A 54,026-nucleotide genomic window follows, 5' to 3' on the forward strand; every position below is an offset into this window, starting at 1 on the left:
CGTCGGGCTCATAACCCGAAGGTCGTCGGTTCAAATCCGGCTCCCGCAACCAAACGTCAAAAAAGGCTACTCGAAAGAGTGGCCTTTTTTGTATCCAGCGAAAAAGTTCTTTTGAAACAATGACATGACATCTTTCATGAAACCGTAAACGGTTTGTAGAGTCCATGTCATTGCAAGCTATGCTAAGCCTTCAACGACCAATGGGCGCCTGTCGCCGACCTCGGTGATACGCGGTAATATTTGTACTTATTTTGTCCATAGGGATTGGTAACTTGGCTGGATACCTCCATCCTGTCGCGCACAATCCACGAGGTGATTGATGCGCGCCAACTCGTCTGAACCACAAGACACCGTTACAGGGACACAACCGATCGCTCCCACCCGTTTGCGCTGGCTGGATCTGTTGAGTAAATACCGCCAACCCATCGGGCTGGCCGTCACGCTGTTGCTGTTTGCCATTGCCCTGGTTGCCTGTCGTCACCTGCTGAGCGAGCTGGACCTCTACGCCCTGCACGACTCGATTCTGGAAGTGCCCAAACCGTCCCTGCTCGGCGCGTTTGCCGCCGCCGTGGCCGGTTTCATCATTCTGCTGGGCTACGAGTTTTCCGGCGCCCGTTATGCCGGGGTGAAACTGCCCGCCAAAACGCTGGCCTATGGCGGCTTCACGGCGTTTGCCATCGGCAATGCGATTGGCCTGTCGATGCTGTCAGGCGGCTCGGTGCGTTACCGTTTATATGCACGTCACGGTGTGGGCGCCTCGGAAGTGGCCCACATGACCGTGTTCGCCAGCCTCGCCCTGGGTTGCGCACTGCCGCCGCTGGCTGCATTGGCCACTTTGAGCAACCTGCCTGCCGCCTCCACGGCCCTGCAATTGCCTGTCGGGCTGCTGGGGGGCGTCGCGGGCGCGATATTGCTGCTGACCGCCGTGCTGTGTATCGGCATCTACCGTCGTCGCCTGCCAGACCAGCCTTACCCCGACAACCTGCTGGTCAAGGCCGGGCGCCGCACGTTGCGCCTGCCGGGTCGGCGCCTGACCTTCCTGCAACTGATCATCACCGCCCTGGACGTCGCCGCTGCCGCCACCGTGCTGTATATGTTGCTGCCGGAAGCCCCGCCCTTTGGTCCGTTTTTGCTGGTGTACCTGCTCGCTCTCGCCGCAGGCGTACTCAGCCATGTACCGGGTGGCGTCGGTGTGTTCGAGGCCATTTTGCTCGCGGCATTCGCCGACAAGCTGGGCGCCGCGCCCCTGGCGGCCGCGCTGTTGCTGTACCGGATGATCTACGTGGTGCTGCCGCTGTTGATCGCCTGCATCTTTTTGCTGGTCAATGAAGCCCAGCGTCTGTTTCAGACCCAGAGCAGCCTGCGCGCCGCCTCGGGCCTGGCGGCACCGGTGCTGGCCGTGCTGGTTTTTTTGTCGGGCGTGGTCCTGCTGTTTTCCGGCGCCACGCCAGAAATCGACTCACGCCTGGAAAACATCGGCTTCCTGATCCCCCATCGCCTGATTGACGCCTCGCACTTCGGCGCCAGCCTGATCGGTGTGCTTTGCCTGTTGCTGGCCCAAGGCCTGCGCCGCCGCCTGTCGGCCGCGTGGATGCTGACCATGGTGCTGTTGCTGACTGGCGCGGTGCTGTCCCTACTCAAAGGCTTCGACTGGGAAGAAGCCAGCCTGATGACCCTGACCGCCGTGCTCCTGGCGATCTTCAGGCGTTCGTTCTACCGCGCCAGCCGCTTGACCGAGCTGCCGTTCTCGCCGCTGTACCTAGTGGCCAGTTTCTGTGTGCTCGGGGCTTCGATCTGGCTGCTGTTGTTCGCCTACCAGGACGTCCCCTACAGCCATCAGCTGTGGTGGCAGTTCACCCTGGACGCCAACGCGCCGCGCGGCCTGCGCTCGCTGCTGGGGGCTGCGGTGGTGCTGGTGGTGATCTCCCTGACCTGGCTGCTGCGCACCGCCCGCCCGGTCATCCACTTACCCACGCCCGACGAACTGGAACGCGCCAGTAAAGTGCTGATGGCCTCCTCACAACCCGACGGCGGCCTGGCCCTGACCGGTGACAAGGCGCTGCTGTTTCACCCCAACGACGAGGCGTTTCTGATGTACGCCCGTCGTGGTCGCAGCCTGGTGGCGCTCTACGACCCGATCGGCCCCACCCAACAACGCGCCGAAATGATCTGGCAGTTCCGCGACCTGTGCGACATCCACCACGCCCGGCCGGTGTTCTACCAAGTACGTGCCGAGAACCTGCCGTACTACATGGACATCGGCCTCACCGCGATCAAGCTCGGCGAAGAAGCCCGGGTGGACCTCAAGCGCTTTGACCTGGACGCCAAGGGCAAAGAGATGAAGGACCTGCGCTACACCTGGAACCGTGGCGGGCGTGATGGGCTGGCCCTGGAGATCTTCGAGCCCGGCCAGGCCCCGATGGATGAATTAAAAGTTATCTCGGACGCCTGGCTGACCGGTAAGAATGTGCGGGAAAAAGGCTTCTCCCTGGGACGATTCAGCGACGACTACCTCAAGCACTTTCGCATCGCGATCATTCGCTTCGAAGGGCACCCGGTTGCCTTCGCCAACCTGCTCGAGACGTACAACCACGACCTGGCCAGCCTCGACTTGATGCGCGCCCATCCGGACGCGCCAAAGCTGACCATGGAATTTATGATGGTCGGCTTGATTCAACACTACAAGACGCACGGCTACGCGCGCTTCAGCCTGGGCATGGTGCCGTTGTCGGGCCTGCAACCACGCCGTGGCGCACCCTTGACCCAACGCCTGGGCTCGATGGTGTTCCGCCGTGGCGAACAGCTGTATAACTTCCAAGGTTTGCGCCGCTTCAAAGACAAATTCCAGCCCGACTGGGAACCTCGTTATATGGCCGTGCCCGCGGGACTTGATCCGCTGGTGGCACTGGCCGATACCGCCGCCCTGATCGCGGGCGGCTTGACTGGATTGGTGAAACGCTGATGATTCGACGCTCCTGGCGGTACGTGTTGACCTTTGTAGTGCTGCTGGCCCTGATCCTGGGTGGCGGCTACTGGTTCTGGAACCGCCCTGCCCCACAGCCCACCCTGGAACAACTGCCGCAGGCGGACGGTTCGGTGATGACCCGCGTCACCCCGGGCACTACCGCCAAGGCCCGCGTTGCCGTCGCCGTGATGGCCGACGAAACCCTGACCGACGCCCAGCTGATCGCCCTGAGCCAGGGCGGCGCTGCCCAGATCGTCCAGGTGATCCTGCCCAAGGATGACTGCACGTTGCAGGAAAAAGCCTTGCAAAACGCCCTGGGCCAACTCAAGGGCCCGGCGACGCTGGTCAGCGGCATTGGCCCTGGCGCGGCGCTGGCATGGCGCTGGCTGGCCGCGCAGAACGACGACAAGGCCAACGCCATATCCGTCGGTTTCACGCTGGTGCAGGAAGGCTGCAAGGACCCGCTGCCGAAAACCTCCGCCCACGGCAACTGGCTGGTGGCATGGAACGACAACCCTGACGATGAAAGCGCCAGTTTCGTACGCGATACACCGCGCGCCACCACCAGCATCAGCGACTACGACATTCATTACCCCCAAGTACTGAACAACGAACTGCGCAAGCAACTGGTCGGTTCCGACAACGGCGGCCTGGCGATCCCGGTGGTGGAAGTGCCGGCCGGCCAGGCCAAAGACACCGTTACTCTGTTCCTGTCCGGCGACGGCGGCTGGCGTGACCTGGACCGCGACGTGGCGGGCGAAATGGCCAAGATCGGCTACCCGGTGGTCGGCATCGACACCCTGCGCTACTACTGGCAGCACAAGACCCCGGAACAAAGCGCCAAGGACCTCGCCGAGCTGATGCAGCACTACCGGCAGAAATGGGGCACCAAGCGCTTCGTACTGACCGGCTACTCCTTTGGCGCCGACGTACTGCCTGCCATCTACAACCGTCTGCCAGAGTCCGAGCAGCAACGTGTAGACGCAATTATCCTGCTGGCGTTTGCCCGCACCGGCAGCTTTGAGATCGAAGTGGAAGGCTGGCTGGGCAATGCCGGCAAAGAGGCCGCCACCGGCCCGGAAATGGCCAAGCTGCCCGCCGACAAGGTGGTGTGCATCTACGGCGCAGAAGAGGTCGACGAAAGCGGCTGCACCGACAAGACCGCAGTGGGTGAAGCCGTGAAGCTGCCGGGCGGCCATCACTTCGACGAAAACTACCCCGCGCTGGCCAAGCGCCTGGTCGACATCATCGACAAGCACCAGGGCAAGCCACAGGCTGAGTAAACCCCAGCCTTACGCAAGTAGGGCTTGCCTGCGATGGCATCGCAGGCAAGCCCGTTCTCCTTTAGCACTGGCGTGCAGGCCCGCCATGCGACAAGCGATTAACGCGGCTCGATGTGCGCAATCATCAGTTGCAGGGTTTCCTGGCCGCGAAACTCATTGACGTCCAGCTTGTAGGCCAACTCCACCCAGCGCACCGTCGGGTTTGGCCACACGTCACGGTCCACACCAAACGCAATCCCGTCCAGCTTCACCGTGCCGCACTCGCTCTTGAGCACCACCTTAAGGTGCCGCTCCCCCACCACGCGCTGCTCCACCAGTTGAAACACACCGTGAAACAACGGCTCGGGAAAGTGCTGACCCCAGGGCCCCGCATGACGCAGCGCACGGGCCAGTTCTAGGTGAAACTCTTCGACGGCCAGGGGGCCATCGGACAACAGCCGCCCAGTCAGGTCGTCTTCGCTCAGGTGCCGGCGCACCTCGGCATCAAAGGCTTCGGCGAACAGCGGGAAATGGGCCTCAGGCAACGTCAGGCCCGCCGCCATGGCGTGCCCACCGTATTTGGCGATCAGGTTGGGATGTTGGCTGGCAACCACCGCCAGCGCATCGCGGATATGAAAACCCGGCACCGAACGCCCGGAACCTTTAAGCAGGCCGTCTCCCGCGTCGGCAAAGGCGATGGTGGGGCGGAAATAACGCTCCTTCATGCGCGACGCCAGAATACCGATCACGCCTTGGTGCCACTGCGGGTCGAACAGGCAGAGCCCGTACGGCATCGACTCCACAGGCAGCTCTTTGAGCTGGGCCAGGGCCTCGCGCTGCATGCCTTGCTCGATGGACTTGCGGTCCTGGTTCATGCCGTCCAGTTGCGCGGCCATTTCCCGGGCCGCGGCAAAATCGCTGGTCAGCAAGCATTCGATGCCCAGGCTCATGTCGTCCAGGCGCCCTGCGGCGTTCAGGCGCGGCCCCAAGATAAAGCCCAGGTCGGTGGAGGTGATGCGGCTGGCGTCGCGCTTGGCGACTTCAAGAATCGCCTTGATCCCCGGCCGGGCCCGGCCAGCGCGGATACGCTCCAGGCCCTGGTGCACCAGGATGCGGTTGTTGGCATCCAGCGGCACCACGTCGGCCACGCTGCCCAGCGCCACCAGGTCCAGCAACTCACCGATGTTGGGCTGCGGCCGACTGTCGTACCAGCCCAGGCTGCGCAGGCGTGCGCGCAACGCCATCAACACATAAAAGATCACCCCCACACCGGCCAACGCCTTGCTCGGAAACTCACAGCCCGGCTGGTTAGGGTTGACGATGGCATCGGCCGCAGGCAAGTGATCGCCCGGCAAGTGGTGATCGGTGACCAGCACCGTGAGCCCCGCCGCCTTGGCCGCCGCCACGCCTTCGACACTGGAAATGCCGTTGTCCACGGTGATCAGCAACTGTGGCTCGCGCTGCAGGGCCACCGCGACGATTTCCGGGGTGAGGCCATAACCGTATTCAAAACGGTTGGGCACCAGGTAATCGACATGAGCCGCCCCCAGCAAACGCAAGCCCAAGGTGCCCACGGCACTGGCCGTGGCGCCGTCGGCATCGAAGTCACCGACAATCAGGATGCGCTGACGCCGCTCGAGCGCCGTCACCAGCAAATCCACGGCCGCGTCGATGCCTTTGAGCTGCTGATACGGAATCAGCCGCGCCAGGCTTTTATCCAACTCGTCCTGCGACTGCACCCCGCGCGCGGCATAAAGACGGGTCAACAGGGGCGGCAGTTCACCCAGGAACGGCAAGGGGGCGGGCACGGAACGAAGATCAATATGCATGGGACGCAGGACAATTCTCGGTAGGGGGACGGCAAGCGGCGAGTTTGAAGCGTGAAACTTTCAACAACAACCTAGCCGCGCTCGCCCGCCAACCACTCCAGTTGCACTTCATGCTGGCCACGGTCGTCGGTCACGAAGATCGTGCCTTCGCTGATCATCACATCCCACTTGATCACCCGCGGCATGTCCTTGGCCAGGGTTTCCAGCACGTCTTGCGGGACGGCGGCGATGTTGACGTTTTTCAGGTTCTTGGCCACCGGGACCACTTTGCCTTCCCACACTCGCAGGCTGCCATAGGCCAGCAAACTGGTGCGTTCGGTGCGACGGGAGCACCAGGTCAGGCGGTCTGCGTCCGGCTGGCCGACTTCGATCCAGTGCAGCACACGGTCATCCAGGCTTTTTTCCCACAGGGCTGGCTCGTCTACATCCGACAGACCACGACCAAAAGACAACTGTTCGTTGTACCAGAGGGCGTAGGCCAGCAAACGCACGGTCATGCGCTCTTCGGTTTCCGAAGGGTGACGGGCAATGGTCTGCTTGACGCTCTCGTACACCGAGCGGTCGAGGTCGGTGAGGTTGAGTTCAAATTTGTAGGTCGTGGACGGCTGGGCCATGGACGGGCTTCTAAAGACAGGAAAAGGCGGCCAGTCTAACCGATGGCGCCAACAATCACCGAATCCTGCGCGGCATCATCCTTATCCCTTGCCCGGTCGCCTATGTTAAAAGGCATGACTGACCTGCCCCGCGCTCAAGGATTCCCATGTCGTTTACCGCCAAACCGCTTGCCGGCCTTAAAGTCATTGAACTCGGCACACTGATCGCCGGCCCCTTCGCATCGCGCATTTGCGCCGAATTTGGCGCCGAGGTGATCAAGGTCGAATCCCCGGACGGCGGCGATCCGCTGCGCAAGTGGCGCAAGTTGTATGAAGGCACGTCGCTGTGGTGGTTTGTGCAGGCGCGTAACAAGAAGTCGCTGACGCTGAACCTCAAGCACCCCGACGGCCTGGCAATCCTCAAACAGTTATTGGCAGACGCCGACATCTTGATCGAGAACTTTCGCCCAGGCGTGTTGGAAAAGCTCGGCCTGTCGTGGGAAACCTTACACGCGCTAAACCCCAAACTGGTGATGGTGCGGCTCTCCGGCTTTGGCCAGACCGGGCCCATGAAGGACCAGCCGGGGTTTGGCGCGGTGGGTGAGTCGATGGGCGGGTTGCGCTACATCACCGGGTTTGAAGACCGCCCGCCAGTGCGCACCGGGATTTCCATTGGGGACTCCATTGCCGCCCTGTGGGCGGTGATCGGCGCACTGATGGCCTTGCGTCACCGGGAGGTGAACGGCGGCCTCGGCCAAGTGGTGGATGTGGCGCTGTATGAAGCCATCTTCGCCATGATGGAAAGCATGATCCCGGAGTTCGACGTGTTTGGTTTTATCCGCGAGCGCACCGGCAACATCATGCCGGGTATCACACCCTCGTCGATCCACACCAGCGCCGACGGCAAGCATGTGCAAATCGGCGCCAATGGCGATGCGATCTTCAAGCGCTTCATGCTCGCCATTGGCCGCGAAGACCTGGCCAACGATCCGACGCTTGCCAGCAACGATGGCCGCGACAGCCGACGCGACGAGCTGTATGGGGTGATCGATCGCTGGGTCAATTCCCTGCCGCTTGCGCAGGTGGTCGAACGCTTGAACGAAGCGGACGTGCCTGCCAGCCGGATCTACAGCGCCGAAGACATGCTCGGCGACCCCCAGTTTCTCGCGCGGGAAATGTTCCTCCAGGCCCAATTGCCCGGCGGCAAAGACTTCAAGATGCCGGGCATCGTGCCCAAGCTCTCCGACACGCCCGGGAGCTGTGAATGGGTGGGGCCACAATTGGGCGAGCACAACAGCCTGGTGTTGGACGCGCTGGGCTACGACGCCGCCACGATTGCCCGCCTGCGCGAGGCCGGTGCGATCTGATGACGGGCTGGCGTCTGCGGCGCCTGTGCCTGACCGGCCCTTTAAGGACTGCTGCAGGGACGAGGTGCTGGCGCACATGGCCTTCCCCATCGCACAGGTAGCCGCTTCACAGCACCGATCCGCTGGAGAGATTGAACGCCGAGATCAAGTGCCGCCAGTGCTCAAGGCCATGAGCTATCGCGCAACCGCAGTCGAAACCGACCCACAGCCACCCAGAGCATTCTCCCTGGGATAACCCCATTGCGGTTCCTTCCAATCATGTTGGCCAGGAACCGAATGCCCCCACGCCTCCACTCATTGATTTGGCCCGAGACTCTTGGAGGAACGCCTTTGCCTTTAGCCCCCTCCTTGCTCAGCCTCGGCTGCCCCCCCCGCAGCCACACCGCTACACACCCTGCGCCCTGGGAAGAGCATCGCCGAGGCCCCGCGCCCATCGCCGTGCTTGGCGTGGCCCCCCCTGGTCACAGCTGCCCGGCACGAGCACGCCGATACTTTCATGACCACGCTTAACCCGCAGGCAACATTTTCCGTACTCAACAATGGAATGACCCTATGGCTTTTACCACGCAACTTTCGCCCCTTGCCGGCACCCCGAGCCTGTACAACACCGGCGACCCGAACCATCGCGTGCCGATCTATAAGGTGGCCAGCCAGCCCGGCACCTGGAACAAGGACAGCGTAAGAAAAGTATCCCACCGGGAAATGGATGCATTGCTGGTGGCCAACCAGGCGATCGACGATACCTGGAAGATTCTCAACCGGGGCTCTGGCAACCAGCAACGGCACATGATCAGCACAGAGGCAGACTCATTCAAGCGCACGACCATGTTGCGAGTCGAGACTCAAGCGCAGGGCAACACCCCGATCGAGACAGCGCGCACCGCCGCGCGCTTTGCCGCCGGCAACTGCGGGGAAATGGCCGCCGTTTGCGCCTTGCTCGCCACCAGCACAGGGATCAACCAACCCGTCTCGCTGCTCAGCTCAAGCATTTACGACCACGCTGTCGCAGAAATCGGCGACCGCCGCATGACCGACAAAACCATTATTGTGGACGCCTGGCCGGACTTCGGCCGCGCCATTCGCAGAAAAGACTTCACCCTGCTGGGTGACAACCCGGACATCCAGCACACCTACGCCCCCCAGCCTGCGCAACCGCAAGAGCGCACACGATTGCTGTACGACAACAAAGTGTCCCAGAAGCAGATCGACACTGATTTCGCCAAGCTCTACCCCAAGCTGCCCAAGAACGGCAAAAAATTGCAGGAGCACGTGCAACGCCAGAAGCCCGGATATGCGCAGCAACACGGGGCCAAAAATCTCAAACTGCGTTACGAGGGTGAAAACAGCCAGGGCGTCTTCCACCAGGTGGATCTCAATCTCACCGAAGCGCAGTTCAAGCAACGCTTGATCCAGTTGGGGCTGGACCCGAAAACCGGCAAGCCGACGCCCGGTAACCGTCGCCCCCCAAGCACGCCAATGGATGCCATGAAACGCGTCATTGGCAAAGTACGCGCCCGCACGGCCTCCATGAGCGCCGCCACTTCCCCTCCGATCACCGTACCGTGGACTGCACCGCCGAGGCCGATAGCCGACGGCCCGCGCTGGGGCGCAGAGCCGCCCCGCCCGTTCATCCCCCCTATGGCTGCCGAGTTTCCACGCCTGGTTATTCCACCGATGACCACGGAGTTCCCACGCCCGTTCATTCCACCAATGACCACGGAGTTCCACCGTCCGGTCATTCCACCGATGACCATGGAGTTCCCACGCCCGGTCATTCCACCGATGACCATGGAGTTTCCACGTCCGGTCATTCCACCGATGAGCATGGAGTTCCCGCGTCCGCTCATTCCACCGAGGACGACGGAATATGTACGCCCGCGCCACACTTCCATGAGCGCCGCCGACAGTTCACGCCGCCCCACTCAGCCGCGCATGCCTGCACCGCCGGTCGAGCCCCGCGGCCGTACAGCCGCCACCGACATGCGAATGCCACGCGAAGAGCGCCGACGCACGCCCTCTGCTGCTCCACTTCCCCGTCCGTCCACCGCCACGGCAGCCAGGGGCACAACTCGCACGACGGCCGAGGCATCGACGTCGCGAACCCCACGCCACGCTTCCCGTGAAAGGCATCGCCTGGCCACCGCCACCCGGATCGAGCATGCCGACTCATTCATCCTGACCATGCGCCGCCTCCCTACGCGTGATGACCGGTACTGATCGGCGTTGACTAAAAAGCCACTCATTGAGTGGCTTTTTTTGTGGTGAAACCGGCAACGGCTGGCGCGGCAATCGGTCAAACTCGGCTTGATCCTCGAGCATATTTTTTTGAGGGCACACCGGACCGCCGACAAATCGCAGGCAAAAAGAAACCCCGAGCAGTGGGGAGACAACTCGGGGTTAAACATGGCCTACAAAGACCAGTACAACGAGCTACAAGCACCGGAGCACAATGCTTGATCCCGTTGTTATAAGGTCTGACTCAAAAGACTGTAGGAAGGTTCCCAACAAAAAATTTTCTTCATGCATGCACGGCCGCACGAGTCAGCGCTGCATTGCGCATAGCCGCCATGACAGAGGGCTCCAGGCGCCCCTCGGCAATCATCAGGTCACGGTGCAAACAATCCACGACATCCACCAACGCGCGTTTATCGATCAACTGCGCCTGGTCCACCTCACGCTCCACCACGATGGCGCCAGCGGGGTTTTTCACAGTCACCAGGCAGTCGCCCTGGACACCCGAGGGGGTCAGCGTGACCTCATAAGGGCTCAGTGCTTCACCGAGCAACAGGCTGATACTTTCCATCTCGGTCACCCTTCAATAGTTCGAAAACAATCGTGTAAACGGGAACTGCATCTACCTTAAGTGACTACTTGGCGCGTAGGAAAGTTCGCCTTTTCATCATTCGGGGCGTTCGGGGCAGTGACTTGTCGAGCATGCACTTGCAACATGACAAGCAAAAAACGCTAGGACATAAACGTTTACGCATTAACCGGCCACCGGGCAGTTTCTCGAGCAGGGATGCCGATGCCGAATCCTATAATCGCCCAGCGCTGACCACGCTGCCACGCGCAAAAAAGCGCCGATCAAAAGGCCCCACGGCAAAGGATGAACACCATGCTGGAACACACGAAAGAGCAGGCCGCGCTGGAAAAAATTCACGCTGATATTTCACGCCTCTACGCAGAGCAACGAAAACTCAATGCAGAGTCCCACAAGATCACCCGCGAAAATTTCTGGTATCCCGTAGGCATTGCCATCGGCTTCTTTACCGCTGTCGGCACCGTCATGATCGTGGCGCAAAAACTCCTCATGTAGACGGCCACCCGGTCGGGCCCGCCAAAAAAAACGCCGCTGCCCCAGGAAGGGAAAGCGGCGTTTTCTTACACGCTATTGGATTACAACGGCTTGCCCCGATTACCGTGCTGGCTCACAAACGCCTGCACTGCTTTCAGATCATTGGCCAACACCGTGCAACGCTCCTGGCGCTCAAACAGGTCTGCCAGATGCGGTGGCAGTTCCAACGCCTTGCCAACGCCTGCCGTTTCCACTGCTTGCGGAAACTTGACCGGGTGCGCAGTGCCCAGAATCACCATCGGGGTGTCCAGGCTGCGACGGCATTCGCGTGCGGCCTTGACGCCAATGGCGGTGTGCGGGTCCAGCAGTTCGCCGGTTTGGGCGTAGACCTGGGCAATGGTTTCGCAGGTCTGCGCGTCGTCCACGGCCAGGGAGTCAAACAGCTTGCGGGTTTCGGTCCAGCGTTCCTGATCGACGCTCAAACCGCCGCCGCTCTTGAAGCTGTTCATCAACTCGGCCAGGGCTGCGCCGTTGCGACCGTGCATGTCGAACAGCAGGCGCTCGAAGTTGGACGACACCATGATGTCCATCGACGGCGACAGCGTGGCGTGCAGGGTTTCCTTGACGTACTGGTTGCCGCTCATGAAGCGGTGCAGGATGTCGTTGCGGTTGGTTGCCACGATCAACTGGTTGATCGGCAGGCCCATGTTACGGGCCAGGTAACCTGCGAAGATGTCGCCGAAGTTGCCGGTTGGCACCGAGAACGACACCGAGCGCGCCGGGCCACCCAACTGCAGGGCTGCGTGGAAGTAGTAGACGATCTGGGCCATGATCCGCGCCCAGTTGATCGAGTTCACGGCCACCAGGCGGGTGCCCTTCAGGAAGCCCTGGTCGGCGAAGCTCGCCTTGACCATTTCCTGGCAGTCGTCGAAGTTGCCTTCGATGGCGATGTTATGGATGTTCTCGCCAAAGATAGTGGTCATCTGGCGACGCTGCACTTCCGACACACGGTTGTGCGGGTGCAGGATGAAGATATCGACGTTTTCGCAGTGCTTGCACCCTTCGATGGCCGCCGAGCCCGTATCCCCGGACGTGGCGCCAATGATCACCACGCGCTCGCCGCGCTTTTCCAGCACGTAGTCGAGCAGGCGACCCAGCAATTGCAGGGCGAAGTCCTTGAACGCCAGGGTCGGGCCGTGGAACAGCTCCAGTACCCACTCATTGCTGTTCAACTGACGCAGCGGGGCGATGGCGTTGTGGGAAAACACGCCGTAGGTTTCTTCCAGGATCTTTTTGAAGTCCGCATCCGGAATGCTGCCAGTGACGAACGGGCGCATCACCCGGAAGGCCAGTTCGTGGTACGGCAAGCCGGCCCAGGAGGCAATTTCTTCCTGGGTAAAGCGCGGCAGGTTTTCCGGCACATACAGGCCGCCGTCGGTGGCAAGCCCGGCCAGCAGGACGTCTTCGAAATTCAGGGCCGGTGCCTGGCCGCGAGTGCTGATGTAACGCATGAGGGCAAACCTTTGGTTTGGGCTTCAAGCGCCAAGCTGCAAGCCCCAAGTAAAAGCCGATTCGCTTTGACTTGCCGCCTGCCGCCTGCCGCTTGCAGCTGAATTAATTCAAATGTTCTACGCGAATACGGACCACCGGCCCCACCACACCCTGAAGAGCTTCAAGGGCGCGAATGGCATCGTTGATGTGCTGTTCCAGCACACGGTGGGTCAACAGGATCATGGGCACCAGGCCGTCTTGTTCTTCGACTTCCTTCTGCATGATCGATTCAATGTTGATGCCACGCTCCGACAGGATGCTGGCCACCTGGGCCAATACGCCCGGGTGGTCCTTGGCCTGAATGCGCAGGTAGTAGGCACTTTCGCAGGCTTCGATCGGCAAAATCGGGTGGGCCGAGAGCGAGTCCGGCTGGAAAGCCAGGTGCGGTACGCGATTTTCCGGGTCGCTGGTCATGGCGCGAACCACGTCCACGAGGTCTGCGACCACCGACGATGCGGTCGGCTCCATACCGGCGCCAGCGCCGTAGAACAGGGTGGAACCTGCGGCGTCGCCGTTGACCATCACCGCGTTCATCACGCCGTTGACGTTGGCGATCAGGCGGTCAGCCGGGATCAGCGTAGGGTGTACGCGCAACTCGATACCGGCCGCAGTGCTGCGGGCAACACCCAGGTGCTTGATGCGGTAGCCCAGGGCTTCGGCGTAATTCACGTCAGCGGTGGTCAGCTGGGTGATGCCTTCGGTGTAGGCCTTGTCGAATTGCAGCGGAATACCAAAGGCGATCGAGGCCAGGATGGTCAGTTTGTGCGCGGCGTCGATGCCTTCCACGTCGAACGTCGGATCGGCTTCGGCGTAGCCCAGCGCCTGGGCTTCGGCCAGCACGTCTTCAAAGGTACGGCCTTTCTCGCGCATTTCGGTGAGGATGAAGTTACCGGTGCCGTTGATGATCCCGGCCACCCAGTTGATGCGGTTGGCAGACAAGCCCTCACGGATCGCCTTGATCACCGGGATACCGCCCGCCACGGCCGCTTCGAACGCGACGATCACGCCTTTCTCACGGGCCTTGGCGAAGATTTCGTTGCCGTGCACCGCAATCAGCGCCTTGTTGGCGGTGACCACGTGCTTGCCGTTTTCGATGGCCTTGAGGACCAGGTCGCGCGCAACGGTATAACCGCCCACCAGCTCGATCACGATATCGATTTCAGGGTTGGTGGCTACATCGAAGACATCGTTGGTAATCGCAATACCGGTCGTCTGGAACTGAGGCTTTGGCGAACGCGTGGCAATTTGCGCCACTTCAATCCCACGCCCTGCGCGGCGGGAAATTTCTTCAGCGTTACGCTGAAGTACGTTGAAGGTGCCGCCACCGACGGTCCCTAAACCACAGATGCCTACTTTGACCGGTTTCACTGCAGAACTCCCCATGAAACGGCCGACTTCACGCCGGCCGTTGAAAACAGCCGCACAACTGCGGCGCTTTAATGTTTATTTGGCACTCAAGGCCAGTTTCGCGACTTGCGGTGCAGGCTGGTAGCCCGGAATTACCTGACCATCCGCCAAAACGATCGCCGGTGTACCGTTCACGCCTATTGACTGGCCCAGGGCGAACTGTTTGGAAACCGGGTTGGCGCACTTGGCGGCCTTGATTTCCTTGCCGTCGACCATCTTGTCCATCGCCGATTTCTTGTCGGCTGAGCACCACACGGCCTGCAACTGCTCGTCACCCGGCGAACCCAGGCCCTGGCGCGGGAACGCGACGTAGCGCACTTCGACACCCATCTTGTTCAGCTCGGGCACTTCGGCGTGCAGCTTGTGGCAGTACGGGCAGGTGGTGTCGGTAAAGACGGTGATGTGGGTCTTGGTTTCGCCGATAGCCGGGTACACCACGGTTTCTGCCACGGGAATACCGTTGATCAACTTGGACACGCCCAGGCGCTCGGCCTTTTCGGTCAGGTTGACGGGCTTGCCGTCTTTCAACTGGAACAGGTAGCCCTGGACGACGTACTGGCCGTCGGCGCTGGCATACAGCACGCGGCTGCCCTTGAGCTTGACTTCGTACAGGCCGGCCATGGGGCTTGCGCTGATGCTTTCGATCGGGGTGTCGAGCTTGAGGTTGTCCAGGCTCTGGCGAATGGCTTTCTCGGCCGCGTCATCGGCGGCGGCAAACGTTGAGACCAACGCAAGGGCTGCGGCGGCAATAATCTGGGTCAAGCGCATGGGAACTCCTGAAGGCAGAGGCAGGGACGGGAGCAGGTACACCGATCTGGAACACGGGTTGGGGCCGTCCCCTTTGCGAACCGGCAAAGCCTACCACAGTTGGGCCGCCGGGCAGCCCGTGGCACGGGTAATTTGGCCATTTAGCGCAGGTTTTCAGCCACGCGGGTGATGCTTGGCATGCAGGTCCTGCAAACGCGCCCGGGCGACGTGGGTGTAGATCTGCGTGGTGGACAAATCACTGTGCCCCAACAACATCTGCACCACGCGCAAATCGGCGCCGTGATTGAGCAAATGCGTGGCAAATGCGTGGCGCAAGGTGTGAGGCGACAGCGACTTGCCGATCCCGGCCACCTTGGCCTGATGCTTGATGCGGTGCCAAAAGGTCTGCCGGGTCATCTGCTCGCCGCGCAGGCTGGGAAACAGCACATCGCTGGGGCGCCCGCCGAGCAGCTCGCTGCGGGCGTCGCGCAGGTACCGCTCGACCCAGACAATAGCCTCCTCCCCCATCGGCACCAGGCGCTCCTTGCTGCCCTTGCCCATGACCCGCAACACGCCCTGACGCAGGTTGACCTGCTCCAGCGTGAGGCTGATCAGCTCGGTAACGCGCAGGCCACAGGCGTAGAGCACCTCGAGCATGGCGCGGTCGCGCTGGCCGATGGCGTCACCCAGGTCCGGAGCAGCCAGCAACGCTTCGACGTCGGCTTCCGACAAGGACTTGGGCAACGGCCGACCCAGCTGGGGCATGTCGACTTGCAGGGTGGGGTCTACAGCAATCAGCTTTTCGCGCAGCAGATACCGATAAAACCCACGCAGCCCCGAGAGAAAACGCGCCGTAGAACGGGGCTTGTAGTGCTGCTCCAGGCGCCAGGCCAGGTGATCAAGGATCAAGTCTCGACCCGCACTGACCAGCTCCAGGTGCTTTTCCTGAAGCCAGCCATTGAACAGCGCCAGGTCGCTGCGATAAGACTGGCGGGTGTTGTCCGACAGGCCCTTTTCTAGCCAGAGGGCGTCGAGGAAACGGTCGATCAAGGGGTGGTCAATAGCAGGCATGGGAACTGGGGCACCTTCGTCAAGCGGCAGAGGGAGACTATCGCAGGCAGGCCCGATCAGTCAGCAAAACCCGGCAGCACCGGCACCGGCCGTTTGTCCGCATCAATCGCCACAAAGCTGAACACACCCTGGATCGCCTTTTCCCGACCATCACTGCTCATGCTTTCGACAAACACTTCAACCTCGACCTTGAGGCTGGTATTGCCCACCTTCACCACCCGCCCGATCAGCTCGACGATCGATCCGGCCGGTATCGCGTGATTGAAATCGATACGGTCGGTGGACACCGTCACCAGCGGCAGCCGACAGAAACGGGTCGCCGTGATGAACGACACTTCGTCCATCCACGCCAGCGCTGTGCCGCCAAACAAGGTGTTGTGGTGGTTGGTGGTGGGCGGGAACACCGCCTTGGTCACATGGGTCACGGACAGGTCGGTACGGCGCTGGATTTCTTCGAGGCGGGTGGTCATGTGGGATACCGGAACAGGGAATAAATTTCAGACAACAAAAAAGCAGCCCGGAGGCTGCTTTTTTCTGCATCGGGAAGCTGGACTTAAGCCAGTTTTTCCTTGATGCGCGCTGCTTTACCGGACAGGTCACGCAGGTAGTACAGCTTGGCTTTACGCACGTCACCACGACGTTTCACGGCCATGCTGTCGATTTGCGGGCTGTAGGTCTGGAAAGTACGCTCAACGCCAACACCGTTGGAGATTTTACGAACAGTGAAAGCACTGTTCACACCACGGTTACGCTTGGCAATTACCACGCCTTCGAACGCCTGCAGACGCGAACGGTCGCCTTCCTTCACTTTCACCTGAACGACAATGGTGTCGCCCGGGGCAAAGGTAGGGATCTCTTTGGTCATCTGCTCTGCTTCGAGTGCAAGGATGATTTTGTTAGTCATGCTGTGCTCCTAAGATAGGCCGCCTGGCCTACCATCGATACGTTGTTAACTATCGTCCCGCGCGAGGATGTATTCCTCGAGCAGCTTCTTCTCTTCTCCAGAAAGCGAGCGGCTTTCCAGAAGATCGGCGCGTCGTTCATAGGTCCGCCCGAGGGACTGCTGTAAACGCCAACGCCGGATGTGTGCGTGATTGCCACTTAGCAATACGTCGGGAACACGCTGATCCGCATACACCTCCGGTCGGGTGTAGTGCGGGCAATCGAGCAGACCATCCGTGAAGGAATCTTCCTCCGCGGAGTCCACATGCCCTAAAGCTCCGGGCAGCAGCCGTGTAACCGCATCTATCAGGACCATCGCCGGCAGCTCGCCGCCAGACAGGACATAGTCCCCAATCGACCACTCTTCATCGACATGAGCGTCAATAAAACGCTCGTCAATGCCTTCATAACGACCGGCAATCAGGATTAATGCTTCCTCATTCGCCAAGTCGCGCACCGCCGCTTGTTTCAGCTGACGGCCTTGAGGGGACAGGTAAATAACCTTCGCCTTCTCCCCGGCGGCTGCCTTGGCCTGAACCAACGCATCTTCCAGGGGCTTGATCTTCATCACCATGCCCGGACCACCGCCAAATGGGCGGTCATCCACCGTGTGATGTCGATCTGTCGTGTAGTCCCGCGGGTTCCAACAGGTGAGCTGCATGAGCCCCTGTTTCACCGCCCGACTGGTGATGCCGTACTCGCTGATGGCAGAAAACATCTCGGGAAACAGCGTAATGACCTCGACGCGCAAAGTAGCCACGTTAGAAGTCCGCGTCCCATTCCACCTTCATCTCGCCCGCGACCAGGTCGACAGCCAACACGCACTGCCCGGTATAGGGCAACAGGCGTTCGCGATCATCCAGGCTGCCAGCGCAAGGCTTGACCACCATTACATCATTGGCGCCGGTTTCCAGAAGATGATCGATTTTCCCGAACAGTTGCCCGTGGGTATCGATAACCTTCAGACCTTCAAGCTGGTACCAGTAGTACTCGCCGTCGGTCAGTTCAGGGAACAGGTTGCGTGGCACGCAGATCTCGGAACCGGCCAGAAGACGTGCTTCTTCGCGATCATCAAGACCCTTGAGCTTTGCGACCAGGAACTTGTCGTTCCCGCGTCCGCTGACCAGCTCAACCTGTTTCACATTGCCTTCGCGCCGCAGCGTCCAGGTTTTGTACTCCAACAGGTTTTTGATCGGATCCGTAAAGGAATACACCTTCACTTCGCCGCGAACGCCGTGAACCGAATAAATCTTGCCGATAACGATCAAATCATCAGCAACAGCTGGCGTCGCGTTCATATTGCTCAGGCCGCAGCCTTAGCAGCGTCCTTCAGCAACTGAGCAACACGCTCAGAAGGTTGTGCACCAACGCTCAGCCAGTAGGCTACGCGCTCTTGGTTCACGGACAGACGAACTTCTTGACCACGAGCAACAGGGTTGAAGAAACCAACCTGTTCCTTGTGCGAACCGTCGCGCGGGTTGCGGCTGTCGGTTACGGTCAAGTGGTAAAACGGGCGCTTTTTGGAGCCGCCAAGGGCAAGACGGATTGTTAGCATGTGAACATCGTTCCTGTAGTCGGTGCTGCAAATCTAAATGCACAGCGGGCATGGGTGCCCGAAAGGCCGCATATTCTAAGGAATATCCGGACTTTTGCAAATGCCTTTTTCCGGCACCTATCAAAGCGCCATTCAGATCTGCTATAGGGCCGTCGGTTAAAACGGCAGGTCAGCGCCCGCCAATGCGGGGTTGCTGGAGATCCCACGTCCTTGTGGGGCGGAGCGAAAGCCAGGCCTGCGCTCCAATTCTTTACATTTTCGGCATGCCGCCGCCGGGCAACATACCGCCCATGCCGCGCATCATCTTGGCCATTCCGCCTTTTGCCGAAAACTTCTTCATCATTTTCTGCATCTGCTTGTGCTGCTTGATCAAGCGACCGATGTCCTGCACCTGCGTGCCCGAACCCATGGCGATACGGCGCTTGCGCGAACCGCTGATCAGCTCGGGGTCGCGGCGCTCGGCAGGCGTCATGGAGTTGATGATGGCTTCCATCTGCTTGAACTGCTTCTCTGCCGCGCCCTGGGCGTTGCCCATTTGCGCCAGGTTCACGCCGCCCATGTTGGGCAGCTTGTCCATCAGGCCGCCGAGGCCGCCCATGTTCTTCATTTGTTGCAGTTGGTCACGGAAGTCTTCGAGGTCGAAGCCTTTGCCTTTCTTTAATTTTTTCGCGAGCTTGTCGGCCTTGTCCTTGTCGAGGGTGGCCTCGGCCTGCTCGATCAGGCTGAGCACGTCGCCCATGCCCAGGATGCGCGAGGCGATACGCTCGGGGTGGAACGGCTCGAGCGCTTCGCTCTTCTCGCCCATACCGATGAACTTGATCGGCTTGCCGGTGATCGCACGCACCGACAGTGCGGCACCGCCACGGGCATCGCCGTCGACCTTGGTCAAAATGACGCCGGTCAGCGGCAGTGCATCGCCAAACGCCTTGGCGGTGTTGGCGGCGTCCTGGCCGGTCATGGCATCGACCACGAACAGCGTCTCTACCGGGTTGATCGCGGCGTGCAGCGCCTTGATCTCGTGCATCATCTCTTCGTCGATGTGCAGGCGACCGGCGGTATCGACGATGACCACGTCGATGAACTTGAGCTTCGCTTCCTTAATAGCCGCGGTGGCGATGTCCACCGGCTTCTGGCTCAGGTCGGACGGGAAGAACGTCACGCCGATGTCATTGGCCAGGGTTTCGAGTTGCTTGATCGCCGCCGGGCGGTAAACGTCGGCCGATACCACCATCACCGACTTCTTCTTGCGCTCCTTGAGCAGGCGCGCCAGCTTGCCAGCAGTGGTGGTTTTACCCGCGCCCTGCAAGCCCGCCATCAACACGACGGCTGGCGGTACGGCGCTCAGGTTCAAGTCTTCGTTGGCCGCGCCCATCAGGCTTTCGAGTTCGGCCTGCACGATCTTCACGAACGCCTGGCCCGGGGTCAGGCTGCGGGACACTTCGGTGCCGACCGCACGCTCCTTGACCGAGTTGACGAAGTCCTTGACCACAGGCAAGGCCACGTCGGCTTCCAGCAACGCCATGCGCACTTCACGCAGGGTGTCTTTAATATTGTCCTCGGTCAGCTTGGCCTTGCCGGTGACGTGGCGCAGCGTCTGCGAGAGACGGTCAGTCAGATTTTCAAACATGCGCGATCCTTTCAGGCCCTATTCATCGAAGTGAAGTGGTAGACCGAGGTAATGGCGGCCCAGGCTTGAGTCATTCGCTATTAAAAACAGCGCTCGGCGAGCCTGCGGCGGGGGCAGGTCGCGGATTATAGCGAAGACTGTCGCCGTGCACACCCGCTGTCTGGCCTGGGAGTCTTTCGTGGAACGCAGGGGTATGCCAAACTCAGCGGCTTTCGGGCTTGCCGTACAGGACTTATGTTCGCCTTGTCACCCAGTTTGCTACCCAGCCTCGCCGCCGCCTTTTTATACGCCGCTGCGACTCTCTACCAAGGCACCCGCCTGGCCCGTTGCGCCAAGGCGGACAAACGCTTGCTGGCAGGCCTTGGCGTGGTCGCCCTGGTGGCCCATGCCGCCAGCCTGATCACGCACCTGATGACGCCGGTCGGCCTGGGCCTGGACTTTTTTACCGCCGCGAGCCTGATCGCCGCCGCCGTCATAGCCCTGACGCTGCTGGCCTGCGCCCGCATCCCGGTGGAAAACCTTCTGGTGCTGCTGTTCCCGCTCGGCCTGCTCACGGTGCTGCTGGCGCAGTTTGTGCCCACCGGCACCGTGCAGGTGATCGACGAAGAGCCGGGCATCCTTGCCCACATCCTGCTGTCGATCCTGGCCTACGGCATGTTCACCATCGCAGTGTTCCAGGCCCTGCTCCTGCTGGTGCAAGACCACCAGCTCAAGCACAAGCACCCCTCGGGGCTGATCAAGAACTTCCCGCCGCTGCAAACCATGGAAAGCCTGTTGTTCGGCTTTCTCTGGGCCGGCTGGACCTTGTTGTCGCTGTCGCTGATCTCTGGCTGGCTGTTTGTCGAAAACCTCTTCGCCCAGCACCTGGTGCACAAAACCCTGCTGTCGATCCTGGCCTGGATCGTGTTCAGCGTGTTGCTGTGGGGCCGTAACCGCCTCGGCTGGCGCGGGCACAAAGCCATCCGCTGGACCCTGGCCGGGTTCTGCCTGCTGATGCTGGCCTATTTCGGCAGCAAGCTGGTTCGCGAATACATCCTGCATATCTGACGAGCCACACACATGGACAACCTGCCCCTGGGGCCGATGTTTGCAGTAGTGGCCCTGCTGATCCTGTGGTCGGCACTGTTTACCGCCATCGAAGCCGCCCAGCAGCACCTGCTGGCCCTGCGCCCCGGCACCCGCCAGGGCGACAAGGCCGCCACCCGCCTGAAGTTCCCGCGTAACAGCCTGATCCTGTGCAACACCCTGTGCCGTGCGGTAGTGGTCATTCTGTGCACGCTTTTGGCGATCTACGCCTGGGCGCAAAACGGTCCCTGGCTCGGTTGGTTGATCGCCTGCGCCTTGCTGCTGGTGCTGGCCGATTACCTGCCTCGCGAACTGGCCACCCGCTACCCGCAAGCCATCCTGGGCTTTGGCAACACCCTGCTGGGCGTCCCGCTGAAAATCCTCTACCCGCTGGCCTGGCTGCTCAACGGCATCAGCCTGTTGCTGCTGCGCCCGTTCGCCCGCAAAACCGGGGCCGTCAAGCAAAGCGATGAACCCCAGCCCCACCAGGACGATGAACCTGAACCGCAAGCCGCCAACGAATCGGCCACGCCCGGCATTCACGCGCTGGACAACATCACCGTCAACGACATCCTGGTGACGCGTAGCGAAGTCGACGGCATCAATCTGGACGACCGCATCGAGGCCATCATCGAGCAGTTGCGCACCTCCACGCGCACCCGCCTGCCGGTCTTTCACAGCGACATCAACCAGGTCGAAGCCATCCTCAACACCCGCACCATCCGCCACTTGCTGCCGGACGCCAGCCTGACCAAGGACGCCCTGCTCGCCGCCTGCCACGAACCCTACTTCGTCCCGGAAAGCACGCCGCTGCAACTGCAGTTGCTCAACTTCCACAAACAGCAGCGCCGCCTGGGCATGGTGGTGGACGAATACGGCGAAGTGCTGGGCATCGTGACCCTGGAAGACATCCTTGAAGAAATCGTCGGTGAGTTCGAAAACGAGCACACCCTGGATAACCCGCTCATCCAGCCCCAGGTAGACGGCCGCTACGTGATCGACGGCGCCGTGTCCATCCGCGAGCTCAACAAGAGCCTGGGCTGGCACCTGCCCAGCGATGGCCCCAAGACCCTCAACGGGCTGGTGACCGAAGCGCTGGAAACCATCCCCGATTGCGCGGTGTGCCTGAAGATCGGCCGCTACCGCCTGGAAATTCTCGAAACCGAAGACAACCGCGTCAGCCAGGTATTGATCTGGCACACCAGCAGCGTCCCCGTCGCGGCGTAAATCTTCGTCAAAGTGCCCATCGGCGCAATACTCGTGCAACGCCGCGCTGGGTTGGGCAAAACGGATCCAATTTGGCGGGAAAACCCGGCATTTCCCCCCTTGCTGGATCCGTAGCCCCCTACCTATAATCGGCTCGGCTTACCCAGCCCTGCCTCATCGTGTCTGGCCGGCGGTCGCTCCCTACCTTGAGCCACCCTGCGCGCATCCCTGATCCTTGGGTGTCCGACCCCAACACAGCCCAACCCCCACGAGCCGTTCTTTCAGGGATACCGCAATGAGCACCACTTACAGCGAGACGGGCAGCGCAGCGCCCACTAACTCGACCAGCCGCGTGGCTACGGCCAGCATCATCGGCACGGCCATCGAGTTCTACGACTTCTATATCTACGCCACCGCCGCCGCGCTGGTCATCGGCCCGGTGTTCTTCCCGCAGACCGACGGCACGGCGCAGATGCTCGCCTCGTTCCTCACCTTTGGCATCGCGTTTATCGCCCGCCCACTGGGTTCGGCGTTGTTTGGCCACTTTGGCGACCGCATTGGTCGCAAGTCCACACTGGTCGCGTCCCTGCTGCTGATGGGCGTGTGCACCACGCTGATCGGTTTACTGCCAGGCTACGACAGCATTGGCGCCTGGGCACCGATCCTGTTGTGTGTGCTGCGCTTCGGCCAGGGCCTGGGCCTGGGCGGGGAATGGGGCGGCGCAGCGTTGCTGGCCACCGAGAACGCCCCCAAGGGCAAGCGCGCCTGGTTTGGCATGTTCCCGCAATTGGGCCCGTCGATCGGTTTTCTGGCGGCCAACGGGCTGTTCCTGATCCTGGCCATGAGCCTGAACGACGAACAATTTCGCAGCTGGGGCTGGCGCATCCCGTTCATCCTCAGCGCGGCGCTGGTAATGGTGGGCCTGTATGCACGCCTGAAACTGCATGAAACCCCGGTGTTCACCAATGCCGTAGCCAAAGAAGCCCCGGTGAAAGTGCCGCTGGTGGACCTGTTCAGCCAACACTGGGTGCCGGTGTTGCTGGGCGCAGCCTCGATGGTGGTGTGCTACGCGCTGTTCTATATCACCACCGCGTTCTCCCTGAGCTACGGCGTGTCCACGCTAGGCTACAGCCGTGAAACCTTCCTGGGCCTGCTGTGCTTTGCGGTGTTGTTCATGGGCCTGGCCACGCCCATCGCCGCCTGGGCCAGCGACCGTTACGGACGCAAGCCGGTGCTGATTGCCGGGGCGATCCTGACCATTCTTTCCGGCTTCACCATGGCCCCGCTGCTCACCTCCGGCTCGACCTGGGGCGTGGCCCTGTTCCTGTCACTGGAACTGTTCCTGATGGGGATCACGTTTGCCCCGATGGGCGCGATGCTGCCGGAACTGTTCCCCACCCGCGTGCGTTACACCGGTGCATCGGCTGCCTATAACCTGGGCGGCATCGTCGGCGCGTCGGCCGCGCCCTTCTTCGCGACCAAACTGGTGGCGATGGGCGGGTTGAGTTATGTGGGCGGGTACGTGTCGGCGGCAGCGGTGCTGAGCTTGATTGCCGTGCTGTGCCTGAAAGAGACGCGCGACAACGATTTGAATCGCGTCGGCTGATCGATCGCTACCGCGGGCAAGCCCGCTCCCACATTCGGCTGTATTGCCAGGTGGGAGCGGGCTTGCCCGCGATGCGTTTAAAGCTCTACAACCACCGCTTGGGAAGCACGCGTCGCCTTGGCACGGGCCGCCTCAATCGATTCATCCCGCGCCAACGCCACGCCCATGCGGCGCTGGCCGTTCACTTCGGGCTTGCCAAACAGGCGCAGCGCCGTGTCCGGCTCGCTCAAGGCCGCGCCCAGGTTGGCGAATGCCGTCTGGGTCGACTGCCCTTCCACCAGAATCACCGCCGAGGCCGAAGGCCCGAACTGGCGGATCAACGGGATCGGCAGGCCCAGGATGGCGCGGGCGTGCAGGGCAAATTGCGACAAGTCTTGCGAAATCAAGGTCACCAGGCCCGTGTCATGCGGGCGCGGCGACACTTCGCTGAACCACACCTGGTCGCCTTTGATAAACAGCTCGACGCCAAACAGACCACGGCCGCCCAGCGCCTCGGTCACCGCCTTGGCTACCCGCTCGGATTCTGCCAGCGCCACCGGGCTCATCGCCTGTGGCTGCCAGGACTCCTGATAGTCGCCCTTCTCCTGGCGATGGCCCACCGGCGCGCAGAAGGTGGTGCCGCCCACATGGCGCACGGTCAGCAGGGTAATTTCGTAATCGAAGTCGATAAAACCTTCGATGATCACCCGGCCCTTGCCCGCACGGCCGCCTTCTTGGGCGTAGTCCCAGGCTTTTTGCACGTCGTCTGCACTGCGTAGCAGGCTCTGGCCCTTGCCCGACGAACTCATCACCGGCTTGACCACACAGGGGAAACCCAGGTCCTGCACGGCTTTGCTGTAGTCCTCGAAGGTGTCGGCAAAGTGGTAGGGCGAGGTCGGCAGGTCCAGCTCTTCGGCGGCCAGGCGACGGATGCCTTCACGGTTCATGGTCAGCGAAGTGGCACGCGCGGTCGGGATCACGGTGAAGCCTTCGGCTTCCAGCTCCACCAGGGTGGCGGTGGCGATGGCTTCGATTTCCGGCACGATGAAGTGCGGCTTCTCGGCCTCGATCACCGCACGCAGGGCGGCGCCGTCGAGCATGTTGATCACGTGGCTGCGGTGTGCAACCTGCATGGCTGGCGCGTTGGCGTAGCGATCCACGGCAATCACTTCAACGCCCAGGCGTTGCAGTTCGATTACCACTTCCTTGCCGAGCTCACCGCAGCCACACAACAAAACGCGGGTCGCGGTTGGCGACAATGGAGTTCCGATTCGGGTCATCTCAGGTCCTCAGGGGAGCGGATCAGGGGGAGAAAGGCCGGCATTTTACATGAACTGTAAAGATTGGCTTCAGTTGGCGACGGCGCGTTTGCGCAGCCGCCAAGCCATGGCCAGCCACACCACCGTGACGCCGGCAAATTTGGACACCAGCGCGGTCCCCGCGATAGCGGGCGTGAGCGCACCGATCAGGCCGAAAAAGATCACCGTGTCCACCGGGATGCTCAGCGCCGAACTGATCCACAAGCGGTCATGCAGCGGGCGCTTGGTGATGGTAAACACCAGCCAGTCGATGCACTCGGACACGCCGAACGCAATCGCGCTGGCCATGGCAATGGCCGGGTCAGAGGTGATGTAAGACAGCACCAGCGCCGCGAGCATGGCGATGATCGCGCCATGACCGAAGCGGGTCTGCACCATGTCCCGCAGGATAAACACCACGCCGCCCCAGGCGGACCAGATGATGTCCAGGTGCGGCGCGTTGGAGAAGGCGAAGTTGATCAGCACGACGCTGCTGATGTAGGCAATCAGAAAATGCATGGGGCAAGGACCTGTGGATAAGGCCCACAGGGTACTTCACATTTGGAAATATGTCGTCCGACAGTGCCCGCTCAGGCGCCCGGCTTTCCGGGCGTCATCCACAACATCCCGCTGGCCTTCGCGCGCTCATGGCACAACCCCAGCACCACCCGGCGCTCGGCATTGTCCATGCGGCTCCAACGTGTAATCTCGTCCACCGTACGCTGGCAGCCGGTGCATATATCGTCATCGTCCAGCGCACAAATGCTCACACAGGGCGAGCGCACTGGCTGTTCGGGCTGAGTCATTCGTCTTGCTCAACCAGGTCACGCGCATAGCGCTGGGCGTTCTGCACATAGTGCGCCGCACTGGCCTCGAGCATTTTTTTCTGCGCTTCGGTCAATTCGCGCACCACCTTGCCCGGCGAGCCCATCACCAGCGAACCGTCGGGAATGTCTTTGCCCTCGCCGATCAGCGAGTTGGCGCCAATGATGCAGTTTTTGCCGATCTTCGCGCCGTTGAGAATCACCGCATTAATGCCGATCAGGCTGTAATCGCCCACGGTACAGCCGTGCAGCATGGCGTTATGGCCGATGGTGACGCCGGTGCCGAGGGTCAGCGGGTAGCCCATGTCGGTGTGCATCACGGTGCCATCCTGCACATTGCTGTTCTTGCCGATCAGGATCAGTTCGTTGTCGCCGCGCAGCACCGCGTTGAACCACACGTTGGCGCCCTCCTCCAGCTTGACCTTGCCCACCAGGGTGGCATTGGGCGCCACCCAACTGTTGGGATGGGTGTCGACGCGGGCATCGCCCAGGCGGTATTTCATCGATGGTTCCTCACGGTGTTGAACAGTGGCCGGTCCGGCTCTTAGAGATTGATGAAGCTTTTGGGCGGTTGGTGCAGGCTGATGCGGGCGTCGTCATAGAGCAGGTTGATCAGCTCGACGATCATGATTGCCGTAAGCCCCCAGATTTTGTACTCGCCAAAGCGGTAGCTGGGCACGTACCAACTGCGGCCCTGGTAGTCGATACGGTGCGTGTGCTCACGCGGGTCCTGGCGGAAAAACTCCAACGGCACGCTGAAGACGGCAGCAATCTCGGCGTCGTTGGCCAGGTATTCCACGTAATCGGGAATCACGCCCACATAAGGCGTGACGCGAATGCCGTGCAGGGAAATCAACGGGCTCAGCGGGCCGATCACTTCGACCAGCCCCGGCGGCAAGCCGATTTCTTCTTCGGCTTCGCGCAGGGCGGTAAACACCAGGTCGGGGTCTTCAGGGTCGCGGCGACCGCCGGGAAACGCCACTTCGCCGCCATGGGTCGACAGCCCGCTGGCGCGCAGGGTCAGGATCAGCTCGGGTTCGTCACTGCGGGTGATTGGCACCAACACAGCGGCTTCCGGGAAACGCCCGTCAGTTTCCAGCGTGTGTGGCGTATGATTGCTTACCCGGCGAAGTAGCTCGTCCAGCATGAGTCATCTCGGTCTGTTGGCTACCCCGCATCATGCACCAAAGCGTGCGGGCGCCCAACCCCAAAGACAACTTGCGGGCACACCGGCCGCCACGCCAAGATACGCACAGTCCCCAGGAACCCCCGTATGAATTTCTGCAGCCAGTGCGGTAAACCGGTCACCCAACGTATTCCCGATGGCGATTCACGCCTGCGGTTTGTCTGCGACCACTGTCAGACCATTCACTATCAAAACCCCAATATCGTCGCCGGCACCGTGCCGGTCTGGGGCGACAAAGTGTTGCTGTGCCGCCGCGCCATCGAGCCCCGCCTGGGTTACTGGACCCTGCCCGCAGGCTTCATGGAAAACGGCGAAACCGTGGAACAGGCCGCCCTGCGCGAAACCCTCGAAGAGGCCTGCGCCCGGGTACGCAACCTCAACCTCTATACGCTGATCGATGTGCCGCACATCAGCCAGGTGCACGTGTTCTATCGCGCCGAGCTCATTGACCTGGACTTCGCCGCAGGCCCTGAAAGCCTCGAAGTGAAGCTCTTTGATGAAGCGGACATCCCTTGGTCCGAGCTGGCTTTTCGCACGGTCGGGCGTACCTTAGAATGCTTTTTCGCTGACCGTCGGCAACAGGTGTTCCCGGTGCGCAGCGAGCCCGTGCCGCCGCTGGTCCAAAAGGCCCAATAACACCCAGCGGCATGCCGTCTTCCAGGGGAAACCGTTTTAATGCGTTGGTTGCTTGCTCTGATCTGCCTGTCGTTCGTCACGCTCTCGCCCGCCTCCACCCAGACCATCCTGGGCGGCAAGCCGGTGGAGAAAATCCTGGTCCTCAAGTCTGCTCGCCAGTTGCAACTGATCAGTGACGGCAAGACATTCAAGACCTACCGCATTTCCCTGGGCCGCAAACCCAAGGGCACCAAGATTGAAGAAGGCGACAAGAAAACCCCCGAAGGTTTCTATTGGATCGACTGGCGCAAGCCCAGCGAGCGCTTCAACCTGTCCATGCACATTTCCTACCCCAACATCAGCGACGCGGCCCGTGCCCGCCGCGAAGGCGTGAAACCGGGCGGCATGATCATGATCCACGGCACGCCGGATGCGCCGGATTATCCCGAGCAGTGGTTCCACACCCTGGACTGGACCGACGGTTGCATTGGCATGCGCAACGTCGACATGCGTGAAGTCTGGAATCTGGTCAAAGACGGCACGATGATCGAGATTCGTCCGTAATTTCGCCCCACCCGAAAAATAATTCGAAAAACTTTCCGCTCCCAATCCGCCCCCGCCGGTGAATACCAGTTCACCCCGGAGCAGCGCAGCCCTGCGCGCATAAAAAGACCTCTCTAATACCACTTGTCACGCAGTAGGCTAATAGCCCCCTGAAACGTGGCGACCGGCTGTTTTGGCCGCGTTGACATGGTATTTAAGTGGTATTACGTTGCGCCCACTACCGGGCGAAAACACTCCAACAACCGCATCGGAAACCCTTACAGATGAACCCCATCCTGGCCTTGCGCCCCGACGCCAAACAATCCACGCCGCTGTACCTGCAATTGGCCCGCAACCTGGAAGCGGCGATTCATGCCGGCCGCTGGAAATCCGAACAGGCGCTGCCGTCCGAACGCGTCCTGAGCGAGCAGTTGAACCTGTCCCGCGTCACGGCACGCAAGGCGCTGGAAGTGTTGCTCGCCCAAGGCTTGATCCGCCGCAGCCAGGGCTCGGGGACCTTTATCACGCCGCGCCTGGAGCAACCGCTGTCGCGGCTGTCGGGCTTCAGCGAGATGCTGCGGCTCAAGGGGTTTGTCCCAAGCTCTCAATGGTTGGAGCGGGAAATCACCGCGCCGACCTATGAAGAACTGATCCGCCTGGGCCTGTCGCCCACCGACAAAGTCGCGCGGTTAAAGCGCCTGCGCAAAGCCGACGACACGGTGATGGCCATTGAAATGACCACTATGCCCGCCTCGGTACTGCCGCAACCGCAAGCCGTGGGCAGTTCGCTGTACGAATACCTGGAAGGCATCGGCAAGCCGATTGTCCGCGCCTTGCAGCACATTCAAGCCATCAATGCGTCGGACGAGTTCGCCGCGCTCGTAGGCATTGCTCCCAGCACCGCCATGCTGCTGATGTCCCGGGTCGGCTATACCGCCGACAAGACCCCCATCGAAATCACCGACACCTATTGCCGCAACGATTACTACGACTTCGTCGCAGAGCTTCTGCGCTAGAACGCTGCCACGAGATGACTTGCGCCGCCCCGGCGGCTTTAGAGAACTGCCATGTCCGAAGACAACATCCTTACGCCCCAAGGCTGGATTCGCGGCCGACTGGTGCACCAGCACGGCAAGGTCACTGCCATTGAAGGCACCCCGTGCAACCCGGCCGACAACGATCTGCCTTACCTGCTGCCCGGTTTTATCGACTTGCATGTGCACGGCGGCGGCGGCAAGGACATCATGGAAGGCACTGCGGCCTTCGACACCATCACCCGCACCCACGTGCGCTTCGGCACCACGTCCCTGCTGGCCACCACCATGACGGCGCCGGTCGCGGAGATTTCCCGGGTACTGGAACAACTCGGGCATTTTTGCGAGCACCGTCCTACAGGCACTGCCCGCGTATTGGGTGTGCACCTGGAAGGCCCCTACATCAACCCCGGAAAACTCGGCGCCCAGCCGAACTTTGCCCACACCGCGTTGATGGCCGAAGTCGAAGCCTATTTGCGCCTGGCGCCGATCCGGGTGATCACCATTGCCCCGGAAATCGCCGGGCACGACGCCCTGATCCGCACCTTGAGCGAACGCGGCGTGCGCATGCAAATCGGCCACACCCTGGGCAGTTACGAAGAAGGCGTGGCGGCGCTGGCCGCCGGGGCCACCAGTTTTACCCATTTGTACAACGCCATGAGCCCGCTGCATCACCGTGAGCCGGGCATTGTCGGCGCGGCGCTGGCCCATGCCACGTACGCCGAGCTGATTCCAGACTTGCTGCACGTGCACCCCGGCGCCATGCGCGTCGCGCTGCGCTCGATCCCGTGCCTGTATTGCGTCACCGACTCCACGGCCGCTGCCGGCATGCCCGACGGCGAATACAAGCTGGGCAGCCACACCGTCACCAAATGCCTGGGCGGTGTGCGCCTGGCCGACGGCACCCTGGCCGGTAGCACCCTGACCATGGACCAGGCGCTGCGCAACCTGGTGAAAATCGGCCTGCCGGTCAGTGAAGCCTCACAACGCCTGTCGCAATTTCCTGCGGACTACCTGGGCCTGGAAGAACGCGGTCGCCTGCAACCCGGCAGCTTTGCCGACTGCGTGCGCCTGGACCGCTCTCTGAACCTCACCGACGTAATGGTCGAAGGAGAAACCATTGACTTCAAAAATGCTTGAAGAGGCCCTGGCCTCTTCCACCGCCGTCGAGGCTCAACTGCAACGCCTGGAGCCGCTGCTGGCAGACGTCGCCGGGCGCCTGCGCCGCCAGCCGCCGCAAGTGGCAATGACCATTGCCCGCGGCAGCTCGGACCACGCCGCCAGCTATTTCGCCTACCTGACCATGCAGTACCTGGGCATCCCGGTGGCGTCGTTGCCGATGTCGGTGGTGACCCTGCTGCAATCGCCGCTCAAGGTCAGCGGCCAGGCCGCCTTTGGGTTCTCCCAGTCGGGGCAGAGCCCGGACCTGGTCAACAGCCTGCGCCTGCTGCGCAAGCGCGGGGCCTTGAGCATCTCGATGGTCAATGCCGAAGAGTCACCGCTTGAGGCCGCGTGTGAATTCCACGTGCCACTGTGCGCCGGGCCGGAAAACAGCGTGGCCGCCACCAAAAGCTTTATTGCCACCCTGAGCGCCAGCGCCCAGTTGATCGGCCACTGGAACCAGGATGCCGAACTCCTGCAAGCCTGTCAGGCATTGCCTCAAGGCCTGCGTGATGCGGCGAAGCAGGATTGGAGCCACGCCATCCAGGCCCTGCGCGACTGCCAGCGCCTGATGGTGATTGGCCGGGGCGCCGGGTTTGCCATCGCCCAGGAAGCCGCGCTCAAGCTCAAGGAAACCTCGGCGATCCAGGCCGAAGCCTTCAGCAGCGCCGAGGTGCGCCACGGGCCCATGGCCCTGATCGACGAACACTACCCGCTGCTGGTGTTCGCCCCACGCGGCGCCGAGCAGGCCGGCCTGCTGAGCCTGGCCGCCGACATGCGCCAGCGCGGCGCAAACGTGCTGCTGGCCGCACCGGATGACATCGCCGAACGCAACCTGACCTTGAGCCGCGCCGAACACCCGGCCCTCGACCCGATCCTGGCCATCCAGAGCTTTTATGTCATGGCCGCAGGCCTGGCCGAAGCCCGGGGCATGAACCCGGACCAGCCCCGCCACTTGAGCAAAGTGACCCGCACTCACTGAGTCGATTGCCGCGTTTTTCTGATGAGTACCGTGCCCATGTCCTACAACAATAACGAACTGACCCTCAGCGCCCCCCTGACCGGACCGGTGCTGGCCTTGGGCAATGTTCCCGACGACGTGTTCGCCAGTGGCGCCATGGGCGACGGCATTGCCATCGACCCGCTCAACGACTGCCTGCACGCGCCGTGCGACGGCGTGGTCATCCACGTCGCCCGCACCGGGCATGCGGTGACCGTGCGCGCCGACAACGGTGCCGAATTGTTGATGCACATCGGCATCGACACGGTGGAACTGAACGGCGAGGGGTTTGCCCTGCTGGTAAAGGACGGCGCCCGGGTGACGCAGGGCCAGCCGCTGATACGCTTTGACCTGGACCGCGTTGCGCGCCAATGCAAAAGCCTGGTGAGCCTGATCATCCTGACCAACGGCGAGCGCTTTAGCCTGCGCCCGCAGGCCTTAGACACGGTCAAGGTGGGCGAGCCGTTATTGCACCTCGTCAGCCGATCGGCGCCGCCGGTCGATGCCACCCGCGACGTGGCGACCCAAGCCAGCGCACGGGTTCGCGTGACGCACCGGGGCGGCCTGCACGCCCGCCCTGCGGCCCTGGTGCGCAAGGCCGCGCAAGGTTTCACCAGCCAGTCGCAGCTGGATTTCGCCGGGAAGTCGGCACCCTGCGCCAGCCTGATCGGCCTGATGGGGCTGGGCATCGGTGAGCAGGACGAAGTGCAAGTGACGGCTCGCGGTGAGGATTGCGACGCGGCGCTGCAAGCGGTGGTCGCCGCACTGACCACGGCCATTCATGAAGAGGTTCACACCCCGGCCGCCGCGCCGGTGCAACGTGCGCCCGCCGAAGCCGGTGTGTTGCAAGGCGTGTGCGCAGCGCCGGGGCTGGCGTGCGGGCCGCTGGTTCGCCTCACGGGCATCGAATTGCCAGCCGACCCGGGCAACCATGCGCCCGACGAACAACTGCAAAAACTCGACAGCGCCCTGGAACACGTGCGCGCCGAAATCCACCACACCCTTGAGCAGGCCCGTCGGCGCAAGGCCGTGGAGGAAGAAGACATCTTCGCCGCCCACCTCGCCTTGCTCGAAGACCCGGCGCTGCTGGAAGCCGCCAACGCCGCCATCGACCGAGGCTGCGCGGCCACCCATGCCTGGCGCGATGCCATCCAGGCCCAATGCGCGGTGCTGCTGGGCCTGGGCAAACCGTTGTTTGCCGAACGCGCCAATGACCTGCGGGACTTGCAACAACGTGTACTGCGGGCCCTGTTGGGTCAGGACTGGCAGTTTGAATTGCCCGCCGGTGCCATCGTCGTCGCCCATGAACTGACGCCCTCGGACCTGCTGCAACTGAGCCAGAAACAGGCCGCGGGCCTCTGCATGGCCGAAGGCGGCGCCACCTCCCACGTGGCGATTCTGGCGCGGGGCAAAGGGCTGCCGTGCGTGGTTGCCCTGGGCCCGGAAGTGCTCAATGTCCCGCAAGGTCAGCGCGTGGTGCTGGACGCGGTCAACGGCCGGCTGGAGCTGGCGCCCGATGACGCCCGCCACGCCGAAGTCCACCGCCTGCGCGATGCGCAAAAACTGCGCCGCGAACACCAACAAGCCCTGGCTCACGTGAGTGCCAATACCCGCGACGGCGTGCGGGTGGAGGTGGCGGCCAACGTGGCGTCCAGTGCCGAGGCCGCGCTGGCGTTTGAGAACGGCGCCGACGGGGTCGGCCTGCTGCGCACCGAATTTTTGTTTGTCGACCGCCAGACCGCGCCCGATGAGCAGGAACAGCGCCAGGCGTACCAGGCGGTATTAGATGCGATGGGCGACAAGTCCGTGATCATTCGCACCATCGACGTGGGCGGCGACAAGCAACTCGACTACCTGCCGCTGCCGGTCGAGGCCAACCCAGTGCTGGGCCTGCGCGGCATCCGCCTGGCCACGGCGCGCCCGGAATTGCTCGACCAGCAATTGCGCGCCCTGCTGCAAGTCAGCCCGCTGGCGCGTTGCCGCATTCTGTTGCCGATGGTCAGCGAAGTGGACGAGCTGCTGCACATCCGCCAGCGCCTCGACGCCCTGTGCAGCGAGCTTGAACTGACGCAGCGCCCCGAGCTGGGCGTGATGATCGAAGTGCCCGCCGCCGCACTGATGGCCGAGCAGTTGGCCGAGCACGCGGACTTTTTGTCCATCGGCACCAACGACTTGTCCCAGTACACCCTGGCCATGGACCGCGACCACGCGGGCCTTGCCGCCCGAGTGGATGCGCTGCACCCGGCGCTGCTGAGGCTGATCGCACAGACCTGCGCCGGGGCGGCCCGTCACGGGCGCTGGGTGGGTGTGTGCGGCGCCCTCGCCTCAGACCCACTGGCAACACCGGTGCTGGTGGGGCTGGGGGTCAGCGAGCTGTCGGTGAGCCCGCCGCAAATCGGAGAGATCAAGGACCGCGTGCGCCACCTGGACGCCGCGCATTGCCGCCAAATCGCCCAGTCATTGCTCAACCAGAGCAGCGCCCGGGCGGTACGCCAAGCCTGTCAACACCACTGGCCGTTGAGCTGATAACAACAAAAAGGAGACACGCCATGTACCAATATTTCATCGAAGGGCTGCAACGCCTGGGCCGTGCGTTGATGCTGCCGATCGCGATCCTGCCGATCGCCGGCCTCCTGCTGCGCCTGGGTGATACCGACCTGTTGAACATCGCGGTGATGCACGACGCGGGGCAGGCGATCTTCGCCAACCTGGCGCTGATCTTCGCCATCGGCATTGCCGTGGGGTTTGCCCGCGACAACAACGGCACGGCGGGCCTTGCCGGGGCCATCGGTTACCTGGTGATGATCTCGACGCTCAAGGTGATGGACTCGACTATCAACATGGGCATGCTCGCCGGGATCGCCAGCGGCCTGATGGCCGGGGCGCTGTATAACCGCTTCAAGGACATCAAGCTGCCCGAATACCTGGCGTTTTTTGGCGGGCGACGGTTCGTGCCGATTGTGACCGGCTTTTCGGCAGTGGGGCTGGGGGTGGTCTTCGGGCTGATCTGGCCGCCGATCCAGCACGGCATCAACAGCTTCGGCGTGCTGCTGATGGAAAGCGGCAGCCTGGGCGCGTTCGTGTTTGGCGTGTTCAACCGCCTGCTGATCGTCACCGGCCTGCACCACATCCTCAACAACATGGCGTGGTTCGTGTTCGGCAGCTTCACCGACCCGGCCACCGGCGCGGTGGTGACGGGCGACCTGACCCGCTACTTTGCTGGCGACCCCAAGGGCGGGCAGTTCATGACTGGCATGTTCCCGATGATGCTGTTCGGCCTGCCGGCTGCGTGCCTGGCGATGTACCGCAATGCCCTGCCCGAGCGACGCAAGGTGATGGGCGGGATTTTCCTGTCGATGGCCCTGACCTCGTTCCTGACCGGCGTGACCGAGCCGATCGAGTTTGCGTTCATGTTTCTCGCGCCGCTCCTGTATTTGGTCCATGCGCTGCTCACCGGGCTGTCGATGGCAGTGACCAACCTGCTGAATATTCACCTGGGGTTTACCTTCTCCGGCGGGTTTATCGACATGGTGCTGGGCTGGGGCAAGTCCACCAATGGCTGGCTGGTGTTCCCGGTGGGCCTGGTGTACGCGACGATTTACTACAGCGTGTTCAACTATTGCATCCGCCGTTTCAACCTCAAGACGCCCGGGCGTGAAGACATTCAGGTCGCCAAGGCCGAGGCCATGAACGAGAACCAGCGCGCCGCGGCGTACATCCGTGCGCTGGGCGGTGCTGCGAACTTGCTGAGCGTGGGCGCTTGCACCACGCGCCTGCGCCTGGACATGGTCGACCGCAACAAGGCCGTGGATGCAGACCTCAAGGCACTTGGCGCCATGGCCGTGGTACGGCCGGGCAATGGCGGGAGCTTGCAGGTGGTGGTGGGGCCGATGGCAGACAGCATCGCCGATGAGATCCGGCTAGCCATGCCAACGTTTGTAGGCACCGCTACCGTAGCGCCAGCGCCTGTGGATAAAGCGGTGACGGTCAACCTGCAAGCCGCCGAACAATGGCTGGACGCCCTGGGTGGCCGGGGCAATGTCAAGCAACTGCACACCGTGGCCATGAGCCGGTTACGGGTGGAGCTGGGGGATGAGTCGAAGGTGTCCCACGCGCAACTGACGACGCTGGGTTGCCAGGGGGTGAGCCAGCTGGAAAGCGGGGTCTGGCATGTGTTGGTGGGCGAAAACGCGTCGGGGTTGGGTGAGGCGTTGGAGCGGTTGGTCAGTGGTGCTCAGGTGGGCGTTAAAGCCTAAGGCCCGTATCGGCAACAAAAAACCCGCTGGCCCAACAGGCCCAGCGGGTTTCTTGTTTTTGCCGCCAGCGAATCAGAAGTCCGCCAACGGCCATACCTCATACGCCGGTGTCTCGTACGGATGGCTGAGTTTCAACGCGGCCACCACGGCCTCGATCAGCGCATCCGCCACCACCAGCTCGACTTTCCATTCGTCCACCGTTTCAACCTGGCCCACTTGCCCGATAAAAGGCTGGCTGCCTTGCATCGCGCGAAATTGGCCCCGGCCCAGCACTTGCCAGGCGCAGCTGTCGTAGTGGCCGATGCGCCCGCCGCCCGCTGCGAAGACGGCGCTTTTCACCGCCTCCACGTGGCTGTCGGGCACAAAAAAGCAGAGCTTGTACACCGCCTCAGTTCACCCACACGCGGGCGTTGCGGAACATGCGCATCCAGGCGCCGTCTTCGTTCCACTCTTCCGGGCGCCACGAGTTCTGCACGGCGCGGAACACGCGCTCCGGGTGCGGCATCATGATGGTCACGCGGCCGTCGCGGCTGGTGAGGCCGGTGATCCCGCGCGGCGAACCGTTCGGGTTGGCCGGGTAGGTTTCGGTGACTTTGCCGTGGTTGTCGACAAACCGCAGGGCCACGGTGCCGGACAGGTCGGCTTCCAGCAACGCTTCTTCGCTGGCGAACTCGGCGTGGCCTTCACCGTGGGCGATGGCGATTGGCATACGCGAACCGGCCATGCCTTGCAGGAAGATCGAGTTGGACTCTTGCACCTGCACCATGGCCACACGGGCTTCGAACTGCTCGGAACGGTTACGCACGAAGTGCGGCCAGAACTCGCTGCCCGGGATCAACTCGCTCAGGTTGGACATCATCTGGCAACCGTTGCACACACCCAGGGTGAAGCTGTCGTTGCGCTCGAAGAAGCCCTGGAACGCATCGCGGGCACGGCGGTTGAACAGGGCCGACTTGGCCCAGCCTTCACCGGCACCCAGCACGTCGCCGTAGGAGAAACCGCCGCAGGCCACCAGGCCTTTGAACTCGTTGAGGTCGACGCGGCCAGCGAGGATGTCGCTCATGTGCACGTCGATCGCGTTGAAACCGGCGCGGTCGAACGCCGCCGCCATTTCCACCTGGCCGTTGACGCCCTGCTCACGCAGTACAGCCACTTGTGGGCGGATGCCTTTTTTGATGTAAGGCGCGGCGATGTCCTGGTTGACGTCAAAGCTGAGCTTGGTGCTCAGGCCCGGGTTGTCTTCTTCCAGGATCACGTCGAATTCCTGATCGGCGCAGTCGGCGTTGTCACGCAGGCGCTGGATCTGGAAGCTGGTTTCGGCCCACTGGCGTTGCAGCAGGCGGCGCTGGCCTTCAAACACGGTGTCGCCGTTGAAGACGATGTTGATTTCACCGTTGTTGATCGGTTGACCGATCACGGCCACGCAATCACCCAGGCCCGCGGCGCTGAATTGTGCGAGCACGTCGGGCGTGGCGTCCTGGCGAACCTGGATCACGGCGCCCAACTCTTCGTTGAACAGGATGCCGTTGATTTCGGACGCATCCTCGGCAACGCTGTCGAGCACGATGTTCAGGCCGCAGTGACCGGCAAAAGCCATCTCGACAACGCTGGTCAGCAAACCACCGTCGGAACGGTCATGATAAGCCAGCAGGTGGCCATCGGCGTTCAGGCCCTGGATCACAGCGAAGAAGGCCTTGAGGTCTTCGGCGTCGTCGACGTCCGGTGCCTGCTTGCCGAGCTTGCCGTGCACTTGGGCCAGGATCGAGGCGCCCATGCGGTTCTGGCCACGGCCCAGGTCGACCAGGATCAGGTCGGTGGTGCCTTTGTCCATGCGCAGTTGCGGGGTGAGGGTCTGGCGGACATCGGTGACCGGCGCAAAGCCGGTGACGATCAGCGACAGCGGCGAGGTGACGCTCTTGTCCGAACCATCTTCTTTCCAGCGGGTGGCCATGGACATGGAGTCCTTGCCCACCGGGATGGTCAGGCCCAGCTCAGGGCACAGTTCCATGCCCACAGCCTTGACGGTGTCGTACAGGCGCGCGTCTTCGCCCGGGTGGCCAGCGGCCGACATCCAGTTGGCCGACAGTTTGATGTCGGACAGCTTGCCAATGCGCGACGCGGCGATGTTGGTGAGGGTTTCACCAATGGCCATGCGGCCCGACGCCGGGGCGTCCAGCAAGGCCAGCGGCGTACGCTCGCCCATGGCCATGGCTTCGCCGGTGTACACGTCAAAGCTGGTGGCGGTGACGGCAACGTCGGCCACCGGCACCTGCCATGGGCCGACCATTTGGTCACGGGCCACCAGGCCTGTGATGGTGCGGTCGCCAATGGTAATCAAGAAGCTCTTGCTCGCCACGGCCGGGTGGTGCAACACGCGCTCGATGCTCTCGGACACGCTCAGGGTGCTTGGGTCGAAGTCATCGCCCAGCTCCGCTTCACGCACGGCCGAACGGTGCATGCGCGGGGCCTTGCCCAGCAGCACTTCGAGCGGCATGTCCACCGGGCTGTTGCCGAAGTGGCTGTCGGTGACGGTCAGTTGCGGCTCGGCAGTGGCGTCGCCGACCACGGCAAACGGGCAACGCTCGCGCTCGCAGATGGCCTCGAAGCGCGCAAAGTCTTCAGGGCCCACGGCCAGTACGTAGCGCTCCTGGGACTCGTTGCTCCAGATTTCGTGCGGGGCCATGCCCGGCTCGTCGTTGGGCACGTTGCGCAGTTCAAAACGGCCACCGCGGTCGCCGTCGTTGACCAGTTCCGGGAAGGCGTTGGACAAGCCACCCGCGCCCACGTCGTGGATGAAGCTGATCGGGTTTTTGTCGCCCAGTTGCCAGCAACGGTCGATGACTTCCTGGCAACGGCGTTCCATTTCCGGGTTTTCACGTTGGACCGAAGCGAAGTCCAGGTCCGCCGAGCTGGTGCCGGTGGCCATCGAAGACGCCGCGCCGCCGCCCAGGCCGATGAGCATCGCCGGGCCGCCAAGTACGATCAGCTTGGAGCCGACCACGATCTCGCCCTTTTTAACGTGCTCTTCGCGAATGTTGCCCATGCCGCCCGCGAGCATGATCGGCTTGTGGTAGCCGCGCACTTCGTCGCCACGCGGGGTGGTGATGGACTGCTCGAAGGTACGGAAGTAGCCGGTGAGGGCCGGACGCCCGAATTCGTTGTTGAACGCCGCGCCGCCCAGCGGGCCTTCGATCATGATGTCCAGCGCGGTCACGATGCGCTCGGGCTTGCCGTACGGCACTTCCCACGGCTGTTCGAAGCCCGGGATCTGCAGGTTGGACACGGTGAAACCGGTGAGGCCCGCCTTGGGCTTGGCGCCACGGCCGGTGGCACCTTCGTCGCGGATCTCGCCGCCCGACCCTGTGGCCGCGCCCGGGAACGGGGCGATCGCGGTCGGGTGGTTGTGGGTTTCAACCTTCATCAGGATGTGCACCGGCTCTTGCACCGCGCCGTACTGGCGGGTTTCAGGGTCCGGGAAGAAACGGCCGGCGACGTTGCCGACGATCACCGAGGCGTTGTCTTTATAAGCCGACAGCACGCCTTCGCTGTGCATCACGTAGGTGTTCTTGATCATGCCAAACAGGCTTTTATCCTGGCTTTGGCCGTCGATGTCCCAACTGGCGTTGAAGATCTTGTGGCGGCAGTGCTCGGAGTTGGCCTGGGCGAACATCATCAGTTCGATGTCGTGCGGGTTGCGCGCAAGGCCGGTGAAGGCGTTGACCAGGTAGTCGATCTCGTCTTCGGCCAGGGCCAGGCCCAGCTCGGTGTTGGCTTTTTCCAGCGCGGCGCGGCCACCGCCCAGTACGTCGACCGCGGTGAGCGGCCGTGGCTCGGCGTGGCTGAACAGACCGGCGGCCTGTTCCAGCTGGCTGACGATGATCTGGGTCATGCGGTCATGCAGGCTGCTGGCGATCAGCTCGGCCTGGGCATCGCTGAACTGGCCTGCGACATAAAAGGCGATCCCACGCTCCAGGCGCTGGATTTTGTCCAGGCCGCAGTTGCGGGCGATGTCACTGGCCTTGCTCGACCACGGCGAGATGGTGCCGAACCGTGGCAGAACCAGGAACAGGCGGCCAGTCGGCTCTTGAACAGGAACGCTGGGACCGTACTTCAGAAGGCGCGCCAGCACTTGCTGTTCGTCGGCGGTCAAAACGCCGGTAACGTCGGCGAAGTGAGCAAATTCAGCATACAGGCCAGTGACAGCTGGAACCTTTTGGCTCAGTTGCTCAAGGAGTTTGCTGTGGCGAAAGGCAGAAAGGGCAGGAGCGCCGCGCAGGATCAACATCTTCGGGACAGCCTCGGGAAGGGGGTGTGCTTTGAGGCCGTGCATTCTAGCGTAAACCGTCGCCAACGGCACCCGAAACGGCACGGGTGGCCGCTGCCGGGCGTCAGTTGGCACGGTTTGCCCCCTTCAAGGCGGCGACCAGCGGTAGCCGGGGCAGTTATTTTAACCGTCACAATCGCCCGCCAAGCACCGTTTCTGCGGGCTTGCGCCGTGTTTTGGGGGTGCTAGCAGACTCGCTCCCCACTGTCGAGATATGGCGCCGAGGGAGCTTTGCGTATACTGCGCCAATGTTCTCTTCGACGGTTCTACGCCTGCGAGGCGCCAAGTGGCTCTTCGTCATCGGACTCTTCCTGTTGCTCAGTGCCTGTGTCGATAAGCCCAGCACACTCGAGCGGATCAAGGAGGATGGCGTATTGCGGGTGATTACCCGAAATAGCCCGGCCACCTACTTTCAGGACCGCAACGGCGAAACCGGCTTTGAATACGAGCTGGTCAAGCGCTTTGCCGACGACCTGGGGGTCAAGCTTGAGATCCAGACCGCCGACAACCTGGACGACCTGTTCGGCCAGTTGGGCAAACCCAACGGCCCGGTATTGGCCGCCGCGGGCCTGGTGAGCAGTGCGCAGCGCAGCGAACAGGTGCGCTTCTCCCATCCTTACCTTGAAGTCACGCCGCAGATCATCTACCGCAACGGCGAATCTCGCCCCACGACGCCTGCGGACCTGGTCGGCAAGAAGATCATGGTGCTCAAGGGCAGCACCCACGCTGGGCAACTGGCGGAGCTTAAAAAGCAGAACCCCGCGATTGAATATGAAGAGTCCGACGCCGTTGAGGTGGTGGACCTGCTGCGTATGGTGGACGAAGGGCAGATCGACCTGACTCTGGTGGACTCCAACGAAGTGGCGATGAACCAGGTGTACTTCCCCAACGTGCGCGTGGCCTTCGACCTGGGCAATGCCAGCAACCAGAGCTGGGCCGTGGCGCAGGGCGAGGACAACAGCCTGCTCAACGAGGTCAACAGCTTTCTGGACAAGGTCGAGAAAAACGGCACGCTGCAGCGCCTCAAAGACCGCTATTACGGGCACGTCGATGTACTGGGTTATGTGGGCGCCTACACCTTCGCCCAGCACTTGCAGCAGCGGCTGCCCAAGTACGAGAAGCATTTCAAGACCTATGCCAAGGAAGAAAAAGTGGACTGGCGCCTGCTCGCCGCCATCGGTTACCAGGAATCGCTGTGGCAACCGGCCGTTACCTCCAAGACCGGCGTACGCGGCCTGATGATGCTGACCCAGAACACCGCGCAAGCGATGGGCGTGTCCAACCGGCTGGACGCCAAGCAAAGCATCATGGGCGGCGCCAAGTACCTGGCCAGGATCAAGGACGAGATGGACGACAAAATCGCCGAGCCAGACCGCACCTGGTTCGCGCTGGCGGCCTACAACGTCGGCACCGGCCATCTGGATGACGCGCGCAAGCTGGCCGAGAAAGAAGGCCTGAACCCCAACAAGTGGCTGGATGTGAAGAAAATGCTGCCGCGCCTGGCGCAAAAGCAGTGGTACAGCAAAACCCGCTACGGCTACGCCCGGGGCGGGGAGCCGGTGCATTTTGTGGCCAACATCCGGCGTTACTACGACATTCTCACCTGGGTGACGCAGCCGCAGCTGGAGGGCAACCAAGTAGTTGAAGGTAACCTGCATGTACCGGGCGTGGACAAGACCAAGCCCACCGAAGAAACCCCGCAGCTCTGAAACCATCGGGCAAAAAAAGGGTGGGAGGGGCATTGCCCACTCCCACCCTTTTTATGCCTTGACGGTTTAGAGGCCGGTGATCAGGTGCACGACACCGCCGCCCAACACCATCACCCCTGGCACACCGGCCGCTTTGAGTGCGGCCTCGTTCAAGTGCCCCGCGTCCTGCAGTTGCACCCGCACCCGCGTCAGCGCTACACGCTGGTGCGACGTGAGGTTGTCCGCCCCGCCCAACGCGCTCAGCACGGCAGGGTCCAGGTCGGTTTGCAAGGCCGCCGGGGCGGCGTTCACGCTTGAGGTGTCTTCTATTAAGTCTGGCGTCAGGGCCTTCCAGAACGCCCGCTGTATTTTTTCGAACATGCTCAGTTCTCCACAACCAAAGAGGTGTCGGCGATCGCCGCGTGATACTGGCTCAGCGCCTCGCGCACTTGCGCGGCTTCTTCCAGGCCCAGGATCTGGCGGGCGATGGATTGGCAGTCCGCCAGGTCCAGCTCGCGCACGGTGGCCTTGATGGTCGGGATCAGCGGTACGCTCACCGACAGCTCATCCACGCCCAGCCCGATCAACACCGGCACCGCCAGCGCTTCGGATGCCAGCGCGCCACACACGCCCACCCACTTGCCATGGGCGTGAGCCGCCTTGACGGTGGTGGCGATCAAGCGCAGTACCGACGGGTGGAAGCTGTCGGCCTGGCTGGCCAGGCGCGGGTGGTCGCGGTCCATTGCCAGGGTGTATTGGGTCAGGTCGTTGGTGCCAATGGAGAAAAAGTCCACGTGCGGCGCGAACACATCCGCCATCAGGGCCGCAGACGGCACCTCGATCATGATGCCCAGCTTGGGCAGTTCCTTGAGGCCCAGCACCTGCGCCTCCTCTTCCAGGATCTTGCGCGCCAGGTGCAGCTCGGAGAGCAGGCTGACCATCGGCAACATGATGTGCAGGCGGGCGAAGCCGGCACTGGCGAGAATCGCGCGAAATTGCTCGCGCAACAGCTCCGGGCGTTCCAGGCACAGGCGGATGCCGCGCAGGCCGAGGAAGGGGTTGGTTTCGGCGTCCATCGGCACATAGGCCAGCGGTTTGTCGCCGCCGACGTCCAGGGTGCGCACCACCAGGTTGCGATCAGCGCCCAGGGCGCGGGCGATGGACGTATAGGTCGCCGCCTGTTCGTCCGGGCTTGGCGCGCGGTTGCGGTCCAGGTAAAGGAACTCTGAACGCAGCAGGCCGACACCTTCGCCGCCCAAGGTCAGCGACTGCTCGACTTCTTGCAGCGAGGCGACGTTGGCCGTCACCTCAACGTGATGGCCGTCGCGCGTGACGGCGGCCAGTGCAGCCTGCTCCACTTCGCGCTGGCGGCGCAGCACTTGTTGCTGGCGCGTGGCTTGCAGTTGTTCGATCTCGGCCAGGTTCGGGTCCAGGTGCAACTCGCCCTTGTCGGCGTCGAGCAGCACTTGCTTGCCATCGGCCAGCCCGAGCACTTGCGCCGGCACACCACAGATGGCGGGCAGGCCCAGGGCACGGGCGAGGATCGCAACGTGGCTGGTGGCGCCGCCGCCTACGGTGACAAACCCCAGCACTTTGCGGGTGTCCAGGCCAGCGGTTTGCGAAGGGGTCAGTTGCTCGGCAATCAGGATCGACTGCTCGGGCAAGTCCCATGCGCTGTCTTTGACGCCAAGGATCAGCTTGAGCACGCGCTGGCCCACGTCGGCAAGGTCGGCGGCGCGCTCGGCGAGCAGCGTATTACCCAGGCCCTTGAACAGGGTGGCGGTGGCCACCGTGGCGCTGTTCCAGGCAAAAGCGGCGCTGCGGCCCTGGGCCAGTAACTCGTGGGCCTGCTCCAGCAGGGTCGGGTCTTCCAGCAGCTCTTGATGAGCCCGGAAGATTTCCGCCTGCGCGCCGCCCGCCGCCTTGGCCTGCAAGGCCAGCAGCGCTTCGTTCGCTTGCTGCAGCGCACGCGCCAAGGTGGCGCGCTCCACCGCTTCGCCGACGCCCGCTTCGGTGACGACCAACTCGGGCTCGGTCACCTGCACCACTTGGCCAAAGGCCGAACCCGGCGAGGCGCACACGCCACGCAACAGGGTTGCCGATGACACGGGGGCCGGCGCTTCGACTTTCTCCTCGGGTGCCGCGACGGTTTCGCCGCAGCCTTCGGCCAGCAGCGTGACCAACGCCTTGATCGCCGCTTCGGCGTCTTCGCCCGCCGCGCTCACCTGCAAGGTGTCGCCCTTGACGGTCTGCAACGCCATGATCGCCACCAGCGACTTGGCGTTGGCGCTCTGGGTTTGCTTGTGCAGGTAAATGCTGGCCTTGAACCCTTTGGCCGCCTGCGCCAATACCGCCGCCGGGCGGGCGTGCAGGCCGTTGGCGTTGGGCAGCGTCAATGGTTTGGAGAACAGGGCATCGCCCTCTTCTTCCTCTTCGGCTTGCTGGGCAACGCCCGCCGGGGTCAGTTGCAGCAACGGCTGACCGACTTCCACCACCGCAACGCCCGGTGTGAGCACGGTGAACGGCTCGCCGCTGGTGACCAGCACCAGGGTCAGCAGGCTGCGGGCATTGAGCGCCACGTAGTCGGCATCGAACTCAATCAACGTTTGCCCGGCCGTGACGCGCTGGCCTTCTTCGACCCGTCGGGTGAAGCCCTTGCCCGCCAGGTTGACGGTGTCCAGGCCAATGTGCATCAGCACCTGAACGCCTTGATCGTTGGTGACACTCACCGCATGACCACTGTCCTGAATGTTGCTGATCACCCCGTCCATGGGTGCGCAGAGGGCCTGCGAGGTCGGATCGATGCACACGCCGTCGCCAATCATGCGACTTGCGAACACCGGATCGGGCACCTGGTCCAGGGGCAAAAGCACCCCGGCCAACGGCGCCAGCAGTTCCAGGGGTTGGGTTGTGGTCATGACTTCACCTGCTGTTTTGTTCTTGAAAAATCGTTGAGCGCACGCAATGGCCCACTCACAAAAATCAAACGGTGGGCGCTGGCTTGCCTGCAACGGCACGGCCTCGGTTCCACGGCTACACCGAGCCGCCCGCACCGCAGGCAAGCCCGGCCCCTACAGAAAAGCGGTTACTTCCACCAGTACTCGACTTGCACACCAAAGTTGGAGCCGTGCAGCGCCGAGCCATAACTGCCGGTATCGGACAACGCCGACCCTGCCGCCAGTTCATTGGCTGCGCGCTTGGCCGCTTCGTTCCAGGCCGCGTAGGTGTAATACAAACGGATCTCAGGCCGCGCCCAGAACTCGGGGCCTTTGGGCGACCAGGTCGGGGCGAAGGTAAATTTGCTCAGCTTGCGTGTACCGCCGGTGGCCTCGACTTGATCGTGGCCCAACTCGGTGACCAGCTTGAACTGCTCGCTGATCGCGTAGGCCGGACGCACGCCGATCGACATCCACGTCTGGTCCTGGCTGCCCGGGCGAATATCCTTCTGGTACACGGCCTCGAACTGGCCGCCAAAACGCGGCGTCACTTGCCAGTCAAAAAACTCCACGGCGCGGTAGCTTTTGCTGGTGTTGTCCAGCGAGGTATCGCCGGTATAACCCAGGCCCGTGCCCGGCCCCTCACCGTACTGCAAGGCAAACTTGTTGCGCCCGCCCAGGAACGGTTTCTGCACGTGCTGCGCGGTAATCGCCCAGCCGCTGTTGGCTTCACGGCCACCGGCTTTTTCAATGTAGCTCAGGCCAAATTCCAACTCACCGTCGGTGTTGGTCTTAAAGCCCGCGACGTTGAAGTCGTGACGGGTGGCGTATTCCTTCTGGAACAGGTTGTCCTTGCGGGAAATCGCGTAGCTGTATTTCAAGTCGCCGATCTTCACGTCCTCGATACCACCGCCGGTGGCGCTCTGGTTCCAGTAGTAGAAGTCGGAGATGTGGATGTCATTTCGCTTGTAGTAACGACGCCCGGCCCACAGCGAACCCCCGTTGAGACTCGGCAGGTTCGACCACTGTGCATACATTTGCGGCATGCGGGCCGAGCCGTTGTTTTCGCCCTGGAACTTCAAGGCGCGGTCGTACTGGTTGTACAGCGACGCCATCGCATCCACGCTCAGGACCGAACCGTCGTCGAGGGTCAGCAGGTCCTGGCGCAACTCAAGCTCCGCATACTGTTCACATTCGTTACCCAGCCGGTATTTGGCTTGTGCGCCGGGCAGCTGGAAACACTGTTGCTTGCCGCTACCGGTCGAGGTGCCCGCGCCGCTGCGCAGGTAACCGGCGAATTCCAGTGCTTGAGCTGCCATGGGCAGGGTCAGGCACGATGCAATGAGTCCCAGCTTTATTGTTGTTTTCATGAAGCACTCCGATATTTTTATTATGTTTTTTTGAAGCATCCCCTGCGCTCCCACACAGGGGGGTACAGCCAGGTCTCAGTCCTTGAGGTGCAACACAATGGATTCGTAAGGCCGCAAGGCGACCGTGCCCGTACGCACCGGGCAGTCGGGGTAGTTGCTGATCAGCAGGCGTTGTTCGCTCTTGGCTGTCAGCAAGCCTTCGGGTAGCTGGATTTCACACGGCGCGGCATAGAAGTTGTTCAACACCAGCAGGCGCTCGCCGTGACCTTCACGCAGGTAGGCCCAGACCTGCGGATGCTCGGGCAGCAGCTCGCGGTACACACCTTGCTGGATCAGCGGTTCGTGACGGCGCAGCGCGATCAGCGCGCGGTAGTGGTGCAGCACCGAGTCCGGGTCGTCCAGCTGGCTTTCGACGTTGATCTGCGCGGCGTTGGCCGGAATGCCGATCCACGGCTCGCCGCTGCTGAAACCGGCATTGGCGCCTGCGGTCCACTGCATCGGCGTGCGGCCGTTGTCGCGAGACTTCTGCATGATCGCCGCCATGCTCTGGGCCTCGGACTCTCCGGCTTCGCACTTGAGACGGAAGATGTTGAGCGTCTCCACATCGCGGTACTGCTCGATGTCGTCAAACCCCGGGTTGGTCATGCCCAACTCTTCGCCCTGGTACACATAGGGCGTGCCCTGCAAAAAGTGCAGCGCGGTGGCGAGCATCTTGGCCGACACCACGCGGTGTTCGCCGTCGTCACCAAAACGCGACACCACCCGTGGCTGGTCGTGGTTACACCAGAACAGCGCGTTCCAACCGCCGCCGGCCTGCATGCCCAGTTGCCAGTCAGAAAAGATCTTTTTGAGTTGCAGGAAATCGAAGTCGGCCTTCACCCACTTTTGCAGGTTCGGGTAGTCCACTTTCAGGTGATGAAAGTTGAAGGTCATGGACAGTTCTTTGGACTCGGGACGCGAGTAACGAATGCAGTGCTCAAGGCTGGTGGAGGACATCTCGCCCACGTTGATCAGCTCATGGCCCTCGAAGACTTCGCGGTGCATTTCCTGCAGGTATTGGTGCACATTCGGGCCGTCGGTGTAGAAACGGCGGCCGTCGGTGTGGTCTTCCGGGAAGTCGGCGGGCTTGGAGATGAGGTTGATCACGTCCAGGCGGAAACCGCCCACGCCCTTGTCACGCCAGAAGCGCATCAGCTTGAACACTTCAGCGCGGACCTGGGGGTTGTCCCAGTTGAGGTCGGCCTGGGTGTGGTCGAACAGGTGCAGGAAATACTGGCCGGTTTGTGCCTCGTATTCCCAGGCCGAGCCGCCGAACTTGGATTCCCAATTGTTCGGCTGGTCGCGCCAGATATAGAAGTCGCGGTAAGGGTTGTCGAGGCTGCTGCGCGCCTGCTGGAACCACTCGTGTTCGATGGACGTGTGGTTGACCACGATGTCGAGCATCAGCTTGATGCCGCGCTTGCCCGCTTCCTGAATCAGCAGGTCGCAGTCGGCCATGGTGCCGTAGCTGGGGTCGATGGCGTAGTAGTCACTGATGTCGTAACCGTTGTCGCGCTGGGGCGAGCGCAGGAACGGGGTGATCCACAAGCAGTCAACGCCCAGCCATTTGAGGTAATCGAGTTTGTCCACGATACCCAGCAGGTCACCGGTGGCATTACCCGCATGGCTGTGGAAGCTTTTCGGGTAGATCTGGTAGATCACCGAGTGTTGCCAGTCTTGCATGGTGGGTTCCTTCAGTTGAATGGTGTGCACGCTGTGCGCGGGCAAGCCGGCTCCCACCGTTGGGTGTGGGAGCGGGCGTGTGGAGCCGAGGGATCAGGCGACCTTGAAGCCCGGCCGAACGATTTTCATGCTCAGTGCACAGGTCACGACAAACGGCACGATAATCGCGATGACCATCCCGATCACAAAGCTTGGGATGTACTGCGGAATGATCGAGATAAAGCCGGGCAAACCGCCCACCCCGATGGCCGAGGCCTGGACCTTGTTCAGCGACAGGAAGATGCTACCCAGCGCCGAGCCCAGCAGAGCGGCATAGAACGGAAACTTGTAGCGCAGGTTGACCCCGAACATCGCAGGTTCCGTGATGCCGAAGTAGGCGGAAATCGCCGAGGTAGAGGCCATGCTTTTGTCCCGCGCATTGCGTGCGGTGTAGAACACCGCCAGTGCCGCACTGCCTTGGGCCAGGTTGGACATGACGATCATCGGCCAGATGAACGTGCCGCCTTGGGAAGAGATCAGTTGCAGGTCGACGGCGAGGAACATGTGGTGCATGCCGGTGATTACCAGCGGTGCATACAGCAGGCCGAAAATCGCCCCGCCCACCATCGGCGCCAGGTCAAACAGGGTGACCACGCCTTGAGTGATCAGGATGCCCAGGTGACGGGTCACCGGGCCGATGACCGCCAGCGCCAAGACGCCGGTGACCACGATGGTGGTGATGGGCACTACCAGCAATTGGATGGCATTCGGCACACGGGCCCGCAGCCATTTTTCAATCACGCTCATGACGAAGGCAGCCATCAGGATCGGCAGGATCTGGCCCTGGTAGCCGACTTTTTCGATCTTGAACCAGCCAAAAATATCGAAGTACGGCAGGCTTGCCCCGTCGATACCGGCGACCGCCTTGCCGTAGTTCCAGGCGTTGAGCAGGTCGGGGTGCACCAGCATCAGGCCCAGCACGATGCCGAGGATTTCACTGCCGCCAAACCGCTTGGCCGCCGACCACCCCACCAATGCCGGCAGGAAGACGAAGGACGTGTTGGCCATGAGGTTGATCAGGCTCCACAAACCATCCAGGTTCGGGTAGGCATCGAGCAGCGTCTTGCCCTCGATGAACATGCCCTTGGCACCCATCAGGTTGTTGACGCCCATGAGCAGACCGGCGATCACCAGCGCCGGGAGGATAGGCATGAACACGTCGGAGAACACGCGCACCAAACGCTGCATGGCGTTGGTTTTGTCCGCGCCTTTTTGCTTGACGTCAGCGATAGTGGACACGGCCAGGCCGGTTTCCTGGCGCAGGGCGGCGTAGACTTTCTCTACTTCGCCCGGGCCGATGACGATCTGGAACAGGCCGCCGGTGAAGAACGAGCCCTTGACCAGATCGATCTGGTTCAACTCGGGGCTCTTGGCCAGGCTCGGATCCTTGAGCGCCAGACGCAGGCGGGTAACGCAGTGGGCAGCTTGCTCGAGGTTTTCCTTGCCTCCGAGGTTCTTGAGAATCTCGCGGGCAATATTCTGATAGTCGTGGCTCATGCTTGATATTCCACTTGGATTTTTTGTTATGGGGGCAGTCGTTGGCAGCACGCCGAAGCCAAAAGTACTCGTCTGTACGAGTTAAAGCAATAACTCGTCTGTACGAGTTATTAATTGTCTGTTTTCCTGCCCCGCGAGTCAGGCATCGCCCTGCCCAAAAACAGGTCGAATGGACAAACCTGACCACTGGCACTATGGTTCCAGCCTTGACCGCCAACGTGGCACAGAGCCCTCACCCATGAGTAAATACAACCAGATCTACACCGATCTGCTTGCCAGCATCACCACAGAACGCCTGCAACGCGGTACTCGACTCCCCTCCGAAACCGAACTGATGGACGCCTACCAGGCCAGCCGCGGTACGGTGCGCCGGGCGATCGAGCAGCTTCAGGAACGCGGGTTTGCGCAAAAAATCCACGGCAAGGGCACCTTCGTGCTGTCCCCCAACCCTATTGAATTCCAATTGGGCGGGATCGTCAGTTTCCACGAAACCCACGCCAACCTGGGCGACGACGTACACACCGAAGTCGTGGAATTTACCCAATTCCCGCTGTCCGGCTCGTTGCTGCAACACATCGAAGCCGAGCCCGGCAGCCTGATCACACGCATCAAACGGGTGCGCCGCATCGATGGCAAACGCGTGATCCTGGACATCAACCACTTCGTCGCCGACCTGATCCCGGGCCTGGACCGCACGATTGCACAGCAGTCGATCTACGCGTTCATCGAAAAAACCCTGGAACTGCAGATCAGCTACGCACAGCGCACCATCGAAGCCCTGCCCCGCAGCAAGGACGATCAGATACACCTGGACCTTGAAGGGCAAAGCCACGTGATTGTGGTGAGTAACCAGACGTTTTTTCAGGACGGGCGACAGTTCGAGTACACCGAGTCGCGGCATACACTGGATAAGTTTTACTTTTCGGATATTGCGCGGCGGTGAGGTGCCCACCGGGGGTGGGTCAGTCGATCGTGTAGGCTCTGCGCTGATCAAAATCCTGATACTTGCGGGAAACAACGGGGTCATCAAAAGAGCCTTCGACTGTGTCCGTCGACACCAGCCCGTTAAGCCCCTTGACCGAGTGGATCGCCACCTCCCACGCGCCCGGCGCCAGCGGCGGCTCGATGAAGCCCTTCAAATACGCGTCAAGAATCCCTTTATCGGGTGTTTCGATCTCGGCACTCAGCGCTGAAAGATAAGCGGGCTTATCGGTTCGGCTCCAGTTGATGGAAAAGCCGGCTCGGCTGCACAACACCGAATGAATCACGAGCATCGTGCGGCCATTCCCGTCCAGAAACGGGTGACCGTACGCGAAAAACCCCATTACAACCCCAGGCGAGCGCCTGAGCAGCACCTTGTCGTGCCCAAGACGAAGGCCCTCCTCCACCGCTCTTTTTGCGTGCGAAGGCGGGCAAAAGCAAGTGCCGCCTTTGGAAATGGCCAAGCCCGGTGAAGTGCTTTCCCTGTCCGTGCCCGCCCAAGGATAAAAGTCGCCAAAGAGCAGCTTATGAACGTGCAGGAAGTCGCCGTACGTCACCTTTCGCTGCTTTTCCAGATAAGCCATTGCATCTGGCAAATTGGCGGTGAACAGATCGTGTTCCAGCTGTTTGACGATGTTGAGGTCTTTTTCCCCCACGACATTTCTGAGGTAGCCTTTCGACTCGAAGTCTTTGAACGGGTCAAACACGTTGTTTTTCCCGCAAGTAATTGGTCAATAAATGAACCGCTTCGAGCCCCGTGACTTTCTTTTCTTTTTTCAACGCAATCACCAGGTTTTCAATCGCATCGGTGTGCACATCATCCCCGGCCAGACGCGAGACATTCTGCGCCCACTCGTCTGCGTACGTCCTGACATAGGCAACCTGATATGACTCAGCCAGATCCAACACATAGCGACGCAGGCCAGACGTGGGAATGATCAAGGCACCGGTTTTGGGGTGACGCCTTACGGAGCTTTTCACTTTACGGGAAAGCCCCAACTCGTTGACGTAAACCACCGAGCGCCCCCCCAGCGACAACTTGCGACGGATACGACGATTGCCTTTTACACAGACTGTCGCCTCCTGCGGGACCACACCATCTTCAGCCATGGCAACGCAGGCACTCACACCCAGGCGCTGAAAGAGCTCAACGGCGAGCGCTTCAAGACCGGCAGCAGGAGTGACAGCCCCTGTGCCGGAATCGCGGGCAGCTTTTGCGTATACGCCCACCCCCATGCGCACGATCACACCTTTGTTGAGCAGCTCATCCAGCGCGACCGAAACCTGTGAGTGACTGCCAAGAGGCGCAACATCCGCGCGCAGGATCACATTACCCGGCGTGCAATTGATGGCTTGTTGAAGGCGGTCTTCCAGTTTCATGTACCGATCTCTGGAGGGTCTAGGGAGGCAGAAAGTCGTTGAGTGTTTTTTCTGAGATCCGAGTATGGGCAAGCTTAGGGTGTTGTCCAACGCTTTTGATGCTGGCTGTCAGATACACAGCTCTCCCGCCTCATAGGAGGCTAAGCTAGGATAACTCCCACTCTATTGTTAACAACGCAATAAATCCAAGCAATATCAGTAGCTTACAAACAGACACACTCTCAAGACCATGAAATATGCCATGCTCAGCTATGCAATCGATAGCTTGCTGCATTGGCAAGACTCCACCCCTCATTTCCCCCGAACGCCTTGGCCATCTGTCGCAGTATTATGGCCAGCTCGGCCGAGTCGCCGTTACGGCGCACTTCGGTCAGCAGCTCGGCCGCATAGCTCGGATCAGCGTGGAACTGCTCGACCATTGCCTCGTCATGTGATCGTTCTTTCATTGGTGCCATCCTCTATGTTGAGGGGTGGTACAGTCTAGTTCAACAAGTCTCCTTGAATGCTATCGTCGCGATGCGTATTACTAATCTTTGTGCTTTCCAATATCTTCAGAAAGGTCTCTTTCGAACTAGCTGCCTGCTCAAGTAGGCCCCGGTATTCAAGCGCAATGAAAAGTGCTACTGAGTACGCTTGGCAATTTAGCGAACGCTCTGGATTGAACTCAATATCTGTAAACGCTGAATAGTTTTTTAACTGACTTGCGATTGTTGGATGCTTTTTTAGTGCGTTGATATAGAGCCAATCGTAGAATGCTGTGGTGGGTTCAAGCGGCCATTCAGTACCAAAAAACTGAAAACCTGTGAGTCTCCCAGACGATCTTAACCGCAAATCTTTCTTGGCTTCACGAGATGTGAGGGAAAAAATATCGCGAAAAGGGCCACCACTCTCAAAAACCTTGCTGCCCTGAAATGCGCACTCGACACTGAACGTCAGGTTATTTTTGAGAGTGGTAATGGTGAGATTAAAAGCACTGAGAGCGATACCGAGATCAAGTTTCGATTTGCTAGAAACCTCTAATACGTCGATTAGAGTGGGGAATTGATCCTCGGCGGCCTGATGTAGAGATTCAACAGATTTCTGCTTCTGAGATGCTGATAACCCAGGAAACCATTTGAACTCCACGTGTCTAGTTTCTACTAGCGTAGGTCCCGTGCAGGTAGGGATGAAAACGGGTCTAGAAGCCATAAAAATCCTATATTTTCCTCAACCCCATGTCCGATCATATTTTCGGCTTGCAAACATCCCTTTGTTGTTTGCATGCACGTAGGCCTTTCGTTCACCTAGCAAATAGGCGTGAGCATCACGGACAGGGGCCTTTTCATAGATTACCCCGACAATGTACTGTGGCTCGATCACATCGAACACCAAAACCTCAGCTTGCACGTCGGTGGGGTCCGATATTTTTAATCGCTGCTCCGTCCGCCCTAAGCCCCCCTCGATTTCATCAAACATACCGAGTAGAGATTCTGGCGTCATTAGCTCCTGTAGGGGACGGCAGCTAATCCGGCCATCAGCAGCATTATGCTTGCAGAATGCGCAATCTTTGGTCCACAAAATACTGGGGTGAAGAACCAGGATTACCCAATCAATGAGGGGTTCGGCCATCCTGTACTTGTACAACATCTGGCTATTGGGGAAACCGATGGAGACGGAATTACTATCCCGGTGGCCGTCAAGTCGCAACTGATCGTTGGTCTGAGGAGCTAAGCCGACCTCATGCGCCCTTCCTATTGGGTAAAGCCCATGCTGAAGGATTGCAGGAAGGTTCGATGCTCGCGTGAAATGAAGGAGGTAAGGGATACCACGAGCGTTGGAATGCGCTTGAATTGCCTGCCTTGGCATAATCTCCACCATGATGGCTAATAGCTATGATTTCAGTCCGAGGCTAACCCAAATCAGAGCTGGCGTCCACGATGTCAAGGTGGTGCCATGAAAAAGTGAGCGTTGGGCTGAACAGGAACCCGAACGATTAAACATTGCTCGTGGTTTAGCTATGTGGATTGAGCAACCTATTGGGCTGCTCATCGCACGTTGAATTCGGTTTAGTTAGGGAAATCCTGAAGAAGACTTCCAAATATGGTGAAATACGCCGATCCCGTTGC

At 61.5% G+C, this 54,026-nt stretch carries 47 protein-coding genes; 17 read left to right on the forward strand and 30 right to left on the reverse strand.

The genetic code is table 11. The annotated features are described in order from the left end of the window. The first annotated feature begins 319 nt into the window (after positions 1-319). Complete coding sequence (mprF, locus tag ACW9H9_RS20810) at positions 320-2,962, forward strand: bifunctional lysylphosphatidylglycerol flippase/synthetase MprF (protein WP_457345026.1); 2,643 nt, start codon at positions 320-322, stop codon at positions 2,960-2,962. Further along, positions 2,962-4,248, forward strand: coding sequence for a virulence factor family protein (locus ACW9H9_RS20815; protein ID WP_457345027.1), 1,287 nt, complete (start codon positions 2,962-2,964; stop codon positions 4,246-4,248). Before mprF ends, ACW9H9_RS20815 begins: the two co-directional genes overlap by 1 nt. Positions 4,249-4,346: 98 nt before the next feature. Here the strand turns inward: ACW9H9_RS20815 and recJ are convergent, their stop codons facing one another. Together recJ and ACW9H9_RS20825 are read right to left on the reverse strand one after the other, a co-directional pair. Next, the gene (gene recJ, locus ACW9H9_RS20820) at positions 4,347-6,056 is read right to left on the reverse strand and encodes a single-stranded-DNA-specific exonuclease RecJ (protein WP_457345028.1); all 1,710 of its coding nucleotides are present in this window, start codon (positions 6,054-6,056) and stop codon (positions 4,347-4,349) included. Positions 6,057-6,127: 71 nt separating this feature from the next. Next, on the reverse strand, positions 6,128-6,670 hold the full coding sequence (locus ACW9H9_RS20825; protein ID WP_457345029.1) for a YaeQ family protein: 543 nt from the start codon (positions 6,668-6,670) through the stop codon (positions 6,128-6,130). Between the two features lie 146 nt (positions 6,671-6,816). On the opposite strand from ACW9H9_RS20825, the gene ACW9H9_RS20830 reads away from it, so the two are divergent. Continuing rightward, entirely contained in the window at positions 6,817-8,016 is a 1,200-nt protein-coding gene (locus ACW9H9_RS20830) for a CaiB/BaiF CoA transferase family protein (protein WP_457345030.1), read from the forward strand. Positions 8,017-8,568: 552 nt separating this feature from the next. Continuing rightward, a complete protein-coding gene (locus tag ACW9H9_RS20835) occupies positions 8,569-10,233 on the forward strand; it encodes a hypothetical protein (RefSeq protein WP_457345031.1) in 1,665 nt (554 codons plus the stop codon). A 301-nt stretch (positions 10,234-10,534) separates the two neighbouring features. Here ACW9H9_RS20835 and ACW9H9_RS20840 read toward each other — a convergent pair whose 3' ends face one another. Beyond that, positions 10,535-10,819, reverse strand: a complete 285-nt coding sequence (locus ACW9H9_RS20840; protein ID WP_457345032.1) for a DUF3509 domain-containing protein — start codon at positions 10,817-10,819, stop codon at positions 10,535-10,537. 312 nt (positions 10,820-11,131) lie between these two features. On the opposite strand from ACW9H9_RS20840, the gene ACW9H9_RS20845 reads away from it, so the two are divergent. Continuing rightward, positions 11,132-11,332 (forward strand): hypothetical protein, encoded by a 201-nt coding sequence (locus ACW9H9_RS20845; RefSeq protein ID WP_457345033.1) that lies wholly within the window; start codon positions 11,132-11,134, stop codon positions 11,330-11,332. Between the two features lie 80 nt (positions 11,333-11,412). Here ACW9H9_RS20845 and thrC read toward each other — a convergent pair whose 3' ends face one another. The 10 genes from thrC to ffh all read right to left on the reverse strand — a co-directional run bounded on the left by thrC (position 11,413) and on the right by ffh (position 20,211). Beyond that, positions 11,413-12,822, reverse strand: a complete 1,410-nt coding sequence (gene thrC / locus ACW9H9_RS20850; RefSeq protein ID WP_457345034.1) for a threonine synthase — start codon at positions 12,820-12,822, stop codon at positions 11,413-11,415. A gap of 103 nt (positions 12,823-12,925) precedes the next feature. Continuing rightward, complete coding sequence (locus ACW9H9_RS20855; protein WP_457345035.1) at positions 12,926-14,230, reverse strand: homoserine dehydrogenase; 1,305 nt, start codon at positions 14,228-14,230, stop codon at positions 12,926-12,928. A 75-nt stretch (positions 14,231-14,305) separates the two neighbouring features. Then, a complete protein-coding gene (gene dsbC, locus ACW9H9_RS20860; RefSeq protein WP_457345036.1) occupies positions 14,306-15,037 on the reverse strand; it encodes a bifunctional protein-disulfide isomerase/oxidoreductase DsbC in 732 nt (243 codons plus the stop codon). Between the two features lie 153 nt (positions 15,038-15,190). Beyond that, a complete protein-coding gene (xerD, locus tag ACW9H9_RS20865; RefSeq protein WP_457345037.1) occupies positions 15,191-16,087 on the reverse strand; it encodes a site-specific tyrosine recombinase XerD in 897 nt (298 codons plus the stop codon). A 56-nt stretch (positions 16,088-16,143) separates the two neighbouring features. Continuing rightward, on the reverse strand, positions 16,144-16,557 hold the full coding sequence (locus ACW9H9_RS20870; protein WP_457345038.1) for an acyl-CoA thioesterase: 414 nt from the start codon (positions 16,555-16,557) through the stop codon (positions 16,144-16,146). Positions 16,558-16,640: 83 nt separating this feature from the next. Next, positions 16,641-16,991 carry a 50S ribosomal protein L19 gene (gene rplS, locus ACW9H9_RS20875; protein ID WP_003175895.1) on the reverse strand — a complete coding sequence of 117 codons (351 nt, stop codon included), beginning with the start codon at positions 16,989-16,991 and terminating at the stop codon, positions 16,641-16,643. A 45-nt stretch (positions 16,992-17,036) separates the two neighbouring features. Then, on the reverse strand, positions 17,037-17,747 hold the full coding sequence (gene trmD, locus ACW9H9_RS20880) for a tRNA (guanosine(37)-N1)-methyltransferase TrmD (protein WP_457345069.1): 711 nt from the start codon (positions 17,745-17,747) through the stop codon (positions 17,037-17,039). Between the two features lie 43 nt (positions 17,748-17,790). Next, positions 17,791-18,327 (reverse strand): ribosome maturation factor RimM, encoded by a 537-nt coding sequence (gene rimM, locus ACW9H9_RS20885; RefSeq protein ID WP_457345039.1) that lies wholly within the window; start codon positions 18,325-18,327, stop codon positions 17,791-17,793. A 5-nt stretch (positions 18,328-18,332) separates the two neighbouring features. Then, on the reverse strand, positions 18,333-18,584 hold the full coding sequence (gene rpsP / locus ACW9H9_RS20890; RefSeq protein ID WP_007944872.1) for a 30S ribosomal protein S16: 252 nt from the start codon (positions 18,582-18,584) through the stop codon (positions 18,333-18,335). 250 nt (positions 18,585-18,834) lie between these two features. Next, positions 18,835-20,211 carry a signal recognition particle protein gene (ffh, locus tag ACW9H9_RS20895; RefSeq protein WP_457345040.1) on the reverse strand — a complete coding sequence of 459 codons (1,377 nt, stop codon included), beginning with the start codon at positions 20,209-20,211 and terminating at the stop codon, positions 18,835-18,837. A gap of 234 nt (positions 20,212-20,445) precedes the next feature. Here ffh and ACW9H9_RS20900 point away from each other — a divergent pair, with 234 nt between their 5' ends. The 3 genes from ACW9H9_RS20900 (at position 20,446) to ACW9H9_RS20910 (ending at position 24,088) form a co-directional block, all read left to right on the forward strand. After that, positions 20,446-21,258: a cytochrome C assembly family protein gene (locus tag ACW9H9_RS20900; RefSeq protein WP_457345041.1), complete on the forward strand. Its 813-nt coding sequence runs from the start codon at positions 20,446-20,448 to the stop codon at positions 21,256-21,258. 12 nt (positions 21,259-21,270) lie between these two features. Continuing rightward, a complete protein-coding gene (locus ACW9H9_RS20905) occupies positions 21,271-22,503 on the forward strand; it encodes a transporter associated domain-containing protein (RefSeq protein WP_457345042.1) in 1,233 nt (410 codons plus the stop codon). Positions 22,504-22,777: 274 nt separating this feature from the next. Then, positions 22,778-24,088 (forward strand): MFS transporter, encoded by a 1,311-nt coding sequence (locus ACW9H9_RS20910; RefSeq protein WP_457345043.1) that lies wholly within the window; start codon positions 22,778-22,780, stop codon positions 24,086-24,088. A gap of 77 nt (positions 24,089-24,165) precedes the next feature. Here ACW9H9_RS20910 and purT read toward each other — a convergent pair whose 3' ends face one another. The 5 genes from purT to ACW9H9_RS20935 all read right to left on the reverse strand — a co-directional run bounded on the left by purT (position 24,166) and on the right by ACW9H9_RS20935 (position 27,336). Then, the gene (purT, locus tag ACW9H9_RS20915; protein WP_104504618.1) at positions 24,166-25,347 is read right to left on the reverse strand and encodes a formate-dependent phosphoribosylglycinamide formyltransferase; all 1,182 of its coding nucleotides are present in this window, start codon (positions 25,345-25,347) and stop codon (positions 24,166-24,168) included. 69 nt (positions 25,348-25,416) lie between these two features. After that, positions 25,417-25,884 (reverse strand): preQ0 transporter, encoded by a 468-nt coding sequence (locus ACW9H9_RS20920; protein WP_457345044.1) that lies wholly within the window; start codon positions 25,882-25,884, stop codon positions 25,417-25,419. A gap of 71 nt (positions 25,885-25,955) precedes the next feature. Then, positions 25,956-26,171, reverse strand: a complete 216-nt coding sequence (locus tag ACW9H9_RS20925; protein WP_457345045.1) for a DUF1289 domain-containing protein — start codon at positions 26,169-26,171, stop codon at positions 25,956-25,958. Then, positions 26,168-26,692 carry a gamma carbonic anhydrase family protein gene (locus tag ACW9H9_RS20930; RefSeq protein WP_457345046.1) on the reverse strand — a complete coding sequence of 175 codons (525 nt, stop codon included), beginning with the start codon at positions 26,690-26,692 and terminating at the stop codon, positions 26,168-26,170. The genes ACW9H9_RS20925 and ACW9H9_RS20930 overlap by 4 nt, the downstream gene beginning before the upstream one ends. Before the next feature lie 41 nt (positions 26,693-26,733). Then, on the reverse strand, positions 26,734-27,336 hold the full coding sequence (locus tag ACW9H9_RS20935) for a CoA pyrophosphatase (protein ID WP_457345047.1): 603 nt from the start codon (positions 27,334-27,336) through the stop codon (positions 26,734-26,736). Between the two features lie 126 nt (positions 27,337-27,462). Between ACW9H9_RS20935 and ACW9H9_RS20940 the strand changes: the two genes are divergently transcribed. The 7 genes from ACW9H9_RS20940 (at position 27,463) to nagE (ending at position 35,984) form a co-directional block, all read left to right on the forward strand. Further along, entirely contained in the window at positions 27,463-28,011 is a 549-nt protein-coding gene (locus tag ACW9H9_RS20940) for an NUDIX hydrolase (protein WP_457345048.1), read from the forward strand. 39 nt (positions 28,012-28,050) lie between these two features. Then, positions 28,051-28,554: a L,D-transpeptidase family protein gene (locus ACW9H9_RS20945; RefSeq protein WP_457345049.1), complete on the forward strand. Its 504-nt coding sequence runs from the start codon at positions 28,051-28,053 to the stop codon at positions 28,552-28,554. Positions 28,555-28,817: 263 nt separating this feature from the next. Then, entirely contained in the window at positions 28,818-29,549 is a 732-nt protein-coding gene (locus tag ACW9H9_RS20950; protein ID WP_457345050.1) for a GntR family transcriptional regulator, read from the forward strand. A gap of 51 nt (positions 29,550-29,600) precedes the next feature. After that, positions 29,601-30,707, forward strand: coding sequence for an N-acetylglucosamine-6-phosphate deacetylase (nagA, locus tag ACW9H9_RS20955; RefSeq protein WP_457345051.1), 1,107 nt, complete (start codon positions 29,601-29,603; stop codon positions 30,705-30,707). Continuing rightward, the gene (locus tag ACW9H9_RS20960) at positions 30,688-31,710 is read left to right on the forward strand and encodes an SIS domain-containing protein (RefSeq protein ID WP_457345052.1); all 1,023 of its coding nucleotides are present in this window, start codon (positions 30,688-30,690) and stop codon (positions 31,708-31,710) included. The genes nagA and ACW9H9_RS20960 overlap by 20 nt, the downstream gene beginning before the upstream one ends. 36 nt (positions 31,711-31,746) lie before the next feature. Then, positions 31,747-34,254, forward strand: a complete 2,508-nt coding sequence (ptsP, locus tag ACW9H9_RS20965) for a phosphoenolpyruvate--protein phosphotransferase (protein WP_457345053.1) — start codon at positions 31,747-31,749, stop codon at positions 34,252-34,254. Positions 34,255-34,277: 23 nt separating this feature from the next. Beyond that, positions 34,278-35,984 (forward strand): N-acetylglucosamine-specific PTS transporter subunit IIBC, encoded by a 1,707-nt coding sequence (gene nagE, locus ACW9H9_RS20970; protein ID WP_457345054.1) that lies wholly within the window; start codon positions 34,278-34,280, stop codon positions 35,982-35,984. Between the two features lie 72 nt (positions 35,985-36,056). Here nagE and ACW9H9_RS20975 read toward each other — a convergent pair whose 3' ends face one another. Both ACW9H9_RS20975 and purL read right to left on the reverse strand, forming a co-directional pair. Continuing rightward, the gene (locus ACW9H9_RS20975; protein WP_457345055.1) at positions 36,057-36,368 is read right to left on the reverse strand and encodes an NGG1p interacting factor NIF3; all 312 of its coding nucleotides are present in this window, start codon (positions 36,366-36,368) and stop codon (positions 36,057-36,059) included. 4 nt (positions 36,369-36,372) lie between these two features. After that, entirely contained in the window at positions 36,373-40,269 is a 3,897-nt protein-coding gene (gene purL / locus ACW9H9_RS20980; protein ID WP_457345056.1) for a phosphoribosylformylglycinamidine synthase, read from the reverse strand. Between the two features lie 287 nt (positions 40,270-40,556). On the opposite strand from purL, the gene mltF reads away from it, so the two are divergent. Beyond that, positions 40,557-42,017, forward strand: coding sequence for a membrane-bound lytic murein transglycosylase MltF (mltF, locus tag ACW9H9_RS20985; RefSeq protein WP_457345057.1), 1,461 nt, complete (start codon positions 40,557-40,559; stop codon positions 42,015-42,017). 66 nt (positions 42,018-42,083) lie between these two features. Here the strand turns inward: mltF and ACW9H9_RS20990 are convergent, their stop codons facing one another. From ACW9H9_RS20990 to treP, 5 genes are all read right to left on the reverse strand, one after another. After that, complete coding sequence (locus tag ACW9H9_RS20990; protein ID WP_457345058.1) at positions 42,084-42,377, reverse strand: PTS transporter subunit EIIB; 294 nt, start codon at positions 42,375-42,377, stop codon at positions 42,084-42,086. Positions 42,378-42,379: 2 nt separating this feature from the next. Beyond that, a complete protein-coding gene (gene ptsP / locus ACW9H9_RS20995; protein ID WP_457345059.1) occupies positions 42,380-44,914 on the reverse strand; it encodes a phosphoenolpyruvate--protein phosphotransferase in 2,535 nt (844 codons plus the stop codon). Between the two features lie 167 nt (positions 44,915-45,081). Beyond that, a complete protein-coding gene (locus ACW9H9_RS21000) occupies positions 45,082-46,302 on the reverse strand; it encodes a carbohydrate porin (protein ID WP_457345060.1) in 1,221 nt (406 codons plus the stop codon). Between the two features lie 75 nt (positions 46,303-46,377). Then, positions 46,378-48,024: an alpha,alpha-phosphotrehalase gene (gene treC, locus ACW9H9_RS21005; protein ID WP_457345061.1), complete on the reverse strand. Its 1,647-nt coding sequence runs from the start codon at positions 48,022-48,024 to the stop codon at positions 46,378-46,380. 93 nt (positions 48,025-48,117) lie between these two features. Beyond that, the gene (gene treP / locus ACW9H9_RS21010) at positions 48,118-49,560 is read right to left on the reverse strand and encodes a PTS system trehalose-specific EIIBC component (protein ID WP_457345062.1); all 1,443 of its coding nucleotides are present in this window, start codon (positions 49,558-49,560) and stop codon (positions 48,118-48,120) included. Positions 49,561-49,798: 238 nt separating this feature from the next. On the opposite strand from treP, the gene treR reads away from it, so the two are divergent. After that, the gene (gene treR, locus ACW9H9_RS21015; protein ID WP_457345063.1) at positions 49,799-50,503 is read left to right on the forward strand and encodes a trehalose operon repressor; all 705 of its coding nucleotides are present in this window, start codon (positions 49,799-49,801) and stop codon (positions 50,501-50,503) included. A 19-nt stretch (positions 50,504-50,522) separates the two neighbouring features. Here treR and ACW9H9_RS21020 read toward each other — a convergent pair whose 3' ends face one another. The 5 genes from ACW9H9_RS21020 to ACW9H9_RS21040 all read right to left on the reverse strand — a co-directional run bounded on the left by ACW9H9_RS21020 (position 50,523) and on the right by ACW9H9_RS21040 (position 53,778). Then, positions 50,523-51,248 (reverse strand): Fic/DOC family protein, encoded by a 726-nt coding sequence (locus ACW9H9_RS21020; RefSeq protein ID WP_457345064.1) that lies wholly within the window; start codon positions 51,246-51,248, stop codon positions 50,523-50,525. Then, positions 51,241-51,921 (reverse strand): hypothetical protein, encoded by a 681-nt coding sequence (locus ACW9H9_RS21025; protein ID WP_457345065.1) that lies wholly within the window; start codon positions 51,919-51,921, stop codon positions 51,241-51,243. The genes ACW9H9_RS21020 and ACW9H9_RS21025 overlap by 8 nt, the downstream gene beginning before the upstream one ends. Before the next feature lie 245 nt (positions 51,922-52,166). Continuing rightward, positions 52,167-52,367 carry a transcriptional regulator gene (locus tag ACW9H9_RS21030; RefSeq protein WP_457345066.1) on the reverse strand — a complete coding sequence of 67 codons (201 nt, stop codon included), beginning with the start codon at positions 52,365-52,367 and terminating at the stop codon, positions 52,167-52,169. A 34-nt stretch (positions 52,368-52,401) separates the two neighbouring features. Then, on the reverse strand, positions 52,402-53,109 hold the full coding sequence (locus tag ACW9H9_RS21035; protein WP_457345067.1) for a DarT1-associated NADAR antitoxin family protein: 708 nt from the start codon (positions 53,107-53,109) through the stop codon (positions 52,402-52,404). Positions 53,110-53,127: 18 nt separating this feature from the next. Further along, complete coding sequence (locus ACW9H9_RS21040) at positions 53,128-53,778, reverse strand: DarT ssDNA thymidine ADP-ribosyltransferase family protein (RefSeq protein WP_457345068.1); 651 nt, start codon at positions 53,776-53,778, stop codon at positions 53,128-53,130. Positions 53,779-54,026 lie beyond the last annotated feature (248 nt).

The sequence above is a fragment of the Pseudomonas sp. SDO5215_S409 genome (assembly GCF_054071325.1).

Excerpts from the sequence above, each read along its gene's own strand:
- ACW9H9_RS20925 (WP_457345045.1), bottom strand. The coding sequence starts at position 26,171 with ATGACTCAGCCCGAACAGCCAGTGCGCTCGCCCTGTGTGAGCATTTGT.
- ffh (WP_457345040.1), bottom strand. The coding sequence starts at position 20,211 with ATGTTTGAAAATCTGACTGACCGTCTCTCGCAGACGCTGCGCCACGTC.
- ACW9H9_RS21000 (WP_457345060.1), bottom strand. The coding sequence starts at position 46,302 with ATGAAAACAACAATAAAGCTGGGACTCATTGCATCGTGCCTGACCCTG.
- ACW9H9_RS20935 (WP_457345047.1), bottom strand. The coding sequence starts at position 27,336 with ATGCTGGACGAGCTACTTCGCCGGGTAAGCAATCATACGCCACACACG.
- purL (WP_457345056.1), bottom strand. The coding sequence starts at position 40,269 with ATGTTGATCCTGCGCGGCGCTCCTGCCCTTTCTGCCTTTCGCCACAGC.
- ACW9H9_RS20920 (WP_457345044.1), bottom strand. The coding sequence starts at position 25,884 with ATGCATTTTCTGATTGCCTACATCAGCAGCGTCGTGCTGATCAACTTC.
- purT (WP_104504618.1), bottom strand. The coding sequence starts at position 25,347 with ATGACCCGAATCGGAACTCCATTGTCGCCAACCGCGACCCGCGTTTTG.
- trmD (WP_457345069.1), bottom strand. The coding sequence starts at position 17,747 with ATGTTTTCTGCCATCAGCGAGTACGGCATCACCAGTCGGGCGGTGAAA.
- nagA (WP_457345051.1), top strand. The coding sequence starts at position 29,601 with ATGTCCGAAGACAACATCCTTACGCCCCAAGGCTGGATTCGCGGCCGA.
- ACW9H9_RS20870 (WP_457345038.1), bottom strand. The coding sequence starts at position 16,557 with ATGACCACCCGCCTCGAAGAAATCCAGCGCCGTACCGACCTGTCCGTG.
- treR (WP_457345063.1), top strand. The coding sequence starts at position 49,799 with ATGAGTAAATACAACCAGATCTACACCGATCTGCTTGCCAGCATCACC.
- ACW9H9_RS21035 (WP_457345067.1), bottom strand. The coding sequence starts at position 53,109 with ATGGCTTCTAGACCCGTTTTCATCCCTACCTGCACGGGACCTACGCTA.
- ACW9H9_RS20835 (WP_457345031.1), top strand. The coding sequence starts at position 8,569 with ATGGCTTTTACCACGCAACTTTCGCCCCTTGCCGGCACCCCGAGCCTG.
- ACW9H9_RS20990 (WP_457345058.1), bottom strand. The coding sequence starts at position 42,377 with ATGTTCGAAAAAATACAGCGGGCGTTCTGGAAGGCCCTGACGCCAGAC.
- rpsP (WP_007944872.1), bottom strand. The coding sequence starts at position 18,584 with ATGCTAACAATCCGTCTTGCCCTTGGCGGCTCCAAAAAGCGCCCGTTT.
- ACW9H9_RS21025 (WP_457345065.1), bottom strand. The coding sequence starts at position 51,921 with ATGAAACTGGAAGACCGCCTTCAACAAGCCATCAATTGCACGCCGGGT.
- mprF (WP_457345026.1), top strand. The coding sequence starts at position 320 with ATGCGCGCCAACTCGTCTGAACCACAAGACACCGTTACAGGGACACAA.
- ACW9H9_RS20940 (WP_457345048.1), top strand. The coding sequence starts at position 27,463 with ATGAATTTCTGCAGCCAGTGCGGTAAACCGGTCACCCAACGTATTCCC.
- ACW9H9_RS20945 (WP_457345049.1), top strand. The coding sequence starts at position 28,051 with ATGCGTTGGTTGCTTGCTCTGATCTGCCTGTCGTTCGTCACGCTCTCG.
- ACW9H9_RS20815 (WP_457345027.1), top strand. The coding sequence starts at position 2,962 with ATGATTCGACGCTCCTGGCGGTACGTGTTGACCTTTGTAGTGCTGCTG.
- ACW9H9_RS20930 (WP_457345046.1), bottom strand. The coding sequence starts at position 26,692 with ATGAAATACCGCCTGGGCGATGCCCGCGTCGACACCCATCCCAACAGT.
- rplS (WP_003175895.1), bottom strand. The coding sequence starts at position 16,991 with ATGACTAACAAAATCATCCTTGCACTCGAAGCAGAGCAGATGACCAAA.
- nagE (WP_457345054.1), top strand. The coding sequence starts at position 34,278 with ATGTACCAATATTTCATCGAAGGGCTGCAACGCCTGGGCCGTGCGTTG.
- treC (WP_457345061.1), bottom strand. The coding sequence starts at position 48,024 with ATGCAAGACTGGCAACACTCGGTGATCTACCAGATCTACCCGAAAAGC.
- ACW9H9_RS20950 (WP_457345050.1), top strand. The coding sequence starts at position 28,818 with ATGAACCCCATCCTGGCCTTGCGCCCCGACGCCAAACAATCCACGCCG.
- ACW9H9_RS20840 (WP_457345032.1), bottom strand. The coding sequence starts at position 10,819 with ATGGAAAGTATCAGCCTGTTGCTCGGTGAAGCACTGAGCCCTTATGAG.
- rimM (WP_457345039.1), bottom strand. The coding sequence starts at position 18,327 with ATGAACGCGACGCCAGCTGTTGCTGATGATTTGATCGTTATCGGCAAG.
- ACW9H9_RS21030 (WP_457345066.1), bottom strand. The coding sequence starts at position 52,367 with ATGAAAGAACGATCACATGACGAGGCAATGGTCGAGCAGTTCCACGCT.
- ptsP (WP_457345059.1), bottom strand. The coding sequence starts at position 44,914 with ATGACCACAACCCAACCCCTGGAACTGCTGGCGCCGTTGGCCGGGGTG.
- mltF (WP_457345057.1), top strand. The coding sequence starts at position 40,557 with ATGTTCTCTTCGACGGTTCTACGCCTGCGAGGCGCCAAGTGGCTCTTC.
- ACW9H9_RS20910 (WP_457345043.1), top strand. The coding sequence starts at position 22,778 with ATGAGCACCACTTACAGCGAGACGGGCAGCGCAGCGCCCACTAACTCG.
- xerD (WP_457345037.1), bottom strand. The coding sequence starts at position 16,087 with ATGCCTGCTATTGACCACCCCTTGATCGACCGTTTCCTCGACGCCCTC.
- ACW9H9_RS20900 (WP_457345041.1), top strand. The coding sequence starts at position 20,446 with ATGTTCGCCTTGTCACCCAGTTTGCTACCCAGCCTCGCCGCCGCCTTT.
- ACW9H9_RS20825 (WP_457345029.1), bottom strand. The coding sequence starts at position 6,670 with ATGGCCCAGCCGTCCACGACCTACAAATTTGAACTCAACCTCACCGAC.
- recJ (WP_457345028.1), bottom strand. The coding sequence starts at position 6,056 with ATGCATATTGATCTTCGTTCCGTGCCCGCCCCCTTGCCGTTCCTGGGT.
- ACW9H9_RS20905 (WP_457345042.1), top strand. The coding sequence starts at position 21,271 with ATGGACAACCTGCCCCTGGGGCCGATGTTTGCAGTAGTGGCCCTGCTG.
- dsbC (WP_457345036.1), bottom strand. The coding sequence starts at position 15,037 with ATGCGCTTGACCCAGATTATTGCCGCCGCAGCCCTTGCGTTGGTCTCA.
- thrC (WP_457345034.1), bottom strand. The coding sequence starts at position 12,822 with ATGCGTTACATCAGCACTCGCGGCCAGGCACCGGCCCTGAATTTCGAA.
- ACW9H9_RS21040 (WP_457345068.1), bottom strand. The coding sequence starts at position 53,778 with ATGGTGGAGATTATGCCAAGGCAGGCAATTCAAGCGCATTCCAACGCT.
- ACW9H9_RS20845 (WP_457345033.1), top strand. The coding sequence starts at position 11,132 with ATGCTGGAACACACGAAAGAGCAGGCCGCGCTGGAAAAAATTCACGCT.
- treP (WP_457345062.1), bottom strand. The coding sequence starts at position 49,560 with ATGAGCCACGACTATCAGAATATTGCCCGCGAGATTCTCAAGAACCTC.
- ptsP (WP_457345053.1), top strand. The coding sequence starts at position 31,747 with ATGTCCTACAACAATAACGAACTGACCCTCAGCGCCCCCCTGACCGGA.
- ACW9H9_RS20830 (WP_457345030.1), top strand. The coding sequence starts at position 6,817 with ATGTCGTTTACCGCCAAACCGCTTGCCGGCCTTAAAGTCATTGAACTC.